General features: G+C 71.6%; 49 protein-coding genes and 2 pseudogenes (1 of these 51 running past the window's edge). 24 read left to right on the top strand and 27 right to left on the bottom strand.

Features of this window, described 5'->3' with window-relative positions; translation table 11 throughout:
• The first annotated feature begins 94 nt into the window (after positions 1-94).
• The gene (locus ABEA93_RS13150; RefSeq protein ID WP_345675649.1) at positions 95-1,237 is read left to right on the top strand and encodes a lipid II:glycine glycyltransferase FemX; all 1,143 of its coding nucleotides are present in this window, start codon (positions 95-97) and stop codon (positions 1,235-1,237) included.
• Between the two features lie 82 nt (positions 1,238-1,319).
• Here ABEA93_RS13150 and ABEA93_RS13145 read toward each other — a convergent pair.
• A pseudogene (locus tag ABEA93_RS13145) lies at positions 1,320-1,412 on the bottom strand (AraC family transcriptional regulator); the annotation flags it as partial.
• A 295-nt stretch (positions 1,413-1,707) separates the two neighbouring features.
• Here ABEA93_RS13145 and ABEA93_RS13140 point away from each other — a divergent pair.
• Positions 1,708-2,025 carry a YciI family protein gene (locus tag ABEA93_RS13140; protein WP_345675648.1) on the top strand — a complete coding sequence of 106 codons (318 nt, stop codon included), beginning with the start codon at positions 1,708-1,710 and terminating at the stop codon, positions 2,023-2,025.
• Between the two features lie 40 nt (positions 2,026-2,065).
• Here the strand turns inward: ABEA93_RS13140 and ABEA93_RS13135 are convergent, their stop codons facing one another.
• Positions 2,066-2,671, bottom strand: coding sequence for a TetR/AcrR family transcriptional regulator (locus tag ABEA93_RS13135; RefSeq protein WP_345675647.1), 606 nt, complete (start codon positions 2,669-2,671; stop codon positions 2,066-2,068).
• Positions 2,672-2,763: 92 nt separating this feature from the next.
• On the opposite strand from ABEA93_RS13135, the gene ABEA93_RS13130 reads away from it, so the two are divergent.
• Entirely contained in the window at positions 2,764-3,966 is a 1,203-nt protein-coding gene (locus ABEA93_RS13130) for an MFS transporter (RefSeq protein ID WP_345675646.1), read from the top strand.
• A 256-nt stretch (positions 3,967-4,222) separates the two neighbouring features.
• On the opposite strand, the gene ABEA93_RS13125 is transcribed toward ABEA93_RS13130, so the two are convergent.
• Together ABEA93_RS13125 and ABEA93_RS13120 are read right to left on the bottom strand one after the other, a co-directional pair.
• The gene (locus ABEA93_RS13125; RefSeq protein ID WP_345675645.1) at positions 4,223-5,197 is read right to left on the bottom strand and encodes an L-threonylcarbamoyladenylate synthase; all 975 of its coding nucleotides are present in this window, start codon (positions 5,195-5,197) and stop codon (positions 4,223-4,225) included.
• A 133-nt stretch (positions 5,198-5,330) separates the two neighbouring features.
• A complete protein-coding gene (locus tag ABEA93_RS13120) occupies positions 5,331-5,993 on the bottom strand; it encodes a MerR family transcriptional regulator (RefSeq protein ID WP_345675644.1) in 663 nt (220 codons plus the stop codon).
• 100 nt (positions 5,994-6,093) lie between these two features.
• On the opposite strand from ABEA93_RS13120, the gene ABEA93_RS13115 reads away from it, so the two are divergent.
• From ABEA93_RS13115 to ABEA93_RS13095, 5 genes are all read left to right on the top strand, one after another.
• Positions 6,094-6,882 carry a class I SAM-dependent methyltransferase gene (locus tag ABEA93_RS13115; protein ID WP_345675643.1) on the top strand — a complete coding sequence of 263 codons (789 nt, stop codon included), beginning with the start codon at positions 6,094-6,096 and terminating at the stop codon, positions 6,880-6,882.
• Positions 6,879-7,412: a DedA family protein gene (locus ABEA93_RS13110; RefSeq protein WP_345675642.1), complete on the top strand. Its 534-nt coding sequence runs from the start codon at positions 6,879-6,881 to the stop codon at positions 7,410-7,412. The genes ABEA93_RS13115 and ABEA93_RS13110 overlap by 4 nt, the downstream gene beginning before the upstream one ends.
• 396 nt (positions 7,413-7,808) lie before the next feature.
• On the top strand, positions 7,809-9,059 hold the full coding sequence (locus ABEA93_RS13105) for an NAD(P)/FAD-dependent oxidoreductase (RefSeq protein ID WP_345675641.1): 1,251 nt from the start codon (positions 7,809-7,811) through the stop codon (positions 9,057-9,059).
• A gap of 91 nt (positions 9,060-9,150) precedes the next feature.
• On the top strand, positions 9,151-9,936 hold the full coding sequence (locus tag ABEA93_RS13100) for a VOC family protein (protein WP_345675640.1): 786 nt from the start codon (positions 9,151-9,153) through the stop codon (positions 9,934-9,936).
• A 221-nt stretch (positions 9,937-10,157) separates the two neighbouring features.
• Complete coding sequence (locus ABEA93_RS13095; RefSeq protein ID WP_345675639.1) at positions 10,158-12,854, top strand: NACHT domain-containing protein; 2,697 nt, start codon at positions 10,158-10,160, stop codon at positions 12,852-12,854.
• A gap of 96 nt (positions 12,855-12,950) precedes the next feature.
• Here ABEA93_RS13095 and ABEA93_RS13090 read toward each other — a convergent pair whose 3' ends face one another.
• The gene (locus ABEA93_RS13090) at positions 12,951-15,032 is read right to left on the bottom strand and encodes a protein kinase domain-containing protein (RefSeq protein ID WP_345675638.1); all 2,082 of its coding nucleotides are present in this window, start codon (positions 15,030-15,032) and stop codon (positions 12,951-12,953) included.
• Positions 15,033-15,289: 257 nt separating this feature from the next.
• Here ABEA93_RS13090 and ABEA93_RS13085 point away from each other — a divergent pair, with 257 nt between their 5' ends.
• Complete coding sequence (locus tag ABEA93_RS13085) at positions 15,290-17,086, top strand: SulP family inorganic anion transporter (protein ID WP_345675637.1); 1,797 nt, start codon at positions 15,290-15,292, stop codon at positions 17,084-17,086.
• A gap of 79 nt (positions 17,087-17,165) precedes the next feature.
• Here ABEA93_RS13085 and ABEA93_RS13080 read toward each other — a convergent pair whose 3' ends face one another.
• The 4 genes from ABEA93_RS13080 to ABEA93_RS13065 form a co-directional block, all read right to left on the bottom strand.
• On the bottom strand, positions 17,166-17,489 hold the full coding sequence (locus ABEA93_RS13080; RefSeq protein ID WP_345675636.1) for a cupin domain-containing protein: 324 nt from the start codon (positions 17,487-17,489) through the stop codon (positions 17,166-17,168).
• 44 nt (positions 17,490-17,533) lie between these two features.
• Positions 17,534-18,154: a hypothetical protein gene (locus ABEA93_RS13075; RefSeq protein ID WP_345675635.1), complete on the bottom strand. Its 621-nt coding sequence runs from the start codon at positions 18,152-18,154 to the stop codon at positions 17,534-17,536.
• Between the two features lie 479 nt (positions 18,155-18,633).
• Entirely contained in the window at positions 18,634-18,891 is a 258-nt protein-coding gene (locus ABEA93_RS13070; RefSeq protein WP_345675634.1) for a PucR family transcriptional regulator, read from the bottom strand.
• A gap of 418 nt (positions 18,892-19,309) precedes the next feature.
• Positions 19,310-20,254: a TIGR03619 family F420-dependent LLM class oxidoreductase gene (locus ABEA93_RS13065; RefSeq protein WP_345675633.1), complete on the bottom strand. Its 945-nt coding sequence runs from the start codon at positions 20,252-20,254 to the stop codon at positions 19,310-19,312.
• Positions 20,255-20,601: 347 nt separating this feature from the next.
• On the opposite strand from ABEA93_RS13065, the gene ABEA93_RS13060 reads away from it, so the two are divergent.
• Both ABEA93_RS13060 and ABEA93_RS13055 read left to right on the top strand, forming a co-directional pair.
• Complete coding sequence (locus ABEA93_RS13060) at positions 20,602-20,784, top strand: hypothetical protein (RefSeq protein ID WP_345675632.1); 183 nt, start codon at positions 20,602-20,604, stop codon at positions 20,782-20,784.
• Entirely contained in the window at positions 20,777-21,451 is a 675-nt protein-coding gene (locus ABEA93_RS13055; protein ID WP_345675631.1) for a GAP family protein, read from the top strand. The genes ABEA93_RS13060 and ABEA93_RS13055 overlap by 8 nt, the downstream gene beginning before the upstream one ends.
• 424 nt (positions 21,452-21,875) lie before the next feature.
• Here the strand turns inward: ABEA93_RS13055 and ABEA93_RS13050 are convergent, their stop codons facing one another.
• The gene (locus ABEA93_RS13050) at positions 21,876-22,082 is read right to left on the bottom strand and encodes a hypothetical protein (RefSeq protein WP_345675630.1); all 207 of its coding nucleotides are present in this window, start codon (positions 22,080-22,082) and stop codon (positions 21,876-21,878) included.
• Between ABEA93_RS13050 and ABEA93_RS13045 the strand changes: the two genes are divergently transcribed.
• Both ABEA93_RS13045 and ABEA93_RS13040 read left to right on the top strand, forming a co-directional pair.
• On the top strand, positions 22,075-22,782 hold the full coding sequence (locus tag ABEA93_RS13045) for a glycoside hydrolase domain-containing protein (protein ID WP_425584924.1): 708 nt from the start codon (positions 22,075-22,077) through the stop codon (positions 22,780-22,782). The two genes, ABEA93_RS13050 and ABEA93_RS13045, sit on opposite strands and share 8 nt — an antisense overlap.
• Before the next feature lie 215 nt (positions 22,783-22,997).
• Positions 22,998-23,615: a GntR family transcriptional regulator gene (locus ABEA93_RS13040; RefSeq protein WP_345675629.1), complete on the top strand. Its 618-nt coding sequence runs from the start codon at positions 22,998-23,000 to the stop codon at positions 23,613-23,615.
• A 70-nt stretch (positions 23,616-23,685) separates the two neighbouring features.
• Here the strand turns inward: ABEA93_RS13040 and ABEA93_RS13035 are convergent, their stop codons facing one another.
• The 6 genes from ABEA93_RS13035 to ABEA93_RS13010 all read right to left on the bottom strand — a co-directional run bounded on the left by ABEA93_RS13035 (position 23,686) and on the right by ABEA93_RS13010 (position 31,738).
• Positions 23,686-24,879 carry an amidohydrolase family protein gene (locus ABEA93_RS13035; RefSeq protein ID WP_345675628.1) on the bottom strand — a complete coding sequence of 398 codons (1,194 nt, stop codon included), beginning with the start codon at positions 24,877-24,879 and terminating at the stop codon, positions 23,686-23,688.
• A 37-nt stretch (positions 24,880-24,916) separates the two neighbouring features.
• The gene (locus tag ABEA93_RS13030; protein WP_345675627.1) at positions 24,917-25,738 is read right to left on the bottom strand and encodes a TauD/TfdA dioxygenase family protein; all 822 of its coding nucleotides are present in this window, start codon (positions 25,736-25,738) and stop codon (positions 24,917-24,919) included.
• A gap of 42 nt (positions 25,739-25,780) precedes the next feature.
• Complete coding sequence (locus tag ABEA93_RS13025) at positions 25,781-26,881, bottom strand: Ldh family oxidoreductase (protein ID WP_345675626.1); 1,101 nt, start codon at positions 26,879-26,881, stop codon at positions 25,781-25,783.
• Positions 26,878-28,494, bottom strand: a complete 1,617-nt coding sequence (locus ABEA93_RS13020; RefSeq protein ID WP_345675625.1) for an AMP-binding protein — start codon at positions 28,492-28,494, stop codon at positions 26,878-26,880. Before ABEA93_RS13020 ends, ABEA93_RS13025 begins: the two co-directional genes overlap by 4 nt.
• Positions 28,495-28,568: 74 nt before the next feature.
• Positions 28,569-30,062: an aldehyde dehydrogenase family protein gene (locus ABEA93_RS13015; protein WP_345675624.1), complete on the bottom strand. Its 1,494-nt coding sequence runs from the start codon at positions 30,060-30,062 to the stop codon at positions 28,569-28,571.
• A 50-nt stretch (positions 30,063-30,112) separates the two neighbouring features.
• Complete coding sequence (locus ABEA93_RS13010) at positions 30,113-31,738, bottom strand: thiamine pyrophosphate-dependent enzyme (protein WP_345675623.1); 1,626 nt, start codon at positions 31,736-31,738, stop codon at positions 30,113-30,115.
• A gap of 133 nt (positions 31,739-31,871) precedes the next feature.
• Here ABEA93_RS13010 and ABEA93_RS13005 point away from each other — a divergent pair, with 133 nt between their 5' ends.
• The 5 genes from ABEA93_RS13005 (at position 31,872) to ABEA93_RS12985 (ending at position 36,652) form a co-directional block, all read left to right on the top strand.
• Entirely contained in the window at positions 31,872-32,699 is an 828-nt protein-coding gene (locus ABEA93_RS13005; protein ID WP_345675622.1) for an enoyl-CoA hydratase/isomerase family protein, read from the top strand.
• Between the two features lie 78 nt (positions 32,700-32,777).
• Positions 32,778-33,959, top strand: a complete 1,182-nt coding sequence (locus ABEA93_RS13000) for an acyl-CoA dehydrogenase family protein (RefSeq protein WP_345675621.1) — start codon at positions 32,778-32,780, stop codon at positions 33,957-33,959.
• Complete coding sequence (locus ABEA93_RS12995) at positions 33,956-35,077, top strand: acyl-CoA dehydrogenase family protein (RefSeq protein WP_345675620.1); 1,122 nt, start codon at positions 33,956-33,958, stop codon at positions 35,075-35,077. Before ABEA93_RS13000 ends, ABEA93_RS12995 begins: the two co-directional genes overlap by 4 nt.
• 35 nt (positions 35,078-35,112) lie before the next feature.
• Positions 35,113-35,922, top strand: coding sequence for an enoyl-CoA hydratase/isomerase family protein (locus ABEA93_RS12990; protein ID WP_345675619.1), 810 nt, complete (start codon positions 35,113-35,115; stop codon positions 35,920-35,922).
• Positions 35,870-36,652 carry a GntR family transcriptional regulator gene (locus ABEA93_RS12985; protein ID WP_345675618.1) on the top strand — a complete coding sequence of 261 codons (783 nt, stop codon included), beginning with the start codon at positions 35,870-35,872 and terminating at the stop codon, positions 36,650-36,652. Before ABEA93_RS12990 ends, ABEA93_RS12985 begins: the two co-directional genes overlap by 53 nt.
• 85 nt (positions 36,653-36,737) lie before the next feature.
• Here ABEA93_RS12985 and ABEA93_RS12980 read toward each other — a convergent pair whose 3' ends face one another.
• The 3 genes from ABEA93_RS12980 to ABEA93_RS12970 form a co-directional block, all read right to left on the bottom strand.
• Positions 36,738-37,946 (bottom strand): acetyl-CoA C-acetyltransferase, encoded by a 1,209-nt coding sequence (locus ABEA93_RS12980; protein WP_345675617.1) that lies wholly within the window; start codon positions 37,944-37,946, stop codon positions 36,738-36,740.
• Positions 37,947-38,014: 68 nt separating this feature from the next.
• Positions 38,015-38,935 carry an SDR family NAD(P)-dependent oxidoreductase gene (locus tag ABEA93_RS12975; RefSeq protein WP_345675616.1) on the bottom strand — a complete coding sequence of 307 codons (921 nt, stop codon included), beginning with the start codon at positions 38,933-38,935 and terminating at the stop codon, positions 38,015-38,017.
• A gap of 103 nt (positions 38,936-39,038) precedes the next feature.
• Positions 39,039-39,779, bottom strand: coding sequence for a hypothetical protein (locus ABEA93_RS12970; RefSeq protein ID WP_345675615.1), 741 nt, complete (start codon positions 39,777-39,779; stop codon positions 39,039-39,041).
• Positions 39,780-39,951: 172 nt separating this feature from the next.
• Between ABEA93_RS12970 and ABEA93_RS12965 the strand changes: the two genes are divergently transcribed.
• Both ABEA93_RS12965 and ABEA93_RS12960 read left to right on the top strand, forming a co-directional pair.
• Entirely contained in the window at positions 39,952-41,265 is a 1,314-nt protein-coding gene (locus tag ABEA93_RS12965; RefSeq protein ID WP_345675614.1) for a CaiB/BaiF CoA transferase family protein, read from the top strand.
• Between the two features lie 259 nt (positions 41,266-41,524).
• The gene (locus ABEA93_RS12960) at positions 41,525-42,244 is read left to right on the top strand and encodes a hypothetical protein (protein ID WP_345675613.1); all 720 of its coding nucleotides are present in this window, start codon (positions 41,525-41,527) and stop codon (positions 42,242-42,244) included.
• Between the two features lie 68 nt (positions 42,245-42,312).
• On the opposite strand, the gene ABEA93_RS12955 is transcribed toward ABEA93_RS12960, so the two are convergent.
• The 5 genes from ABEA93_RS12955 to ABEA93_RS12935 all read right to left on the bottom strand — a co-directional run bounded on the left by ABEA93_RS12955 (position 42,313) and on the right by ABEA93_RS12935 (position 45,280).
• Positions 42,313-42,594, bottom strand: coding sequence for a hypothetical protein (locus ABEA93_RS12955; protein WP_345675612.1), 282 nt, complete (start codon positions 42,592-42,594; stop codon positions 42,313-42,315).
• A gap of 62 nt (positions 42,595-42,656) precedes the next feature.
• Positions 42,657-42,932, bottom strand: coding sequence for a hypothetical protein (locus ABEA93_RS12950; protein WP_345675611.1), 276 nt, complete (start codon positions 42,930-42,932; stop codon positions 42,657-42,659).
• A 147-nt stretch (positions 42,933-43,079) separates the two neighbouring features.
• Positions 43,080-43,502: a DUF7144 family membrane protein gene (locus tag ABEA93_RS12945; RefSeq protein ID WP_425584935.1), complete on the bottom strand. Its 423-nt coding sequence runs from the start codon at positions 43,500-43,502 to the stop codon at positions 43,080-43,082.
• Positions 43,499-44,533 carry a zinc-dependent alcohol dehydrogenase family protein gene (locus ABEA93_RS12940; protein ID WP_345675610.1) on the bottom strand — a complete coding sequence of 345 codons (1,035 nt, stop codon included), beginning with the start codon at positions 44,531-44,533 and terminating at the stop codon, positions 43,499-43,501. Before ABEA93_RS12940 ends, ABEA93_RS12945 begins: the two co-directional genes overlap by 4 nt.
• A 6-nt stretch (positions 44,534-44,539) precedes the next feature.
• On the bottom strand, positions 44,540-45,280 hold the full coding sequence (locus ABEA93_RS12935) for a helix-turn-helix domain-containing protein (RefSeq protein ID WP_345675609.1): 741 nt from the start codon (positions 45,278-45,280) through the stop codon (positions 44,540-44,542).
• A 122-nt stretch (positions 45,281-45,402) separates the two neighbouring features.
• Here ABEA93_RS12935 and ABEA93_RS12930 point away from each other — a divergent pair, with 122 nt between their 5' ends.
• Entirely contained in the window at positions 45,403-47,802 is a 2,400-nt protein-coding gene (locus ABEA93_RS12930) for a glycoside hydrolase family 65 protein (RefSeq protein WP_345675608.1), read from the top strand.
• 112 nt (positions 47,803-47,914) lie between these two features.
• Complete coding sequence (locus tag ABEA93_RS12925; protein WP_345675607.1) at positions 47,915-48,427, top strand: CBS domain-containing protein; 513 nt, start codon at positions 47,915-47,917, stop codon at positions 48,425-48,427.
• A 45-nt stretch (positions 48,428-48,472) separates the two neighbouring features.
• Here ABEA93_RS12925 and ABEA93_RS12920 read toward each other — a convergent pair.
• Positions 48,473-48,694: pseudogene (locus tag ABEA93_RS12920) on the bottom strand (GntR family transcriptional regulator); the annotation flags it as partial.
• A 549-nt stretch (positions 48,695-49,243) separates the two neighbouring features.
• Here ABEA93_RS12920 and ABEA93_RS12915 point away from each other — a divergent pair.
• Both ABEA93_RS12915 and ABEA93_RS12910 read left to right on the top strand, forming a co-directional pair.
• Complete coding sequence (locus ABEA93_RS12915; RefSeq protein WP_345675606.1) at positions 49,244-51,931, top strand: prealbumin-like fold domain-containing protein; 2,688 nt, start codon at positions 49,244-49,246, stop codon at positions 51,929-51,931.
• A 435-nt stretch (positions 51,932-52,366) separates the two neighbouring features.
• Positions 52,367-54,934: an excinuclease ABC subunit UvrA gene (locus ABEA93_RS12910; protein WP_345675776.1), complete on the top strand. Its 2,568-nt coding sequence runs from the start codon at positions 52,367-52,369 to the stop codon at positions 54,932-54,934.
• Positions 54,935-54,991: 57 nt separating this feature from the next.
• Here ABEA93_RS12910 and ABEA93_RS12905 read toward each other — a convergent pair whose 3' ends face one another.
• Both ABEA93_RS12905 and ABEA93_RS12900 read right to left on the bottom strand, forming a co-directional pair.
• On the bottom strand, positions 54,992-56,572 hold the full coding sequence (locus ABEA93_RS12905) for a hypothetical protein (protein WP_345675605.1): 1,581 nt from the start codon (positions 56,570-56,572) through the stop codon (positions 54,992-54,994).
• A 592-nt stretch (positions 56,573-57,164) separates the two neighbouring features.
• Positions 57,165-57,219: the end of a DUF4240 domain-containing protein gene (locus tag ABEA93_RS12900; protein ID WP_345675775.1), read on the bottom strand. Its footprint extends 515 nt past the window's final position; 55 of the gene's 570 nt are visible here — the last part of the coding sequence; its start codon lies off the right edge, out of view; the stop codon is at positions 57,165-57,167.

Genomic DNA, 57,219 nt, shown 5'->3' with positions numbered 1-57,219 from the left:
GCGAAATTTCCGTCGGCGGAACGGAGCAACGCCGACGTTGCGACGCGGCGTCGGATAGGTGTCCGACCTGCCGGACGCGACGGAGGGATGGGATATGGCTACGTCGGTGCGTACGCCCACACGCACGCTCACGGTTCTGCCGATCGACCGCCCGACACATCTCGCGTTCCTGGGAACGCGGCCCGATGCGGCGTTTCTCCAGTACCCCGCGTGGGCTGATGTGAAGGCCGAATGGCGCAGTGAGAACCTCGGCTGGTTCGACGCGCGGGGCATTGTCGTCGGCGCGGCTTTGGTGCTCTACCGCAAAGTGCCGAGACTGCCCATGTGGTTCGCCTATCTGCCCGAAGGTCCGGTGATCGACTGGTCGGACCACGACCTGGAACGGTGGCTGGATCCGCTTCTCGCGCACCTGCGTGGGCAGAGCGTGTTCACGGTACGCATGGGCCCGGCACCGGCCCACCGCATCTGGTCCGGCTCCACCGTCAAGACCGCCGTCAAGCAGGGCCTGGTCCATCTCGACCAGGTCACTCCCGATGCCATAGACCCGGTCGGCGCCACCGTCGCCGCCCGGCTGCACGGCCTTGGCTGGCGCGCCGCGGCATCGAGCGGCGGAGACGACGCACAGCCGCGCCATGTCTTCCACCTGCCCCTCCGCGGCCGCAGCCTCGACGACATCCGCCTTGGCATGAACCAGGAATGGCGCCGCGCCCTCACCAAAGCCGAGCGCGAAGGCGTCGAAACGGGCATCGGCGGCCCGGCCGACCTGCCCGGGTTCTTCGACCTGCTGCGCACCACCGAGGCCCGCAACGGCTTTCGGCTCGGCCGCACACTGGACTACTACGCCCGCCAGCACCGGGTCCTCAACGCGGAGGAACCCGGCCGTATGAAGCTCTATCTCGCCCGCCACAACGGCCGCTTGCTCGCCGCGCACACCATGGTCGCCACCGCGAGCAGGGTCTGGTACCAGACCGGCGCGTCGGCCGACGACGGCCGCGACGTGCGCCCGAGCCACGCGCTCCAGTGGCACATGATCCGCGACGCCCACGCGCGCGGCCTGCCCGTCTACGACATGCGCATGGTCAGCCCGGTCATCGACCCCGGCGATCCCAGGTTCGGGGTGTTGCGGTGGAAGCTCGGCACCGGCGGACACGTCGTGGAGAACGTCGGCGAATGGGAGTTCGGACTGAACGCGGCACTGCACAAGGCGTTTCAGGTGTACATGGCCCGTGTCCGGTGAGCCGGCGATGCGGGCGCCGGCCGGTGCCCGTCGGCCGCTCCGTTCCCCCAGGCCTGGGAACAGTCCTGCGCACCGCGGCAGTTCAACGATTGTGCAGGTAGCGCCGGGGCGTGGTGCCGACCGTGCGGCGGAAGGCGGCCAGGAACGCGCTCGCCGTGGCGTACCCCACGGCGTGATAGGCGGCGCCGTCGGGGTGGCCACCTTGGCCGTCATGGGCTACTCGCGCGGCCTCACCGTGGGCGCGGTCTGCGTGGCATTCGGCGCCCTGCTCGTCGCCGCGCTACCGCCCCGAGCAGGCGATCGGGCACAAGGTCCGCCATCGGCCCGGAACGCTCTGGACAGTGGCCGTTGCGCGTGAACATGCGGCGCGATCGAGGCTTCGGGCAGCGGCCGCCGTTCGGTGCTGGAAGGATTCCGTGGGCCAACGCAGGCCGTGGTTCCGGCAGCCGGTTGTACGGAGGAGGATTCAGGTGCAGTTCTTGTTGATCGCCTTCGACGGCGTCGACGAGGGGGCGGCGGGACGGCGTCTCGCGGCTCGCGAGGCGCACATCAAGCTCGGCGATGAGATGGTCGCCGCCGGGCGCATGCTGTTCGGCACGGCGATCCTCGACGACGAGCGTCGGATGACCGGATCCATGCTGGTCCTCGACTTCCCGAGTCGTGACGAGCTGGACGCCTGGTACGCGGTCGAGCCCTACGTGACCGGCAACGTCTGGGAACGCGTCGACATCCGCCCTTGCGCCGTGGGCCCGTCATTTCTCGGCATGACCGCCGCGGGAACGGACTGAGAGGTCGACAGCCCGGACCGGTTCCGCCGGTTCCACGCCATCAGGCAGGTCCCGGGGGTGTTGGCCCCAGCCCCCGGATCGCGAGATCGATGGCGACGGTCAGGCGCTGGAGGTCGTGGCCGGCGCGTTCCCGTACCCGTAGGCCGAGAACCGTGGTGAACAGCAGCTCGGCGGCGGCGTCGGTGTCGAGGTCCTCGGACAGCTCGCCGCGATCGCGCCCCTCGGCCAGGACCGTGCGCAAGGCCTGGCGCGTGACCTCGAATGCGGCCTCGGTCCGCTGCTGGACCTGATCGTCGGTGGTGCCCAGTTCGGTTGCGGTATTGACCACGAAGCAGCCGCGGCCGGGCTCGCCGTCGGCCGGGCAGGTGACCAGCCACCGCATCCATTCCCGCAGCACGTCCCGGACCGGGCGGTCCGTTGCGTCCAGCCGCCGGCGCGCCTCGACGGACTCGGTGGCCCGGTAGTGGTCGAGCGCGCGAAGGAACAGCGTGTGCTTGTCGGTGAACGTCCGGTACAGGCTGCTGGGCGTGAGCTTCAGCTCGTCGCCCAGGTCGCGCACCGAGGTGGCGTGGTAACCGCGCCGCCAGAACAGCCCGGTCGCCGAACCGACCGCGTTCTCCTCGTCGAACTGCCTGGGACGTGCCATGGATTCACCCTATCCAACTTGTGGAGCGTTCGCTCCCATACTAGCCTCCCCATTCGGGAGCGATCGCTCCCGAACTTGTGGAGGAGGACCCGTTGACGACCACAGAGCAGACCCCCACTCGGACACGGCAACCGGAAACCCCGGCCAAGAGCCGCTGGACGGCGGTCTCCGCCGTGACGCTGGGCACCTTCCTGCTGGTGACCGCCGAGCAACTGCCGATCGGCCTGCTGACCTCCGTGGGGTCCGCGCTGTCGGTCTCCGAGGGGACGGCAGGGCTCATGGTGACGGTGCCCGGCATCGTCGCCGGGTTCGCGGCACCGCTGGTCCCGATGCTCGTCGGGTCGCTGGACCGCCGCGTCCTGCTGCTCGGGCTGATGGCCCTGATGACCGTCGCGAACCTGGGCTCCGCCCTGGCACCGAACTTCGCGGTGCTGGTGGGCTCCCGGGTGCTGGTCGGCATAGCGGTCGGCGGCTTCTGGGCGGTCGCCGCCGGCCTGGCGGTCCGGCTCGTCGCGCCCCCGGACGTGCCCCGCGCCACCGCGGTCATCTTCGGCGGCGTCGGCGCCGCGAACGTCTTCGGTGTCCCGCTCGGCACCCTGGTCGGCGACCTGACCGGCTGGCGCATCGCCTTCTCGTCGCTCAGCGCCCTGGCACTCGTGACCCTGGTCGCCCTGCTCGCGGTGCTGCCGAAGCTGGTCGCTTCCCAGGCCGTCCGGCCCAAGCTGCTGATGGAGCAACTCCGCAACCCGGGCGTGCGCGTCGGCATCATCGCCACGGCACTACTCGTGTTCGGACACTTCGCCGCCTACACGTTCGTGAGCCCGGCACTGCAGAAGATGTCCGGGATCGACGAGCGCTATGTCGGTCCGCTGCTGTTCGGGTTCGGTGCCGCCGGCATGATCGGCAACTTCGTCGCCGGTGCGGCGCTCTCGCGCCACGTGCACCGCAGCGTCCTGACCATCGCCGCGGCCATGACGGCCGCAATGCCCCTCTTCCTGCTGCTGGGCCGGACCGCCGCCGGCGGCGCCGTCCTGCTGATCGTCTGGGGTCTGGCCTTCGGCGGTGTGTCCGTGGGCCTCCAGACGTGGATGCTCAAGGCCGCTCCGGAGGCCGTGGAAGCCGCCTCCGCACTGTGGGTGGCGGTGTTCAACCTGTCCATCGGCTGTGGCGCGCTGGCCGGCGGCATCATCGTCGACACGCTGACGCTGCAGAGCGTGCTGTGGCTCGGCGGCGCCTGCGCCCTGCTCGCCGCCCTGGCGATCCGGACCGCCCGCACCAACGACGCCGTGCGCTGACCGAATCCGGCGAAGCGCCCGGCCGGACATGCGTGTCCGCACCGTCGTGGTCCGAGAACAGCCGGAGTTGCGCGCGGGAGTCGCGTCTCCAAGCCCGGCCTTGGGTGTTCAGGCGGTCCTTCGCGTCGCTCACCGCTTCCATCGCGTCGCTGGGATCGAAGGCACCGTCGGAGGACTTCCCATCGGTCACGGGCATCCTCAAGCGGCCCTGGTCGTGGAAGTCCTCCACGGTCGTCAGCCGCGCGGGCACCCGTGCTCAAGCAGGCCGCGGGCCGGCCGCGCGGCCGAGGCGGTTGGCGATGGCGAGCCCGAGGCCGTCCTCGTCCGGCAGCGAGGCGATGATCAGGTCGCAGCCTTGCCGGTCGAGTTCGCGGAGATAGCCGTACAGGCCCTGTGCGTAGGACTGCACCGAGTCGGGGACCGGGACGACCGCGTGCGCGTTGACCGGGGTGTCGGCGAAGGCCGGCGGGAGGAGGACGCCTACCCGGTGCCCCAGCTCCCGCGCGAGTTCGGCTTCGACGACGACCTTCTCCGGGTCGACGAGGACGAGCCGGGCACGCGGCGCGTAGTGGGACGGGTGCTGCCCGGGCACGCGCACGCTGCTGGTGGCGTGCACGGCCAACGGGCGGTCCAGCACCGCTTCGAGTTCCTCGCGCGCGACCCCGCCGGGCCGCAGCACGGCGGGAGCGTCGCCGGTGGCGTCGACGATGGTCGACTCCACGCCCACCTCGCACGGGCCGCCGTCCAGCACGAAGTCGACGGCGTCGCCGAGCTCGGTTCGGACGTGGTCGGCGGTGGTGGGGCTGATCGAGCCGAAGCGATTCGCGGACGGGGCCGCCACGCCACCGCCGAACTCCGCCAGCAGTGCGCGTGCGACCGGGTGGTCCGGCACGCGCACGGCCACCGTGTCCAGACCGCCGGTCGCCGCCGGGGAAACGCGGCCGCCGCGCCGCAGGACCAGGGTGAGCGGCCCCGGCCAGAAGTGCTCCGCCAGCAGCCGCGCCGTCTCGGGCACCCCGTCGACCCAGTCGCCCAACTGCTCCGCGCCGCCGAGGTGGACGATCAGCGGGTGCGAGGGCGGGCGCCCCTTGGCCTGGTAGATCCGCGCGACCGCCGCGGGGTCCTCGGCGTTCGCACCCAGTCCGTAGACCGTCTCGGTCGGGAACGCCACCAGACCGCCGGCGCGGAGCACGCCCGCCGCCTTCTCGATGTCACTGGTCCTCGCCGTCACCCCGCCATCCTAGGTCCGCCGGGGACCACGGCGGACCGGGCCACGGTCCGTGCGGCCGCCCCCCGACGCAGACACCCGCAGGCCTCGCCGCCGTCGACTTCGGCAACGTTGCTCCCCAGGTGTGCTTCTGCCGCTACTCCGGGTGCGCCGACGCCGGGCCCGAAGGGCGGAAAGCGGCGGCGGACATCTGCTCCTGGGCGAGTCGGCGCAGGGCGGCGAGCAGGACGTCGCCGAGGACCGTGCCGACGACCGCGCTCTCGATGACGGCGTCCGCATCGGCAAGGTCGCTCGTGCCGAGCACGTCGAAGTCGGTCCGGGCGGCGTCCCTCGCCGCGTCCGCATAGGAGGCCAGCCGCTCGGCGTATCCGTCCTGTCCGAGCCAGTGGAGCGTGGCCAGCGCCTGGACGAGCACGGCGACGGCGGGGTTCTTGCGGACGGACTCCCAGCCCAGATCGGCGAGCAGCGTCTCCACCTCGCCCTGGGCCTGTTCGAGGTCCTCGGCACCCACGGACAGCGGGGCGGCGGGGCCGAGGAGGTAGTGGGTGGCGCCGAGCTTGGTGTGGAGGTCGGTGCCGGGTTCGTCGATGCTGCGCATCGCGTCGCGCACGGCCGCCACGGAGACGCCGCCGACCTCGATCAGGGAGCGGACGAGCTTGAGCCGGCGGACGTGCGCCTGACCGTACTGGGCCTGATTGGGGCTGGTCAGCTCTCCGGGTGGAAGCAGTCCCTCGCGGACGTAGTACTTGATCGTCGGGACGGGCACGCCGGTGGTTTGGCTGAGTTCGGCGATACGCACGGCGTTCTCCCTGTGGCGGTCGGAGCGCTCGTCCGCTCCGTCGGGCCCATTATATGGATAGCTTGACTTTCCATAACGGATAGCATCACTATCCGTACTCATGAAGCCCTCCGCCTCATCTGCTGCATCCGCCTCATCCGCCGTCCCCGCCCCCAGCCCCTTCCGCCGCGGCACCCACCCGCTCGCGTTCGTCCGGGAGTTCTGCCGCGACCGGCACACGACGGGCTCGGTCACCCCCAGTTCCCGCGCCTTGGCCCGCGAACTCACCCGCGCCGTGCGCGGTGCCGCTCCGGACGCGGCGCGGACCATCCTCGAGGTCGGCCCGGGGACGGGATCGGTGACCCGCCACATCGCCGACGCCATGACCGACACCGACCGGCTCGACCTCGTGGAAGCGAACCCGCGCTTCGCGGACCTGCTCGTGCACCACCTCGGCGACCGCGCGCCCCTCGCCGACAGGCCGACAGCCGCCCTCCCCTCGGCCGTCACTCCCGCGGCGGCCGCACCCCCGGCCCGCCTGAGGGGGCAGACACGTGTCCTCACCGGCCGCGTCGAAGACCTCGACCTCGGCGAAGCCCGCTACGACGTCGTCATCTGCGGCCTGCCCTTCGCCACCACCGCCCCGGACACGGCCGAAGCGATCCTGGAGCAGTTGTTCGCCGCACTGCGCCCGCGCGGACGCCTGTCCTTCTTCGCCTACGCGGGCCTCCCGACGCTGCACGCCGCGGTGTCCGGCCCCGCCCGACGTCGTCGGCTGGCACTCACCCGGCACATCGTCCGCGGATTCGTCACCCAGTACGGCGTCGACCGCACCCTGGTGACCGGCAACATCCCACCCGCCTGGGTACACCACCTCGCCGCCGAACCCGTCCGCCGGACGGCCCGGTGAACCCCGCGACGTGGCTGGACGCGTTGCCGTCACCCCTCGCCTACGCCCTCGTCTCACTCGTCCTGGCCGCCGAAGGCGTCAGCCTCGCAGGCATGTTCGTCCCCGGCACCGCCACCGTGCTGGCCCTCGGACACCTCACCGCGTCCGGCGCCGTCCCACCGGCCTGCGCTGTTCTCTGCGCCGCCCTGGCCGCGCTGTGCGCCGACAGCCTCGGCTTCGCGGCAGGGCGACGGGCCGCCCGTACCGGCAACGGGGTGCCCGGTCGTATGGCCCGTGCCGTACACCGCCTGCCCGGCGTACTGTCCCGCACGCCGTCCGCGTCGGTCGTGCCGGCGGCCCGCTGGTTCACCGGACCGAGGACGCTCGTCCCCCGGCTCGTCGGCCTCGGCCCCACCAGCTACCCGCACTTCGTTCGTTGGGCCGCTCCGGGAGCCGTCGCCTGGTCCGCGGGCCTCGTCCTCGCCGGACGCTGGATCGGCACCGCCACGACCGCGATCGGCACCGGGCTGTCCCACCTCGTCTCCTGGTGACGCAGGCGCCGAGTCCGACGCGACGCGGCCGTGGGCCGTGCGGAACGCGGAGTCGGCCGGTGGTCGCCCGGTCGGGTGAACTTGTCGAGGTTCCCGCGCCGACACCCGTCGGTGCGCCCGCACATGCCGGAGTGTGTCCGTGTACCGACACGGAGCGGGGTGGAACGCACGGACGCACGCACGAACACCCCGACCACTCCTCGGCGGTGTTCGACGCCCGGACCATCGCCGTCGGCGAGCTTGCGGGGTCACGGCGCCCGCCGTTCCGGGCCGGTACCCATGCGTCTGCGTCATCCGTCCGTTGATGAACGAGGCCCGGGACATCGTGGCGTGACCACACCGCCCGGGACGTGGGCGGCCGTCCACCGAGGCGGGCAATGGGGAGAAGGACGGGCGATGGCACCGAAGATGCAGCCGGGCGTGGACGCCGTCGTGGTCGGCGCGGGCATGGCGGGGCTGGCGTGCGCCGCGGACCTGGTCGCGGCGGGCCGGAGCGTGCGCGTCCTGGAAGCGTCCGGGACGGTGGGCGGCCGCATGCGGTCGCAACGCCGCGACGGATTCGTCCTGGACCGCGGATTCCAGGTGTTCAACACCTCCTATCCGCAGGTCCGTCGGAGCCTGGACCTGCGTGCGCTGCGGCTGCGGCCGTTCTACCCGGGCGTACTCGCGCACGGCCCGGGCGGTCCGCTCCGGGTCGCGGACCCCACCCGCCGGTGGCACGACGCCGTGGCCGCGGTGCGCGGCGGGGTCGGCCCCCGGGACATGGCCGCGCTGGCCGCGCTGTCCGCGTGGACCGTCCTGCCGCCCGCACGCGCCCTCAAGGCCCTTCCCTCGGCCGCCCGGGACACCACGGCCGCCCGAGCGCTGGCGGGCTGGGGGTTCACCGAGGACTTCGTCGCGCGGTTCTTCCGGCCTTTCCTGTCCGGGGTGTTCCTCGAGGACGGCCTGGCCACCTCGGCGCGGGTCCTGCACCTGGTGTGGCGCAGCATGCTGCGTGGCAGCCTGTGCCTTCCCGCCGACGGGATCGGTGCGGTCCCCCGCCGGCTGGCCGCCGGGCTGCCGGACGGCACGGTGATCGCCGACGCCCCCGTCCAGGCCCTGACCCCGCAGGGCGTGCTGCTCGTGGACGGCACCGAACTGGGCGCCCGCGCGGTCGTCGTCGCGACCGGACCGGCGGCTGCCGCCCGCCTGGTACCGGACGCGGAACTTCCGGCGTACCGCACCGTGACGACCTACCAGTTCGCCACACCGGACAAGCCCCTCGACGAGCCGATGCTGATCACCGACACCCGCATGCGGCTCCTGAACACCTGCGTGCTCAGCAACATCGCCCCGACCTACGCCCCGCCCGGCGCGCACCTGGTGCAGGCCTCGGTGCTCGGCGGCGACCCGCCCGGAGCGCACGCCCGTGTGCGGGCCGCGCTGGCGGACATCTACCAGGCGGACACCGCCGGTTGGGAACTCGTCGACACCGCCACCATCACGGACGCGCTGCCGGCCATGCCCGCCGGACTCCCCCTGTCGCGCACCACCCGTATCGCGCCCGGCCGCTACCTGTGCGGGGACCACCGCGCCACGGGCTCCGTCCAAGGCGCCCTGGCCTCCGGTGCCCGCGCGGCCCGCGAGCTGCTCCGCGACCAGCCCTGAACAGGGGCGTCGGACGTGTCGCCGTCGCGGTTGCGCCACGATCCTCGTCGCGCGCCGCGACGATGCTTCGCGCGGTGGTTGGATCAAGATCATGGCCGACGCACGAGTGATTCCCATCCTGCCCTGCGCCTCGATCGACGAGATCACCGACTTCCACACCGCCCTCGGGTTCGAGGTCACCTACCGGCAGACCCGGCCGAACCCTTACGTCGCCTTGCGGCGCGGCAGTGTCGAACTCCACTACAACGGCATCGCCGGCTTCCGCGCCGAGGACTCCTACGGCTCGTGCCTGGTCGCCGTCCCGGACACCGAGCCGCTGTTCGAGGCGTTCGCCGCGGGCCTGCGCACGAAGTACGGCCGGCTCCCGCTGGCCGGGTTCCCCCGGATCACGCGCCCCAGGCGCCGGAAGAACTACGGCGGACTGAGCGGGTTCAGCCTGATCGACCCGTCCGGGAACTGGATCCGCGTGGTCCGCGCCGAGCCCGACGTGCCCCAGGACGCAGGGTCCGACGCGAGCGCCGAGCCGGAGTCCGCACCGGCCACCACCAGCAGGCTCGCCGCCGCCCACGCCAACGCCGTGGTCACCGCAGACTCCCGCGGTGATGTCGCACAGGCGGCGAAGTCCCTCTCCGGCGCGGTCGACCGCCCGGACCCGACCGCGACACCGGCAGACCGTGTCGAAGCCCTGGCCTTCCTCGCCGAACTCCACCTGCGCCTGGACGATCCCGCACAAGCCCACGCCCGGCTCGACGAACTCGACCGCCTGACGCTCTCCCCCACCGACCGCGAGAACGCCGCGACGGCCCTGGCCCAAGCCGCCGAGATCCGTGACCTGACCGGCGTGGCCACGGACACCGACGCATCACCCGCGAAGTGACCGGGACTTGTTTTCGGAGTGGGAATTGCCCTGCATTTGTCCGGCCATGATCCGCACGGCGTGAGGCCGGGGCCCGGCGGCGGCTCTGCGTGCGCGCCGTCGCCGGGCCCTGCCCGCCGCCCAGGCCGGAGTGTCCCGCCGCGAGCATCCCGTGGAGGCCGCGGCAGCATCCGCTCCTGCATATGCTGGAACGGACGGCGAGCGACCTCGGGGGAACGTCCATGGCCGATCCGGCAAGCGTGCGCCTGGCCGCCCTGGTGGTGCAGCGCGCGGCGACCGCACTCCATCAGCGGCACCGTCTCAACCAGGAAGAGATCGACCGCACGGCGTTCGGCAGGCTCGTGGACAAGGTCGCCCGCGAAGCCAAGGAACTCCGCGCGACCGAGTTCCGCGGCCTTGCGGACCACGAATGGACCGCCGCGGCCGAATGCGTCAAAGCCGCATTCGACCGCATAGGCGTCGTCGACTCCCGGCTGCCCCTCCGGTACGCCATGGATCCCGAACGCCTGGCCGCCTGGCTCCGGGCGACGGCTCCCGAACTGCCGGCCCACCGTGAACTCACGCTCGCCGGCCGCGGCGCGTACGAACAGCTCTCCGTCCTCGTGTGTATCCATGTCGTCGAATTCGTGGCGAAACACCCGAAGTTCCCGGAACGCATCGAGATCGAGCAGCTCTCCCGCCTGGAACGCATCGAACGGCACGTCTCGGCGCCGGGTGACGAAGCGCTCGCTGTCTTCGAAGCGCGGTACTGCTCCGCGGTGGCCAAGCGTCTGGACAAGCTGGAGCTGTTCGGGGTCAGACTCCGCGACCGTGACTTCCGCTACTCGATCGGCAGCGCGTACATGAGCCTCCAAGCGCACAGCCGGGGCCGGATCCTGCCCGACTCGGACCGCCCCCTGCGCATCGAGGATCTGCTCCGCGGCCAACGCCGCATGCTGGTCACCGGCGAAGCCGGATCCGGCAAGACCACGCTGCTGCGGCGAGTCGCCCTGTGGGCCGCGCGGGACGGGTTTCCGGAAGCCTTGGCGGATTGGGAAGGAGCAGTCCCGTTCTTCCTCGTCCTTCGGCACTTCTTCTTCGAGACGAACGGCCCCGAGCCCGAACGGTTCCTCGACCAGATCGGGACGATGCTGCGCGCCGAACTGCCTCCGGGTTGGATCCGCGGGCTGATGGACGAAGGCCGTGCCGTCCTCTTGGTCGACGGTGTCGACGAGCTGACGGCCGCCGAGCGCGACGTCTTCTGGGGCGTGTGGCTCCCGGAGTTGCTCGGCGAGTACCCCCGTGTACGGATGATCGTCGCGTCTCGCCCCGCCGCACTGTCCGGAGGCCGGCACGGGCACGCCGGACTACCCGAAGCGGCGCTTCAACCGATGGGTCCGGCCGACCAACGCGCTTTCATCGCCCACTGGCACCGTGCCGTGGCGAAGGAACGACCGGACCGGGCCGTCGATCTCGCCAACCGGCGACACGATCTGCTGAACCGGCTCCTGCTGGACCGGGACTTGCGGAGACTCGCCGCGAACCCCCTGCTGTGCGCGCTGATCTGCACCTTGCACCACGAGCAGCGTCTCACCCTCCCCAACGACCGGATCCGCCTGTACGACGACGCCATCGCCATGCTTCTCGCGAGCCGTGACGAGGTTCGCGGAGTCCCCGCGTCCGCCGAGGTCCGATTCGGTGAAGCACAGCGCAAGGCCCTGCTCGGCGAGCTTGCCTACTGGATGACCCGCAACGGCTATGCGGAAGTCACGTTCGAGGAAGCCGTGGAACGCGTCGCCCACTATGCGCGCCCGTTCGGCGGGACGGCGGACCCGGACGACCTGGTGCGGATGCTGCTCCTGCGCTCCGGAATCCTGTGCGAACCCGGCGTCGGCCGCGTCGATTTCGTCCATCCGACCTTCCAGAGGTTCCTGGCGGCGAAGCAGGCGCTCGCCCACCGCGATCTCGGGCAGATCGTCAATCGGGCAGGCGAAGACGACCAGTGGCACGAGATGTTCGTCATGGCGGTCAGACTCGCTCTCGAGCACGACCGCAACCGACTCGTCCACGGGCTGCTGGCCCGCGCTACGCAGGGGACATCGGTACGGGCCGACCTCGTCCTGCTCGCAGCCGAAGCGGTCGGTGACGCATCGGACGTCGATCCTGCTCTGCGTGTCGAAGTCGCGCGGATCGCTGCGCAGTTGCTGCCGCCCGCGTCGCCCGAGGAAGCTGTCGCGCTCGCCAAGATCGGACAGCCTCTGCTCGGGTTGCTTCCCGAAAGCCTCGGTGCGCCCTCGGAGGCCGGCCCCGGGCCGGTGCACATCATCCGTCTGCTGGCGGAGATCGGCGGCGAATCCGCGATGGCCGTGCTCGCCCGGTACGCCGCGGCGGCGGCGAGGGACGGCCTCCCGCATCCCCGGCTCTCCCGCGCCTTCTACGCCGCGTGGGACGCGTTCGACGACGTCGGGTATGCGCGATCCGTTCTCAGCCGCGTCCCACCGCGGACCGGGGTGGCCATCACGTCCCCGCGCCGGCTCGCCGCTGCGGCAGTGCTCCCCTGCCTCCCGTGGGTCGAACTGGACGGCGACCGCGATCTGCTGGAGCGACTGTGCCGTGTCAGCGGCCTCAAGGGCGTGGTCGTCACCGTACCCGCTCTCCGGGCGATGGATCTGCGCCTCCTCGCGCGCTGCCCTGACTTGACCCAGGTCCACCTTGTCGCGCCCGGATACAGCGTCCGGTGGCACGATCGGCCCCTGGACGGCCTCCACCAGGACGACATCCCGTTCGCTCTCGTGCCACAGCCCCGCTCCGAACGGGTGGACTTCCCCCGCATCACGGCCGAGGCAGCGACGAACGCCCTCACGGAGAGGCCTGTTTCCGGCATCGCCGTGTACCTGCACGGGTTCGAGCCCACCCCAACGTCGCCACCCGCGCGCTGAAGCCGCCGTCCGGGTGGGTAGGTGGGTGGCATCTTTGTCGGTCGCGCGGATCACCTTGCGCGACTCCGCCATGTTCCGTCTGACGTGCCGTGCTGGTCACTGCATTTGCCGGAGGGCCGTCCGCGCCTCTTCGGGCGTGGGCCGGTTGTGCGGGTCGGGGTGGGTCAGTGCGGTGATCAGGTTCGACAGTGCGGCCGGTCCGTGCGTCAGGCGCTTCGGACGCCACCCGAGCGACCAGCCGTCGATCCCTTTCCGAGGCAGCTCCGCGACCGTGGGTGCCTCGAGCCACAGGTACAGGAGCGCACCCACCTGGTGCAGAAGCAGGGTGTTGGCGGTCTCCCGGGCGATGAAGTCCCAAACGCGCCTGTTGGTCGGGGCCGTGGGATTGGGCCCGCGCAGGATGTCCTCGCCTCTGCCCCAGCACCCCATCAGCGGGTGAATGGTGTAGTCGACATCGTCGAACGCCTCGCGGGGCAGGTCCTCGGCGGCGACCGGCAGCCCGAGAAGCCGGAACTCGTCGCGTTCGGGACCCGGCAGGATCGTCGTGGGCGTGGCCGCGATGCCGGGCAACCCGGCGTCGTTGACCGCGGCGACAGCGTTCAACAGGCTCAGTGCCATGCCGATGCCACCGGCGACCGACCGCGCCGGGACACGTGGAGGCGTGTACAGATGGTGGTGATGGAACGGTCGCCCCAACAGCCAGGGCCAGTCGGTGTCGGCCGCGCCGCTTTCGGGGAGGTCGTGGATCGACCAGAGGCAGGACAGGCCCCAGCCGGCCGAGGCGTACCTGGTCATGGCCAGGCCTCGTACCGGTTGCAGGGCGAGACAGCCCTCGGCAACGCCGTTCCATCGCATCGCGGCGGTGATCGCCGTTGCGGCGATGGCATCCACGACCTTCTCGGTCGGCTGTCCGCGGCGGAATGCCACCAGTCCACGGCCGACCGCGACGAAGCCGGTTCCGTCCGGCGCACGCCCCACGATCCGCGATCGGTCGCCGATCGTCCTGTTGGATGCGGGATCGCAGGTATAGCCCAACGGCCGCAGAGGATCGCAGCACGTCCCGCGATGGTCGTCACTCGTCGGTGCCGGCCGGTTCTCCACCCACTGAAACCAGGGGACGCCCTCCGCCAAACCCGCCCGCCGGGCCAGGAGGGTCTCGCGCAGCGTCGGTGCGGGCAGCGGCACGGGCCGTGTGAGCACATCCGCAGGTGCGACGTCGTTCATTCCGGCGGCGATACGGGTGAGCCTGCGGCGTACTTCGTCGGCGTCGGCGGGGCGGTACCGACGGTCCTTCGCCAGCAGGTCCGCGACCAGGTCCTCCCACTCTTGCGGCAACGCTCGCCCGCGCTGCGCGAGGGTGGGCGGCGGTGTGCGGACGTGGTGCATGATCAGCTCGACGAGGCTGCCCCGACCGAAGGGGGTGTCCCCGGTCAGCAGCTGGAACAACAGGCAGCCCAGGGAGTACAAGTCCGTCCGCGCATCGGCGGGTTCGGAGTTGATCTGTTCGGGCGCGATGTACGAAGGCGTGCCGAACGCCGGGCCGGATCCGTCGGTGGCGACGAGCGCGGCCCCGCGGGTATGGACTTGGCCGACGTTGCGGGCAATGCCGAAATCGACGATCTTGACCTGGTCGTCGGGGGTGATCATCACGTTCGCGGGCTTGATGTCCCGATGGACCACGCCGCAGGCGTGCGCCGCCTCCAACCCTGCGCAGATCTGGTCGGTCCACATCAGCACACGGCGCAGATCCGGGAGTTGCTCCTCCGTGAGCAGCTGCTCCAGCGAACGTCCGCGCACCAGCTCCATCACCACGTACCCGTCGTACGCATCGCGTCCGCAATCGAAGACTGCCGCCACGTAGGGACTCGACACCGCACCCACCGCACGCGCTTCGGCCACCAGCAGCCGTAGGTCCGCATCATCCGCCGACAGCGGAATCAGCTTCACGGCGACTTCCCGTTCGATGAGCCGGTCGGTGGCCCGCCAGATCGCCCCCATTCCACCGCGAGCCACTTCCTCCAGCAGCACGTACCGCCCGTTCAGGACACGCTGCATGTCGCCTCCCCCACGCTCGCCGCCGCTGGGAAAGCGTAGACCGCACCCGTCTCCGCACGTGGAGTAATGCGGACCACGACGCACGGCCAAGGGCCATCGGCCCCGCGTCACCAGACGGGCCATGACCGGCGGGGCGGGCCCGGGTGTGGTGCTGCCGCGTTCGACACACCCGGCGCCACGCGCGCAGATTCCGGCAATTGCCGGTCATATGTGTTTTTGTGCATTCGGGGGCCCGGGTCTGCGTGCGCCATCCGGGGCCCGGGACACCGACACGCCAGGCCGTATCACCTCGGGACCGAAAGGGCACGACTCCCGCCGCGCTCGGGCGGGGCTCCGGCCGCCAACGCGTTGAAGTCGTCGGCAGAACAGGGGTACGGCGGTTGACGAACGGGCAGCGGGCCTCGGCCCTGCGCAGGGTTCTGCCACGACCGGGGCGGCCGACGGCGTCCGACGCGAGTTCCGGCCTGGTGACCGGCCTGTTCTCGATCCCGGAAGGCATGGCGTACGCGTCGATCGCCGGATTCAATCCGGTCGCGGGCCTGTACGCGGGGATCGTTCCCGCGATCGTCGGCTCACTGGCCGCCCGCTCCGTCCTCATGGTCACCACTCTGACCAGTGCCATCGCCCTGACTTCGCAGAGTGCCATGTCCGACGCGGGGCTCGACCCGAAGGACGCCGGGAACGTGGCCACGCTGACCCTCATGGTCGGCGTGGTCATGCTGCTCATGGCCGCCCTGCGGCTCGGCGCGGTGATGAGCTTCGTGTCCAACGCCGTCATGACCGGCTTTTCCACCGGCATCGCCCTGCAGATCATCACCGGCGTACTCGAGGACGCCACCGGCTACCAGCCGGAAGGACACAACAAGCTCTACCAACTCGGCGCCTGGGTCGCCCATATCGCCGACTGGCAGCTCGCCCCCACCCTCGTCGCCTGTGCGACGGTCGCCGTCTGGGCCGTGAGCCGCCGCGTGCGCCGGTTGGAGCCGGTGGCCCTGCTGATCGCCATGGTGGTGGGGAGTGCGGCGGTCGCCCTACTCGGTACGGACGTCGAACTCGTCGCCGACATCTCCCGCATCCCCTCATCGCTGCCCGGATTCTCCGCCCCCGACCTCTCCGCCGTCCCCAAGCTGCTCGGCGGCGCGGTCGCCGTCGCCTTGGTCGGTCTCGCCCAGGCAGCCGGCATCGGGCCCTCCGTCCCGAACCCCGACGGTTCGCGCTCGTCGGTCAACGGCGACTTCGCCGCCCAGGGGCTCGCCAACGTCACCGGCGGCTTCGTCCAGTCCCTGCCGTCCGGAGGGTCCCTCTCCCGCACCGGTGTCGCGGTCGGCGCGGGCGCCCGGACCCGATGGGCGGGCGTCTTCTCCGGTGTCCTGCTGGCCGTCGTCCTCCTGGTCTGCGCACCGCTGGCCGAGCACATCCCGATGCCGGTCATCGGCGGCCTCATTCTGGTCGTCGGCGGCGAACTGATCTGGGGCAAGCGCCGCGACATCCGCCTCGTCGTGCGGACCTCGTGGATGTCGACCGGCGCCATGGCGGCGACCTTCCTCGCCACCACCCAGCTCCCTCTCCAGCGCGCGATCGTCCTCGGGGCCGTCCTCTCGCTTCTGCTGTACTGTGCCCAGGCCGCCCGCCGCGCGCGCCTCGTCGGCCTCGTCCGCGACGACACGGGCCACTGGCGGACCGCGGAAGTCCCGGAACGGCTGCCGCCGGGCGAGGTCACCGTGCTGTACTACGAAGGCGTCAGCTTCTTCGCCGAACTCCCGCAGCTCGACGCGGCGTTGCCCGAAGTCGCCGGGGCGCGGGACGCGGTCCTCGTCCTGGTCGTGCGCGGAGTGCCGGACATCCCGTCCTCCACCATGGTCAAACTCCTGCAGCGCTACGTCCGCGATCTGGACCGGCAGGGCGGCAAGCTGATCATCGCCGGCGCGGAACCGGGGCTCGTGCGGATTCTGACGGCCGGCCGGCTCGACCGCGACCTCGGCACCGACGGCATCGTCCCCGCAAGCGGAGCCATCTTCGCTCCCCTCGAACAAGCGTGGGCAACCGGAACACGCTGGAGCGCACGGCGCCGCGGGGATCCCGCGCACCCCACCGAGCGCGGCGGTCGCGCGGGCCCGCGGCTCGTCGGGTCGGACGGGTCGGACGGGTCGGACGGGTCGGACGAAGAGACTTCGTGAGTGCGGCACGGCACGCCGCGACGGTGTCTCGGACGGAGCCGGATCTCGGCAGCGCATTCGCGGCTTCCGGCCGGGCGGGTCAGCCGCGTCCGCTGTACGGGGGCGCGAAGAAGACCAGGACGGTCAGGTCCTCGGTGACGTCGTGGAAACGGTGTTCCTCGCCCTTGGGTACGAAAAGCGAGACTCCGGGGCCGACTTCGACCGTGGTGCCGCCGGAGGTGAACCGTCCTCTGCCGCTCACCACCGCGTAGACCTCGTCCTCGGCGTGCGGCACCTGGTCGTCGGGTTGTCCGGCGGGGATCGAGTACGTCCCGAAGCTCAGTGCCGGAACCCGTACGTGCTCGACATACTCGGCGGAACCGTCCACGGCGGGCGCGAAGGTGCCGGATTCGATGACCTTCATGGCGGCGATCATGCCAGAGCCGCCGTACGGCGGTCCGGACGTCGTCAGGCGTCCCGTCCGGTGCTGCGTCCCGCCGCGATCATCCACACCAGGAGCAGCGGAAGGGACAGCATCGCGGCGGCGCGCAACGGTGCGGCACCGGCGAGATAGCCCGCCCCGGAGACGGCGATGGCGGCCGCGGTCGTGTAGCTCAACAGCCGTGCCCAGCGCCCGGTCGCGGCCCGCCCGACGGCGACGGCCGCCACGGCGAAGAGCAGCATCTTCAGGCCGTCGACGCGCTGTGCGGTGTTGAACAAGGCTGCGGTCGCGGTGTCGGCCGAGCTGTGGACGGCGACTTGCTCGAGGACCAGTTGCCCCAAGGCCAGCCCGGACGCGGCGAAGGCCGCGCAGCCCGCCAGGCGGCGTCCGGCGCCGACCAGCGCAACGGCGACCAGCGCGACGGCCACGGCGGCCAGGCCGTGCACCAGGCCGGATTGTGCGATGGCCGCGCCCTGGTGTGCCGCGTACTTCGCGGCGATGTCGGAGGTGCCGTCTCCGGCTTCGGGCAGGACGCCCCAGCCGATCGAAAGCCCTGCGGCCCACGCCCCGGCGTGCAGGTAGCCTCCGGCGGCGCCGCGGTGGCGGAACGAGACAGCGGCCGAACGAGGGGCGGCAATGGCGGTCACGAGGAACTCCTCTGGCTATGTGCGGATGCGGTGGGCGAAGCGATCACCGCGGCTCACCACAAAAGCTGTTTGGCTAAGATCATTAGCTTGATGGTGTCGAGCGTAAAGCTAATGGCCTTAGCCGTCAATACCGAGGGGGCGCCCGCCGAGTCGCATCGAGCCGCCGTCTACATCAACGCCATTCCCGTGACGGTCCGCCAAGTCCAGGCGCAGCCGCCGCCGGTGCGTGTCGCCGGTCGGGTCGCAGCAGGGGACATGCGGGGCAAGGTAGGCAACGGTGTCGTGCGGGGCTTGCAGTTCGCGTGCGGGCCCGGTCCAGCCGGTGACCGTCCCGGAGACGGGGAGGCCGATTGCCTTGTCGATCCAACGGTCGAACCGCCTGCGGCCCAGACCCGTCCCGGCCGCGTGGTCAGCGGCGGACGGCGCCCTCGAACACCCCGCGCCCACCACGCGCCGGCGACGAGGTCGGCGGCCCGCTTTCAGTCCTGTGGGCCGATCTCGCGGAGGATGTCGTACGCCTGGACAGCCGTCCACAGTTCGGCCAGGTGTGCGGTCTCGGCGAGGGTGAGGCCGGTGAGTTGTTCCACGCGCTGCATGCGGTAGACGACGGTCTGCTTGTGCACCTTCAGCGCGTCGGACGTGCGCTGCCAGGAGCGGCGCTGCCGCAGGTACACGGACAGGGTTCGGACCAGTTCGGTGCCGTGCTCGCGGTCGTACGCGATGACCGGGCCGATCACGCGGTCGACGAGGGCGCCCTACGAGCTCGCGGTCGACGGGCGCGGGCCCGAAGGGTCGGGATCTCTCGTGGAGATCCCGACCCTTCGGGCTTCGATGACTGGGAGCAGTACTGCTACATCCACGACCTGTCCGGCAGCGGCTTGATCGAGAGCCCGCGCAAGGCACTGGAGATGCGGTCGGACGAGTTCGAGGCGCTGCGGGCCGCCGGCGGCTGCTTCGTCCTCACGAACCATCCGTTCCTCTCCGGCAGACCGGCCCGGGCCGCGGTGCTGGAGGAACTCGTCCGCGGCGCCGTCGGAGCGACGGATGTCCGGGGCACCCTCCCTGGGCGAGATCGCGGAGCACGTCCGCGGCCTCGGTCTCGTTCCTCGCTCGATCACCCGCCCGGAACCGCCCGGGGCCGACGCCTGACCGTCGTCACCGCGTGATGGCGCGGAAGCCTTGGACGAGTGCCGTCACGCTCTCTTCGGCGGCGTCGATGTCGTCGGGGATGGGCCACGTGACGCGCACGTCGGTGACGCCCGCCTCGACCAGGTCCGGCACCCGCTCCAGCGTGGCCTTGACGTCCGGTTCGCCGTTGTCGTTCCGTGCTGCCCGCAAGGTGCCGACGACCTGGATGTCCCACTCGGTCCGGCCCTCGGCGGCGACGGCTTCGCGCATCGCCGCGATGCCCGCCCGCGGGTCGGCGGCGGCGGGGCCCCACGGAATCCAGCCGCTGCCGAACCGGGCGAGGCGCCGCGCGACGTTGCGGTTGACCGTGCCGCTGACCCAGATCGGCACTCCCCCCGGCTGCACGGGCTTGGGCATCTGGTGGATGTTCTCGAACCGCAGTCCGTCACCGTCGTAGGACGCCCGCTGCTCGCGCCACAACGTCCGCAGCACCTCCAGGGTCTGGTCGAGCAGACGCCCGCGGCCCTCGAACGACAGACCGGCCGCCTCGTACTCCTCGCGCTGCCAGCCGACACCGACGCCGAGGTCGAGGCGCCCGCCGGACAACACATCCAGCGTCGACGCCGTCTTGGCCAGGACCGCCGGGCGGCGCAGCGCCGCCTGCAGGATGTTCGTGCCCAAGCGGACGCGCGACGTCACCGCGCCGACCGCGGTGAGGACGGTCAGCGGCTCGAGCCACAACCCGTCCGGTCCGGTGGGCTGCTTGCCGCCTTGGACGCCGCCGGTCTCCGGTCGGCCGTACGCCTCGAGGTTCTCGCCGAAGGCGACGTGGTCGGACACGACGAGCCGGTCCACGCCCGCGCGGTCGAACAGGCGCGCGTGGTCGAACAGCCGCTCCCAACCGCCCGGATCCGCCGCGGCGAACGTGGTCAGGCCCATGGACAACTGCGGACGGGGAAGCGACTGCGACATGCGAGGACACCTCGAGTTCGGCGTGGCCGGTTCGCGCAGCCGAAGCAGCACGACGTGTGACCCTGGGTGACAAGATCATCAGAAGGCAAGCACAGACCCCGTGCGGACTCAAGGGCGCCGTGGCCGTCGGCGACCACCGCGGCGAGTGCGCCGCCCACCTCGGGCCGAACCCCCGGATGGCCGCTTGATGCGCCTTGATGTGCGAATTGTTCAATTTTGTCCAATAGTGGTGAAGGCCGGCCGCCTGCTTCCCGACGGGAACTCGGGCGGCCGTCGCGCCCGAAGGCGCTTTGCCCCTGCGGACGACGTCCGGGCGGACGCGCATCGACGGATCGGAGTGCTTGACCATGTCGGACGCACTGGACCCGGGTATCCCGGAATCGACGCTGCGGGCGATCCCCATGCCGGAGTCGGTGTCCACGCCGTTGGGCGATCCGGTGTTCTTCGACGGGCTGCCCGACGACGACACCAGACCCGCTCGCTACTGGTCACCGACAACCCGTACCCGTCGCTCGCCTCGCCGTGGGTGACGCCATCGGCCAGATGCTGGCCTCGGCGGTAGGCATCGCGATCAGCCCTCTCCCCCTGATCGCCGTCGTGCTGATGCTCGCCACAGCGCGCGGCCGCACGAACGGCATCGCGTTCACCCTGAGCTGGGTGGCCTCGTTGGCCCTTCTGGTCACCGTGGTGATCCTCGTCGGCTCCGGCGCCGACGCCTCGGACGGCGGCCCCGCCACCTGGACGCTGTGGCTCAAGCTCGCGCTCGGCCTGCTGTTCCTGCTGCTCGGCGTGAAGCAGTGGCGCGACCGGCCGGACGACGACAGCGAACCCGCGCCACCCGGGTGGATGAACGCCATCGACCGGTTCACTCCCCTCAAGGCCGCCGGACTCGCCGCGGCCCTGGCCGTCGCCAACCCCAAGAACCTCGTCCTCGCCGTCGGCGGCGCCGTGTCGATCGCGAGCAGCGGCGCCTCGGCCGGGAGCATGACCGTCGCCGCCGTCCTCATGGTGCTCATCGCCTCGCTGTGCACACTCGCTCCCCTCGGCGTCTACCTCCTCGGCGGCGACCGATCCGCTCACGTGCTCGCCGGATGGAAGACGTGGATGACGCGGCACAACGCCGCCATCATGACCACCTTGCTGATCGTCCTCGGCGCCAAGTACGTCGGCGACGCCATCAGCGGCCTCGCGCACTGAATGCGAACACCGGGCGGGGAAGCAGTCCGTGCGCACACATGCACAGGAACCCCGCCACCGGGTTCGGCTCGTTCGAATGCACCGCGGGCCAAGCCTTCGGCGGTCATGTCGGAGATCGGATCCGGCCGAGCGCCAAGCCTTCCCCTGCCGACCGAGGCAGTTGAGGCAACTGAAGCGACAAGATCAACAGGTGATATGCATACCCGTGCTCGCTCTCCGCTTCCGTAGAACTTCCCGGTGAGGAACACGTGACCAACGGCCCCGTCAAAGCTCCGCGCAGTGCCGCGCTGTCCGCAGCCTGCCTGATCCTCGTGGGCGGGCTCGCGCTCAGCTCGTGCGCGAAGCCGGCGGACGACGCGTCCGGTGCGGCGCCTGCGGGTGCGGGTGCGCCGGCGGGTGCGGGCGGGGCAGCGTCGTCGGCCGCTCAGCCGTCGGAGTCCGGAGCCCCTTCGTCATCGGCCACGGTGTCCGCATCCCCGTCGCCGTCCGGCTCGCCTTCCACGTCGCCTTCGGCGTCGGCCGCCGGGTCGCCCGCCGCTTCCGCTCCGTCGTCAGCCGCGCCGGGAGCCCCCAAGGCCCCGGAAGCACCCGGCGGCGCGCCCGCAGGCACCTCGAACGGGAACGTGTTCACCGGCCTGGCATTCGACACCTGCACCGCGCCCCCGCTCGCCACCATGAACGCGTGGCGCAGCACTTCCCCCTACGGCGCCATCGCCGTCTACGTCGGCGGCAAGAACCGCGGCTGCGCCCAGCCGCAGCTGACCGCCGCCTGGGCCGGCGCGGTCAGCAGCTCCGGTTGGAAGCTGATCCCGCTGTACGTCGGCGCGCAACCGCCGTGCCAGACCGGTTCCAGCCCCGAGAAGATCACCGCCGCCACCGCCGTGTCCCTCGGCACCGCGGACGGCGCCGACGCAGTCTCCAAGGCCTCGGCCCTGGGCATGCGCCCGGGCAGCACCCTCTACCTGGACATGGAGGCGTACAACACCGCCGATTCCTCCTGCGCCGCCGCGGTGCTCGCCTACACCCAGTCCTTCAACCGCGCGGTCAAAGCCCGCTCGTACCGGCCGGGCTTCTACGGCTTCGCCTCCTCCAGCGCCGCGGACATCGCCAAGGCGACCGCGCAGGGGGCCGCCGACATGCCGGACGCACTCTGGTACGCCAAGTACGACGGCGCCGCGGACACCACCGGCAGCTTCCCCTATGCCCAAGGCCTGTTCACCGGCCACCGCCGAGCCCACCAGTACCAGGTCAACTCACGGGAGACCTACGGCGGCGCCACGGTGACCGTCGACCGCAACGCCTGGGACGCTCCCGTCGCCGTCATCGGCTGACGACCCATCACCCCCGGTGCGATATCGCCGCAGCACAACAGGCCGAGCCGCCGGACGCCTGATTTCCAGCACATATACTTTGTTCAGGAATCGGCATCGGGTGCCGACGTGCCGGGGAGGCCAGCATCGCCAAGCAAGTCGACCGCATCGCTCTCGGGGCCGACTCCCTTGTCGTTGGGCCCGAAGGCCTGTCGCGTCCCACCAGCGCACAGCAGGTGACCGAGTACATCCGGCACATGATCTTCGACAAGACGTTGAAGACCGGCGACCGGCTCCCCCAGGACGAGATCGCGGCGGATCTGCGGGTCAGCCGCGTGCCGGTCCGCGAGGCCGTCATCGCGCTCGACCGCGAAGGCTGGGTGACCCTCGAGCCGCACCGCGGCGCGTTCGTGAACGGGCTCGACGAGAACTCCACGCGGGACCACTACGAGATGCTCGGCCTGCTCTACGGCTTCGCGGCGCGCCGCGCGGCGGAGCGCGGCACCGACGAATCGTTCGAATCGCTGCGCTCGATCCACCGCACGCTGCAGGCCGCCGAGAATCCGGGCGAGTTCTTCCAGCGGAACAACGCCTACCTCCGCCAGATCGTGGCGATGGCGCAGTCCCGGCGGATCTCCGCCATGGTGCGCGTCTTCACGACGAACCTGGTGCCGGGCAACTTCTTCGAGGAAGTGCCCGGAGTGATGCGCGTCCAGAAGCGCAGCCTGCGCGTGGTCACGAAGGCCGTCGTGGCCCGGGACGGGGCGGCCGCGGAGGCCGAGCTGGCCGGGATGCTCCGCACCCAGGCGAACAACGTCGTCAGCCTGCTGCGTTCGCGCGACCTTCTGGCCTGATCTCCCGGCCGCGGAAAACACGCCGTGAGCGGGCATCCTGAAGGACGCCCGCCCCGCGGAATCGGTCACGTCACGGGGTCAGCGGCAGCCCGAAGACCCGGATCGCGTTGCCCCGGGCGATCTTGCGGACGACGTCCGCGTCCAAGTGCCCGAACTGGTCCTCCGCGGCCTTGACCGAGTGCGGCCACGTGCCGTCCTGGTGCGGGTAGTCGGTCTCGAACATGACGTTGTCGACCCCCACACGGTGCAGCAGCTCGGTGCCCACGGAGTCCTTGAAGAAGCACGAGTACATCTGCCGGTAGTAGTACGTCGACGGCGGCTCCGGGCACGCCGCCTGTCCGTTGCTCCAGCCCCGGTGCGTCTCCCACACGTCGTCGATACGTTCGAGCAGGTACGGGATCCATCCGATCTGCGCCTCGGCGTACAGCAGTTTCAGATCCGGGAACCGGTGCGGCACGCCGGAGAAGAGCATGTCGGCCATGCTGGCCACCGAGTTGCCGAAGATGATCGTGGCGGCCACCGCGTCGGGCGCGTCCGGGGAGGCCTGCGGCGTCTTGGTCCCCGAGCCGATGTGCATGCACACGACCGTGCCGGTTTCCGCACACGCGGCGAAGAACGGGTCCCAGTAGCCGGAGTGGATGCTCGGCAGTCCGAGGTACGTGGGAAGTTCCGAGAACGCCACCGCACGCACTCCGCGGGCCGCGTTGCGCCGGACCTCCGCGGCCGCGAGCTCCGCGTCCCACAGCGGCACGAGGCAGAGCGGGATCAACCGGCCGCCGCTGCTGCCGCACCACTCCTCGACCATCCAGTCGTTGTAGGCCCGCACGCCGAGGAGCGCGAGTTCGCGGTCCTTCCCCCGGAGGAAGATCTGGCCGCAGAACCGCGGGTAGTTCGGGTAGCTCAACTGCGCCTCGACGCCGTTGAGGTCCATGTCGGCCAGACGCGCCGCGGGCTGCCAGCATCCGGGACGCATCTGGTCGTACGTGACTCCCGCCATGGTGATCTCGTCCGCCGGGTATCCGGCGGCGGCGATCAGGCGCTTCACCGAGTACTTGTGGTCCTCGTAGAACCACCAGGCCACGTCCGGTCCTTCGGTGCCCGGCTCCTCGATGTAGCCGCCACCGTCCAGCTTGGGCGTCCCGGCCGGCAGATGCACCACCCTGGGCCCGGTCTCGCGGTACTTGGCGGGCAGCCGGGACGACCAGACGTCGGGCGGCTCGACCACGTGTGCGTCGACGTCGACGATCGGCGGTATTCGGTTCACGACCCCTCCTTCACGGCGGTGCGGGCCCGCCCGATGGTCATCGCGGGCGGTCGCCCGCGATGGTGACGCGGTGCAGGACGCGCTCCGCCCCGCCGGTGTCGCCGACCACCGCATGCTGGGTGCAGCGGTTGTCCCAGATCACCAGGTCGCCGACCTGCCAACGGTGCCGGTAGACCAGCTCGGGCCGGGCGACCTGGGCGTACAGGTAGGCCAGCAGGGGCGCGCTCTCCTCGGCCGTCCACCCCTCGAAGTGCGAGGTGTAGTCGCCGTTCACGAACAGCGCCTTGCGGCCGGTCACGGGGTGGGTGCGGACGACCGGGTGCGTCTGGGTGACCGCGTCGCGGTCCAGCCCGGCTTCCCCGGCCAGTTCGGTGCCGCGGTGCACCGCGCGCAGCCCGTCGAGGGTGTGCCGGAGCCCCGGCGAGAGTCCCTCGTATGCCGCGTAGGCGTCCGCCCACATGGTGTCCCCGCCGATCGGCGGCAGGATGCGGGCGAGCAGCATGCTCAGCGCGGGCGGCGCCGCGGCGTGCGTCGTGTCGGCGTGCCAGCGCTGGGTCACCGGGTTCGGGTCGTAGATCTTCATCAGCCCCGGGTAGCCGTCGATGCTCGGCACGTAGGGGTGCACCGAGATCTCGCCCCATCGTGCCGCGAAGTCCAGTTGCTGTCCGGACGTCATCGCCTGCTGCCCTCGTATGCACAGCACTTGGTGCTCCAGGAACAGCTCCTGAAGCCGCTCCACGGTTGCGTCGCTCGTGTCGGTCGCAAGGTCGACGCCCGTCACCAACGCGCCCAGCGCCGACGAAAGGCGTTCCGCGTGCAGCTCCGACGCGGGTGCGGACCCGGTCGCGTGAGTTGCCATGGTTCCTCTCCCATCCCCTCCGCCGTCGAATTCCTCGAGGTCTCAGCCGAGCCCGGGTACCGCGAGTTCGGCGGCGTAGCGGTTGATCTCCTCGCGCAACGCCGCGGACAGCGGAATGCCTTCGGCCTCGCGGACGGCCCGGCGTTCGTGTTCGAGCTGACCGGGCACGAGGACCCGGTCGACGCCGTCGGCCGGCTGCGAGCCGACGACGTCGTCGACGAGCATGTCGACCCGCGCTCCGAAGTCGCCGCCGGGCAGGAACCGGGAGGGGTCGATTGCCAGGAACACGAAACCCTTGGCGACGCGGTCGCGTCCGTGTGCCGGAGAAGCGGTGTGCTCGGTGCGCCCGAAGCCACTGCCGGTGAGGACCCCCGCCATCAGCTCCACCAGGAAGGCGAGCCCGAAGCCTTTGTGGCCGCCGAACCACTGCAGGTGGTGCACCGATGCCTCGGCCGGGGCGTTGGTCGGGCGTCCGCGCTCGTCGTTGGCCCACCCGTCGGGGATCGACGGGTCGCCGCGCTTCTTCGCCAAGAGGAGTTTGTTGCCCGCGACGGTGGTCGTGGCGATGTCGTACACGATCGGCGGCTTTGCGGCCGCCGGTACGGCGTAGGACAGCGGGTTGGTGGAGAAGAGCTGGGTGACCCCGCCGAACGGCGGCACGATGGTCGGCCCGTTCTGGAAGCACAGGCAGATCAGTCCCGCCCGTGCCACCCGCTCGGTGTAGGCGGCGAGGGCGCCGAGATGAGTGCTTTCGCGGACGGCCACGGCCGCCACCCCGTGCTCCCGCCCGCGTTCGACGAGCAGGCGCACGGCTTCGAGGCCCGCGATCTGCCCGAAGCCGAGTCCGCCGTCGAGCAGGAGCGTCGTACCTCCGTCGTCGACGAGCTTCGGCTGCGCGGCGGGGTCGATGTGGCCGGCGCGGACGCGGGCCACGTACAGGCCGAGCAGGTGGGCGCCGTGCGAGTCCACGCCGCGCAGGTCCGCCTCGACGAGGAGTTCGGCCACCGTGGCCGCGTCCCGCGGCGATGCGCCCAGGGCTTCCAGCACCCCGCCGAGGACCCTCCGGAGGTTCTCCGCCGGGACGGTGTTCCGGGGTTTCGGCTCCACCACGTCGATCTCGTCCTTCCGTCGGCTGTTGCTCATCGCGTCTGCTCCCGGTCCCAGGTTGCGGCGGTGACGCCGCGGTCCCGAAGCACGTGCTTCCGGAGCCGCAACGACGTGGTGTTGCGCGGGAGTTCGTCGACCACGTCGATGTAGCGGGGCACCATGTAGCCGGGCATGTGGTCGGTGAGGTAGGCCGCCAGGTCGGCCGGTTCGATCTTCTCCCCGTCCGCGGCGACCACCGCGACCATCACCTCGTCGCCGCCCAAGGCGCCGGGCACCGCGAACGCGGCGCACTCGCGGACCGTCGGGTGGTCCAGGACGAAGGACTCGACCTCGAACGACGAGATGTTCTCGCCGCGGCGCCGGATCGCGTCTTTGACGCGGTCGACGAAGGAGAACCGCCCGTCCTCGTCCTGGCGGAACGCGTCGCCGGTGTGGAACCACCCGTTGCGCCACGCCCGTGCGGTGTCCTCGGGCATCTTGTGGTAGCCCGCGTTCAGCGCCCAGGGTGCCCCGGCACGGACGACGAGTTCGCCGGTCTCGCCGCTCGGCACCGGCACGTCGTGCTCGTCGACGACGCGGACTTCGGCCCAGGGATAGCCGCTCCGGACACGCCCGCTGGTCTGCCAGGGGCCGTGGTCCCAGCCGGTGACCACCAGCGGGGGAACCTCGGTCATACCGTAGGACGTCGCCACCCGCACCCCGAAGCGGTCCTCGAACGCCGCCATTTCGGCGATCATCGGCCCCAGGATGACGCCGCGCAGCGGGTTGTCGGCGTCGTCCGGCTTCGCGGGCAGGGAGTTCAGGAGCGCCGTCATGGGACCGACCAGTCCGGCGGCGACGGCGCCTCCGGCCCGGACGTCGTCCCAGAAGGCGGTTCCGCTGAACTTGTCGCGGGTGAGGAAGCGCCCGCCGCGGGACAGCGTGTAGTGCAGCGACCCCAGGCCGGAGATGTGGAAGAGGGCCATCGGGCAGTACATGGCCTCGCCGGTGGCGAGGGTGTCGTCCGGCACCCACGACCAGTAGCCGTGCATGGCAGCCCACGGGGTGATCACGCCCTTGGAAAGACCTGTCGTGCCGGACGTGTACAGGATTGCGGCGGTCTCGTACGGCTCGGCGACCGGGAACTCCGCTGCTTCCGGCGCCGATGCGAGGACGGCGGCGGAAGAGATGGCGCCGGGGTTGGCGGCGGGGTCGAAGTCGCCGACGACGATGACGCTCCGGAGATCCGGGAGACGATCGGCCTCCTCGGTCACCCGGTCGAGGAACTCCGCGGAGACGACCACCGCGACCGCGTCCGAATTGCCGAGGACATGGGTGAGCATGCGGCCGAAGTAGGCGCTGTTGACCGGCACGGCCACGTTGCCGGCCAGGCCCGTTCCCAGCCAGACGAGCGCGCTGTCCAGCGGGTCGGCGACCAGGTACGCGACCCGCTCGCCCGGGGCCACGTCGAGCGCCCGCAACGCCGCGGCCCAGCGAGAGGCCTCGGCAAGCGTGTCGCGATAGCTCAGCCGGCGGCCGTCCACATGTTCGAGGAACGCTGCGTCAGGGGTCTCGGCGGCCCAATGGCGCAGCGCGTTGGGCGCCAGCAGGCGGCGGTCCGGCAGCATCGGGCCCTGGGCGGGTGTTGGTGCGTGCTGGCGATCGGACAACGCGGGTCTCCTCAACTGGGCAGAAGCACTGTCGGATTCGCCGGCCACGGCCGGCACGGATGGCGAACGCGGATTCAGGCGAGGGGCAGATAGACGTTCTTCGATCGCAGGAACTCGCCCAGCCCTTCCCGCCCGCCCTCCTTGCCATAGCCGCTGAGCCCGAAACCGCCGAACGGGGCGGAGGCGGGCAAAGCGGCGAAGCCGTTGAGCGACACGTATCCGGCGTCGAGTGCGGCCGCGACCCGGTGCGCCCGTTGCAGGTCGCGGGTGTGGACATAGCCCGCGAGCCCGTAGCGGGTCCCGTTGGCGAGCGCGACGGCCTCGTCCTCGTCGGAGAAGGCCATGATCGAGAGCACCGGGCCGAAGACTTCCTCTTGGGCGATGGGGGCGTCGGGCGGTACGCGGTCCAAGACCGCCGGTTCGACGAAGTGCCCCTCCCCCAGAGGGTCGCCGGCGCGGCCTCCGCCGAGGAGGAGGTCCCCGGACCGGCCGTCCGCGGCCCGCGCGATCATGCCCATGACGCGGTCGGCGTGCGCCGCGCTGACGACCGGCCCGATCAGGGTCCGCTCGTCCAGCGGATCGCCGATCGGCATCTCCCGCACCGTCCGGACGGCACGCTCCACGATCTCGTCGTGGATGTCCGCGTGGACGATGAGCCGCGTCGGCATGACGCAGCCCTGTCCGCTGTTGCGCATGCAGGCGGCCCCGGCGAACGGCCCGGCCGCGTCCAGGTCGGCGTCGGGGAAGACGATGTTGCCGGACTTGCCGCCGAGTTCGAGGACGACGGGGGTGATGTTCCGGGCCGCGCCCACGAGGATCTTCCGGGCCGCGTCCGCCCCGCCGGTGAAGCTGATCTTGTCCACGCCCGGGTGGGCGACCAGCGCCTCCCCCGCCGTCGCGCCGCCGGGGACCACGTTCACCACGCCCGGGGGGATGCCCGCTTCCAGCGCGAGCTGTCCGAACACCAGGGTCGAGAACGGCGCCAGCTCCATGGGCTTCACGACCACGGTGTTGCCGGCCGCGAGGGCCGCGCCGGCCTTGCGGGCCACCGACGAAATGCCGCCGTTCCAGGTGGAGATCACCCCGATGACGCCGTAGGGCTCCGGAACCGTGTAGTCGAACGCGCGCTCGGGGAAGATCGGGACGACCCGGCCCTCGGTCTTGTCCGCGAGCCCCGCGTAGTACTCCACGTAATCCGCGGCCCGCCCCGGCATGGCCGCGGCACCGGAAATGGGCGTGCCGCATTCCAGGGTGAGCAGCCGCGCGATTTCGGCCGCCCGGCCCCGGATCAGTGCGCCCAGGCGCAGCAACGCGTTGCGGCGCTCGTCCGGGCGCCAGGCGCGCCACGCCGGGTACGCCTTGCGGGCGGCCGCGACCGCACGGTCGACTTGGTCGGCACCGGCCAGCGGAACCGCGGCCTGGACGCGCCCGGTCGCCGCGTTGACATGGGCATGTTCCCCGTCCGTGCCCTTGGGGATGTTCTCCTCGCCTATGAGGATCGACATCTCCGGCAGGTACTCCGCCGCGAACCGCCTGTGCAACGCATGGTCGACCTTGTGGGCAGTCATAAGGCTCCATAGGGACGTACGGGTCGGGCGTGCGGTGGGACGACGGACGCTCAGAAGGGCGACGGAAGACGCTGCATGGGCACGGCGATGACGGTGGAGCGGTCGGCCGCGCACGCGTCCGCGAGGACGGCGGGGAGTTTGGCGATGTCGTCGACCTGGACGCCGTCGGCGCCGAACGCCTTGGCGAGCGCCACCCAGTCCGGGTTGTGCAGGACCGTGCCGTACTCGCGGCCGCCGAAGCGGTCGCGCTGGTCGCGGTTCGAGTTGCCGTAGGCGCCGTCGTCGAAGACGACGGTCACGGTGTGGATCCCGTGCTGCACGGCGGTGGCCAGTTCGTTGGATGCGAAGAGGAAGCCGCCGTCGCCGGTCACCGTGACGACCGGGGCGTCGGGCCGCGCGACCTTGACGCCCAGGGCCGCCGGATATCCGAAGCCGAGCGTGCCCATGTACGAGGTGGAGAAGTAGGTGCGCGGCGCGTACACCGGATAGCCCATGTGGCACATGTAGGCGACCGACGTCGTGTCGCACACAAGGATGCCGTCCTCGGGGATGCCCTGCCGCAGCGCCCGCACCATCTCCCACTGGGGCCCGATCGCCGCCAGCTGCCGCTCGGCGTCGGACCGCATCGTCCGGGCCTCCTCGGCGCGCGAGGCCCGGGGCGGGCCGGTCAGCAGAGCTGCCAGAGCATCGAGGGACAGCGCCGCGTCGCCGACCACGGCGACGTCCGCGGGGTGGTTGCGGCCGATCTGCTCCGGGTCCACATCGATGTGGACCAGCTTCTGGCCGGGTGTCAGCGCGATGCCCTGAAAGCGGGTGCCGACCGCCAGGACGACGTCGGCGGTGGCGATGACCGGCCTCATCCGCGGATTCACCCACGCGGTCCCGACCGACAGCGGGTGCCGGTCGTCGACGGCCCCCTTGCCTTCGCGGGTCGTGACCACCGGGGCCTGGAGCAGTTCGGCGATTCGGGTCAGGGCGGTGGAGGCGTCGCCGAGTACGGCACCGCCCCCGGCCACGACGAGCGGGGCGGCGGCTTGGGACAGCACAGCGGCGGCCTGTTCGAGCTGCGCCGCGGCGGCGGCCCTGCCGGATGCCCGCACGGGAGCCAGGGTCGTCGCGGCGGTGGTCTCGGCGAACGCCTCCGGCGGGATCTCGATTTCCACCGGCCGCGGCCGTCCGGCGCACATCTCGGCGAAAGCCCGGTTGACGCCGGGGGCGATGTCCTCGGGATGCAGGAGGCGTTCGGCCCACTTGGTGATGGGGCGCACGACGTCCAGTTGGTCGTGCACGTCGTGGAGCAGCCCGAGGTCCTTGCCGATGCCGTGGCGGCTGACCTGCCCGGCGATCAGCAGCACCGGCGACGAGCATGCGTATGCCGTGGCCAGCCCGGTCGCGGCGTTGTAGACGCCGACGCCGGGCACCACCATGGCGACGCCGGGGCGGCCCGAGGCGCGGGCGTAGCCGTCGGCCATGTAGGTGGTGGCCTGCTCGTGCCGGGTGACGATGTAGCGCAGCTCGGGAGCGTCCACGAACGCATCGAGGGCTGCCATGAGTTGGTCGCCGGGAAGGCCGAAGACCGTGTCGACTCCCTCGGCGACGAGCTGGCGGGCGAGCGCGTGACCACCCGTCCACTCCTCGGGACCGGTCGGTTCCGACCGCCGCGTTGAGTTCTTCATATTTGATAAAATATCAGGTGGAGGGTCGCGTCAAACAGGTTGCGGCAGGCGGATCCGCCACGGCTCGACGCCACTTGCTTACTCTACTCTTATAAAGTATACAATCCGCGGGCACTTGTCTCCGGGAGGCGAAGTGGGCACATCTGTCGAGGAACCGCCGCCGGTCGACGCATCGCGCGACCGGGTCCTTCGGGCCGAGCGCGCCGGCGCGGTCCTGCGGCTCCGGCTCAACCGGCCGGGGTCGCGCAACATGATCGACGAAGAGCTGCTGGAGGCCCTGCAGAACTCCCTGACCGGTGCGGACCGCGATCCGTCCGTCCGGTGCGTCGTCCTCGCCGGCTCCGCACGGGACTTCTGTCTGGGCGCCGATCTCGCGTCGAGCGCGGCCGGCGCACCGGCCACGCCGCTGGAGTACCGGCAGCCGCTGGTCCCGTACCAGGAACTCTTCAAGACCCTCTGGGAGCTGGAGACCCCCGTCGTCTCCGCAGTGCGCGGACGCGTCGCGGGCATCGGCTGGATGCTCGCGCTGCTGGCCGATCTGGTCGTCGCCGCGGAGGACGGTCGATGGACGCACGCATTCCTGCGCCGCGGCATGGCGCCCCACGCCGGCGACCCGTTCTTCCTGCCGCGCGTGCTGCCGTTCCATGCCCTCAACGAGATCGCGCTGCTGGGCGACACCGTGACGTCGTCCGACCTGTACCGCTGGGGCGCGGTGAACCGGCTCGTGCCGGCGGAGTCGGTCGAGACGGTCGCCGACGACCTCGCCGCGCGGCTCGCCGCGGGCCCGACGCTGAGCGTCGGACAAGCGCGCCGGTTGTACCGGCGCTCGTCGGTCTGCGACATGGCCACCGCCTTCGCCGAAGAACGTGCCGCGATCGCCATGTTGTCCCAGACCCGCGACCGTGTCGAAGGAGTTGCGTCGCTTTTGGAGGGCCGCCGCGCCGACTTCTCGGGGTCGTAAATCGGTTCGACCGGCCAAGGGCGTGTCTGGTGGATCTCCACACCCCTCACGCCCTGGCCATGCCAGGAGGTGGCGGGAATGACGGTCGACGAGGGTCAGCCGGGGTACGCACGACATGCCGTCGAGGTGTTCGCCGAGGAACTGGACGAGTTCCTCGCCGCCGTGATGGCGGAGGCCGGCGAGCACGCCGATCCGGCGGACCTGACGGGGCTCGACGAGCCGTTCGAGCGCCGCGTCCTTGGCACCGCGGGCACGCGCGGCATGCTGGGCATCGGGCTGCCCGACGAGGTTCCGGCGGGTCCTTGGCTGCGTGCGGCCTTCGACTTCGCGGTCGCGGCGCACGATGCTCCGCTCGTCGACACGGCCGTCACGCTCGCCGGATTCTCGGTCGCCGCGTTCGCGAACGAGGAGCAGCACGCGTTCTTCCTGCCGCGGATGACGGGCGGAGAGCTGACCATGTGCGTCGCCTACAGCGAACGCGAGGCCGGGAGCGATCTGCGTGCCTTGTCCGCCACCGCGGTCGAAGAGGGCGGCGGCTATGTGTTGTCGGGCGTCAAAACCCTGGTCACCGGGGCGCACAAGGCGGACTGGTGCTGCACGGTGGCTCGTACCGGGCCGCTGGGGTCCGCCGCGATGACGATGTTCCTGGTGGACATGGCCGCACCCGGCGTGCGCGTCGTCAGGCGGCCGACGATGAACGGCTGGACGCTCGACGAGGTCCACTTCGACGCGGTCCGGCTGCCGCCCGGCGCCGTCCTCGGGGAGCCCGGCCGCGCATGGCGGCAACTGGCGGCCGCTCTGCGGGCCGAGCGGTCGGGCATGTTCCACCTCGGCTTCGCCCGGCACGCCTTGGACGGACTCCGGCGCCACCTGCGCGAAACCGGCGGCGGGGACCCGGTCTCTCGCGACGCTTTCGCGGCCTTGGAGGTGGACTTCACTGCGGGCGTGCGCCTGGCCTGCCGGGCGCTCTCCGCGGACCGCGGGAGCAGCGATGCCGTCGCCCAGGCGTCGATGGCCAAGGTCTTCGCCACCGAGCTGCTGCAGCGCATCGCCCAGGAGGCCACCGAGGCCGCGGGGCATCAGGGCATGATCCACGCACCGCTCTTCGCTCCCGAACCGGCGCCGGCCGCCGCCGGCGGACGGTTCGCCTGGGAATACCTGGAACGGGTGCACGGCACCATCGGCGCCGGAGCGAACGAGCTGCAGCGTGACACGATCGCGCAGGCGGGCCTGGGCCTTCCGACAGCGAGGCGGAAATGACGTCCGTACGGCCGCTGCCGCCGGTGTCCCCGCCGCCGCTGCCGCCGGGCTTCGAGGAATCGCTCCGTGATTGGCCCGACCCCGCGGCGGCCGAGGCCCTCGCCGGCGTCGCCCCCGGATACGACACCGCGTGGTGGCGCACTGCCCTCGGCCGGGGCTGGTTCCCGAGTCCGGACCGCCGGTCCGACTTCGGCGTGCTGGTCCGGGCGGCCGAACGCCTGGGGGCGGCCGCGATGCCGACACCGCTGCTCAACGGCTTCGTCCTCGGCGGTTTCGCGCTGCTCTTCGCGGGCGACGCCCGGGCACATCGCGAGCACTTGGCGCCGCTGGTGTCGGGGGAACGCAGGTACGCCACCGGCCTGACCGGGCGCGAAGGAAGCTACGCGCCGGACGGCACGCACCTCGTCGCCCGGCCGAACGCGGACGGGTGGGTCCTGGACGGTGCCGTGTGCTTCGTGCCCCATGCCGCCGACGCCGACGTCCTGCTGGTGCTCGCACGGTCCGGCGACGGGCACACGCTTTTCGCCGTGGACACCGCCGCGGTGGGAGTGTCGACGCGCCTGCTCCCCACGCTCGGCCGAGACGGGCAGTGCGAGATCGCCATGAACGCCGTCCGGCTCCCCGCCGCGGCCGTCGTGGGCGCCCCCGGCGAAGCCTGGCCCCTGGTGCAATCCGCGGTCGACCGGACGCTGATCGTGCAGTGCGCGGACATGGTCGGTGCCGCGGACGGCGCCCTGCGCCACACCGTGGAGCATGTGAAGACGCGGCACCAATGGGGCCTCCCCCTCGGCGTGCTGCAGTCGGTCCAGCACCGCTGTGCGGACATGCTCACGGACGTGACGGCCTGCCGGGACGCCGTGTACGCGGCGGCGGCGCTGGTGGAGGCCGGCGAACCGCTGGGAACGACCGCGTCCGTGCTGAAGGCGTTGTGCGCACCGCGCTGCCGCGCCGTCAGTGCCGCGGCCCACCAGCTCGCGGGCGGGGAGGGCATCCACGCGGACGTCCCGCTGCACCTCTGGTACCGCCGGATCAAGGCAAGTGAGCCGATGCTGGGCGGACCGCGCTTCCATCGTTCGGTCTTGTCCGACGCACTGCTGGGGCCTTCCACCACAGGCTGACACCACCACGTGACCCTTCGACCAGGAAGAGCATCATGGGCGACCGCTACGACTTCACCCACTTCCGCACCGAGCTGCGGGACAACGGCATCCTCTGGGTCACCTTCGACCGCCCGGAGCGCCGCAACGCGATCAATCCGGAGATGCACGACGAGATCGCCCCGCTGTTCCGGCGCATCGCGGCCGACCGGGAGGTGCGCGCGGTCGTCGTGACCGGGGCCGGGGAGAAGGCGTTCTGTGTGGGCGCCGACTTCTCGGGGATGCAGGAGAACCTGGACGGCGCCGGGTACGAGGACGGATTCCCCGAACTGATGCACGGCTCGGTCGCCGTGGTCCAGTCGCAACTCGCCGTTCCGCAGCCGATGATCGCCGTCATCAACGGCGACGCGCTCGGACTCGGGGCGACCATCGCGCTGTTCTGCGACATCACGCTCATGGTCGACGGGGCACGCATCGGCGACCCGCACGTACACGCCGGGCTCGTCGCCGGCGACGGGGGCACCGTCCTGTGGCCCCTGCTGATGGGCCTCAACCGGGGCAAGGAATTCCTGATGACCGGCGACCTGATGACCGCCGAAGAGGCGTGGCAGTACGGGCTCGTCAATCACGTATACCCGCGGGAGGAGTTGCTGCCCGCGGCCGAGAAGCTCGCCGCGCGGATCGCCGGAGGCCCGGCCATCGCCATCCAGTTCAACAAGCGGCTGGCGAATGCCGACCTGGTCGACCGGGTCAACCGCGTCCTCGACGCGTCACTGGCGATGGAGGCGCTCACCTTCGGGACCGCGGACCACCGTGAGGCGGTCAGGGCGTTCCTCGACAAGCGCGCACCGAACTTCGGCAAGTAGGAAGCATCCGGCAGAGCACAGCCTGGAGGTCGTCATCACGGATCGCCGCGGGGACAAGCGCTCCGAACACGAGGCGGGGTTCGGAGGGCTCGCCCGTCCCACGAGTGCGCAGCAAGTCGCCCAGTACATCCGCACCCTGATCTTCGACAACCGGCTGCGTACCGGCGACCGCGTACCGCAGGACGAGATCGCCGCCGACTTGCGGGTCAGCCGCGTCCCCGTGCGCGAGGCGGTCATCGCCCTCGACCGCGAAGGGTGGGTGACGAGCGAGCCGCACCGCGGCGCCTTCGTCAACGGACTCGACGAGAACTCCACGCGCGACCACTACGACCTCCTGGGCATGCTGTACGGCTACACGGCCCGCCGCGCCACCGAACGCGGGACCCGCCAGGAGGTCGAGGCCCTGGAGGCCGCCCACCGCCGCCTCCAGGCGGCCACGGATCCCGGCGAGTACCTCGACTGGAGTACCGAATTCCTCCGGCGGCTCCTCGTGATGGCGCGCTCGCGCCGCATCACCGCGATGGCGCGGCTGCTCACCACCAACCTGGTTCCGGGCAACTTCTTCGCGGAAGTCCCGGGTGTGATGGACATCCAGAAGGCCGGCCTGCGGGTGGTGACGGCGGCCATCGCCGACGGCGACGGAGCCACGGCCCAGCGTGAGTTGGCGGCCATGCTCCACTCCCAGGCGGACAAGGTCGTCGACCTCCTGCGGGCCCGGCGGCTGCTGTAAGGCACACCCATGCGCGTCGAACACCACAGGTGGCCCCGGGCGGCGGTGTCGGACACCGCCGCCGAGGGGCCACCCATACCGGCGCTTACACGCGTTCGAACACGACGGCGAGGCCTTGCCCTCCGCCGATGCACATCGTCTCCAGCGCGTAGCGCTGCTCACGCCTGTCCAGTTCGCGGGCGACGGTCGTGAGGATGCGGCACCCGGTGGCCCCCACCGGGTGCCCCAAGGAGATCCCCGATCCGTTCACGTTGGTGCGCTCCCAATCGGCCTGCCCGAATTTCCACTCGCGCGTGCAGGCGAGGACCTGGGCGGCGAACGCCTCGTTGATCTCGACGAGATCCATGTCGGCGAGCGTGAGCCCCGCCCGGTCGAGGGCCCGTGCGGTCGCGGGCACCGGACCGATGCCCATCGTGCGCGGCGGCACGCCGGCCAAGGCCCACGAAACGACCCGGACGAGCGGGCGCGCGCCCAGCCGTTCCGCGTTCTCCGCCGTGGTCACCAGGCACACCGACGCGCCGTCGTTCTGCCCGCTGGCATTGCCCGCGGTGACGGTCGCCTCGGGGTCCTCGCGACGCATCACCGGGCGCAGCTTCGCGAGCTTCTCCGCGGAGGTGTCGGCACGCGGGTGCTCGTCCGCGGAGACGACCGCCTCGCCGCCGCGCCCGGAGACGGTGACCGGGACGATCTCCTCGGCGAAGCGGCCGTCCCGCTGGGCGGCGACGGCGCGTTCGTGCGAGCGCAGCGCGAGTTCGTCCTGTTCGTCGCGCCCGATGCCGTACTCCCGGCGCAGGTTCTCCGCGGTCTCCAGCATCCCGCCCGGAACCGGGTAGTGCTCGCCGCCCGCGGTCACCCGGCCGCGGGCCAGCCGGTCGTGCAGCATGGTGCCGGCGCCGGGGGCGCCCCAGCGGACGCCGGTGGTGTAGAACTCGGCCTGGCTCATGGACTCCGCGCCGCCGGCGATCACGGCGTCGCTGCCGCCGTCGCGTACCTGGGCCACGGCGTTGAGCACGGCCTGGAGTCCCGAGCCGCAGCGGCGGTCGATCTGGTACCCGCCGACCTCGACCGGGAGACCGGCGTCCAGAGCGGCGACCCGGCCGAGTGCGGGTGCCTCCCCGTTGGGGTAGCACTGGCCGAGGATGACGTCGTCCACGTCCTCGGGTGCGATCCCCGTCCTGGCCACGAGGGCCCGGATCACGGTGGCGGCCAATCGGGTCACCGGCACGTCCTTGAAGACACCGCCGTACCCGCCGACGGCAGTACGCAGCGGTTCACAGATCACAACGTCGCGCATGAAAGCCTCTCGGTTCACAGGAGTCCGCGGATCGTGGCGTCGGCCATGCCCTCGCCCTCGCCGGTGGTTCAGGCCGGCTCGAACGACAGGCCCCCGCCGCGGGTGCCGAACACGTCCACGGCCATGCGGGCGCCGAGTTCCGCGGCATCCCAACGCCGGCCACCGGCCGTGATCGTCTTCTTCTCCCGCCAGCCCTGCATCAGAATGATGCGGTCCTCGATGGACCGGATCACCTGGCCGGTGACGTAATGCGCCTCGTCGCTCGCCAGCCACGCGACCAGCGGCGAACTGTTGGCCGGATCCATCGGGTCCCAGCCGTCCTCGGGGACCCCGCCGGGCTCGATGACCTCGCCGGCGCCCGGCATCGTCGCCGTGATGCGGGTCAGACCGGACGGTCCGACGGCGTTCACCGTGACACCGCAGCGCTGCAGTTCCAACGCCAGCGTCAGGGTGAGGCCGACGATCGCCGCTTTGGCGGACGCGTAGCCGCTTTGCCCGAAGTTGCCGCCGAGCCCCGCGCCGGACGTGGTGTTGACGATGCTGGCCCTGTTGGCGAGACCGCTCTTCGCGCGGGTACGCCAGTACTCGGCGGCGTGGTGGCACGGCGACCAGGTGCCGGCCACGTGCACCCGCAGCACGGCGTCGAAGTCCGACCGCGGCATGTTCCAGATGGCCGCGTCGCGGACGATCCCGGCGTTGTTGACCAGGATGTCCAGGCCGCCGAAGGCGTCCACGGCGGTGGCGACCATGTCGCCCGCGTCGTCGTGGTCCGCGACGTCCCCGTAGTGCGGGACCGCGGTGCCGCCGTTCTTCCGGATGAGCGCGACCGTGGCATCGGCGGCGTTGCCGCGGCCTTCCCCGCGCACCGATCCGCCCAGGTCGTTGACCACGACCTTTGCGCCCTGCTTCGCCAGTTCCAGTGCGTGGGCCTGGCCGATGCCGTGACCCGCGCCCGTGACAATGGCAACTTTGCCTTCCAGCAACCCCATGTCTCCTCCTACCAGCAGTGGATCAGGTTCCGAAAGCCCCCGTCGGGGCGGAGAGTCCGGCCGACGGCGCGCCCGTGGCCGGGACGGCGTCGACCGGTCAAGGTCACTCGGTCCAGCCGGTCTTGCGGTCCTCGCGCCTCGGCTGCCGGCCGGTCCGGAACGGCGAGAGTTCGGAGTCCGCCAGCAGGAAGCGGTGGAGGGAGCCGATCCTGCCGTGGAAGTCCCGGCGCCAGCGGGCCAGTTTGGTGTCGGCGCGTTCGGCCTTCTCCGCCTCCGCCCACTGCTCCCACGTCGGGATCGCCCACAGCAGGAACACCTCGGAGTCACCGGTCATCGCGGTCTCCCACGCGCCCGCGAGCACCCAGCCGTACTCGGAGAGCAGGGGCTCGCCGCCCTCCGCCACGCGTTCGAGCAACTCGCGTGCTTGGCCGGGCGTGGTGCGGATCTGCTCGTGGGCGTACGTCTCGCCGCGGACTCCGTCCGCGCACAGTTCCTCGATGGTGCGTGTCCACGGCGCGGGGACGAGGAGCCGGTCCTCGCCGTGCGAGCGGAACTTGGCGGCTTCGGCCCACCAGTTGGCCAGCTTGGGGTCCTGGAGGGCGGCTCCGCTGAACTCGTGGCGGAAGGACGCGGCCATGCCGTCGAAGCCGTCTTCCTCCCAGATGTTGACGACGGACGGCCAGTCGCGGGTGGTGCCGACGACTCCCCAGACGCCGTAGCAGAGCTGGTGCCGCTCGTCCTGGGCGACAGGGCTCCAGTTGGCGGTCATGTGGTGCATGTAGTTGGCGCGGTTGTGGCCGATGATGTCGATGAACTCGTGGATGTAGATCTTGTCGTTCGTCACAGGGTTCCCTCCCCTACGCGTACATCGCCTCGGTCATCGGGGCTTCGCGTGTCCGGCAGTCCCACGTGGCCTCCTCGTCCGCTGCAGCACACCGACCGCTTCACCGTACAATTGATATTGTATATGTGACGCGTTTCCCAGCAGCAGTTCGCCCTGCCTTCGAGGAGTCACCGTGGACGCGACGTTCGGCCCCGACCACGAGGAGCACCCGATGGCCTCCCCTGCACCCGGCGCCCATCCGCCGGCACCGCTGGCCGGCATCCGCGTCCTGGCTCTCGAACAGATGCAGGCCGCCCCCTTCGCCACGCTCATGCTCGCCCGCCTCGGTGCGGACGTCATCAAGGTCGAGTCCCCCGTCGGCGAGTCCGGACGCACCTCGCAGCCCGCGGTCACGGACGCGTCCGGGCGGCCGGCCGGCGCCACGTTCCTGCGCTACGGGCTCGGGAAACGCAGCGTCGCCGTCGACCTGAAGAACGCACGCGGCCGCGACCTCGTCCTCGACCTCGCCGAGTCGTGCGACGTCCTGGTCGAGAACCTGGGCCCCGGGCGCGCGGACCGCCTCGGCCTCGGCTACGACGCGGTCTCCGGCCGCCATCCCGGAATCGTCTACCTCTCGATCACCGGCTTCGGAGCCGACGGCGAGTCCCCGTACGCCCATTGGCCGGCCTACGCCGGGGTGGCGGAAGCCATGTCCGGGATCTACGAGCACGCACGCACACCGGGCCGGCCGCCCGTCATCAACCCCATGGGCGGTCTGGGCGACACCGGCACCGGGATGTTCGGCGTCATCGGCGTGCTCGCCGCACTGCGCCAGCGGGAGCAGACGGGGCACGGGCAGTTCGTGGACGTCGCCATGTACGACGCGATGATCGCCATCTGCGACATCGTCCCCAACTTCTGGTCGCTCGGCGTCCGGCGCGACCCCGACGCCGAATTGCGTATGCCGTACATCCTTTCGTCGTTCCGGGTCGGCGGACGCTGGTGCTACGTCCAGGTGAGCCGCGAGCACCAGTTCCAGCGCCTCGCCCGACTGCTGGACCGCGAGGCCTGGCTCACCGACCCGCGGTTCGCGGACCGGTTCGGCTGGCACGACCACTGGGCCGGGGTCATCCGCCCGGCCCTGGAGCACTGGGCGAAGGACCTGTCCGCCACGGCCGCGGCCGAACAGCTCGCGGCGGCCGGCATCACCGCCGCCCCCTGCAACTCGGCCGAGGACGTGGTCCACGACCCCCACGTCGCGCTGCGCAACATGCTGGTGGCCATCCCCCGGGCCGACGGAGTCCCCGAACCGGTCCTCGTCGCCGGCAACCCCGTCAAGATGTCGCGGCACCCCGACTCCGCACAGACGGCGCCGCCACTCGTCGGCGAGGACACCCGCGCCGTACTGACCGATCTTCTCGGCCTGTCGGACACCTCCGTGGACGCACTGGCGCAAGCGGGTGTCATCGCCGCGGATCCCCGGACAGCCGCCGGCCCGCCTGCCTGACACCGGCACATCGAGCCGCACCGCGGCCAGGATGGGCGTCCGCCGCGTCGCTGCACCCTGCGAGTGAAAGTCCATCCGTTTGGTTGCATACAGGGCTCGCCGTTCGTCACGATGTGCGCGCGGCGCCGCCGATCTCCGGCGTACGCCAACCGCGGGAGGAGGACGGCGTGTTCATCACCCTCGACGAGCCGCGGTCCTGGCACCCGGTCGGCCGGCCGTCGCGACGCCGCCGCTCCCCCACGCCCGAGGAGACCTCCGCATGCACTCCGACCTCACCGCCGACGCCGGCTCAGCCGCCCCGCGGCACGGCCACCGGTTCCTGCTGATCGGCAAGAAGACGATCTTCAGCTACCACCTCGGCCTCTATTACGTCCCGATCCACGCCTTCCAGATGATCACCACGTTCGGTCTGCCCGACCAACTGCGGGCGCTCTACCTCGCCGACCTCGCAGAACACGAGAACCAGCAGGTCTACTACTCGCTCTTCACCGAGGGCCACTGGCCGCTCGCCGAGATCGTCGACGGCACCCGCACCTCCCTGCCCGTCGAACTCGAACGCGTCACCGTCGACGCCTCGGGCGGACGCACCTTCACCCCGCTGCTGCCCGCCGTCGACGCCACCTGCCGCAAGCAGGATGTGGTCCACTACGTGCCGCTGGACCCCGACGGCTCCTACCCCGACTACCTGACCTGCCTCGCCTTCGGCCGCGACGACGAGGTCCACCTCGCCCACCGGCTGGCGGCGGCCCCGAACTGGGACGAGGTGATCAGCACCGTGAACCCGAAGGGCTTCGAGGCAAACGACCTCTTCCCGGCGGCGACCGTCACCGTCCCCGCGATCAAGGACGCCCACGGCGTCCTGCAGAAGAGCCCCCTGATCACCGGCACCGCCTACGAAGGCCGGATCGGCGACCGCACCGTCACCTTCACCACCGGCCGCCAGGGCTGGTGGAACAACACGTCGCTCAACAGCAAATAGCTCCACCGCACGAACGCCGAAGCCCCGTCGGATATCCGACGGGGCTTCCTGGCACGACGGATCCTCCGTCAGTTCCGCGCCGGAGGCACCCGGACCGGGCGGCGTGCGTCGTCCAGAGCCGCCAAACGGCTCATCGCTTCGCGATAGGCCGACCGGTCGAGGGCGTCGGCACGGCGGGCCTCGACGAGTACACGTTCACTCTGCTCCAAGTCGGCCGCCCCGGCATCGAGGGCGGTGTCCCCGTCGACCTCGGATTCCGCCTCCGGGCGACGACGGCGGCGTCGGCGCATCCATTCGGCGGTGACAACCATCGACAGGACCAAGACCCCGTACAGAACGATGCCCACCATGATGATCACTTCCGAGGCGCACTGCCGCCGGACACCCTCACGGCAGAACGGTTCTCCGTTGTCTACGTGTGTCTGGCCGCATGGCCGTCCGCGGCCTCCTGCCACGCCGCCAGGCCCGCCCGAGACGCGTGCTTGGCTTGCCGCAGCCTCGCGCCCGCCATGTCGCCGGGCGAGGTTTCCATATCCCGAATCATTTTGCGCACCGCGCCGAGCAGCGCGGATGCGGTGAGGGCAAGGCCGGTCAGCGCAACGATCGAGCCCGCGGCGGTGAGCGCGGTGCCCACCGTGACCAGACGGGTGTCGACGTCGAGCCGGTGCGATGAGTAATTGTTCTTCACCACTCCACAGTCCGCCACTTTCCGGCATCCCGCACCACAAGACCGGCAAATGTGTGACAGGACCCCACGGGCCGCGCTTTCGCTGCCGAAGGTCACCGCACCGCTGCTCGCTGCACGCCGGTTGCTGCTCGCCGAGCCTCACGCGCTTCACCAATTGCTGCGGCTCGGGCCCGTACACAGGGCCCAGATGATGGCGACGTCGACGGCGATCACCACAATCGACCACACCGGGTAGTAGGGCAGCCAGGTGAAGTCGGCGATCACGCTCAGCCCGGCCAGGAGTACACCGAGGAAGCGGGCCCAGGCGGCGCCGCTGAACAGCGCGATGCCCGCCAGCGCGATGCCCGCCAGGAAGATGACGATCCCCAGGATCAGGTAAATCCAGCCCCAGCCGGTCGAGCTGAACGCGAAGGAGCAGTTCCGCGTCTTGACGATCATGTCGTCCTTCGCGATCGCGGCGATTCCCTGGAAGACCGCCGGCACCCCGCCGATCGTCATCAGCACCGCGGCAACCGCTGTCCACCCTGACGCGCCCGCCCCGCGTGTTCGCGGGGCACGCAGGCGGCTCAGTCCGGGAGCAGGACCGCCGCACCGTGCACCCGGTCGGCGGCGAGGTCGGCAAGAGCCCGGTCGGCGCGGTCGAGCGGGTAGGGCGTCGTTGTCACCTCAAGGCCGATGTCGGCCGCCGTGCGCAGGAATTCGGTGCCGTCGCGGCGGGTGTTCGCGGTGACACTGCGTATCTGGCGTTCGTAGAAGAGGTGCCGCTGGTAGTTGAGCACGGGCACGTCGGTGAGGTGGATGCCGGCGAGAGCGAGGGTCCCCGCGCGGTCGAGCGCTTCGAGGGCGGCCGGGACGACGTCACCGACCGGGGCGAAGACTATTGCGGAGTCGAGGCGTTCGGGTGGTGGCTCGTAGGTGCCCTGGGCGGATGCGGCGCCGAGGGCGAGGGCGAGGCGGCGGGCCGGTTCGGCGCGGGTCATGACGTGCACGGTGGCGCCTCGGGCGAGTGCGACCTGGGCGGCCAGGTGCGCGGAGGCGCCGAAGCCGTAGATGCCGAGGCGGCCACCGGGCGGGAGTTCGGCGCGTTCGAGGGCGCGGTAACCGATGATTCCGGCGCACAGCAGCGGGGCGAGGTGCTCCGGGTCCGTGCCGTTCGGCAGTGGGTAGGCGAACTCCTCGGGTGCAACGGCGTGTTCCGCGAATCCGCCGTCCGCGTCCCAGCCGGTGTAGGCGGAGTTCGGGCACAGGTTCTCGTGTCCTGCCGCGCAGTACTTGCACTCCCCGCAGGTGTGCCGCAGCCACGCGATGCCGATGCGGTCGCCGAGCGCGAACCGGGTGGCGTTCGCACCCGCCGCGTCCACTCGGCCGACGACTTCGTGGCCCGGCACGGTCCCGGGGCGGTGCGGTGCGAGGTCCCCTTCGGCGAGGTGCAGGTCGGTCCTGCAGACACCGCAGGCTTCGACCCGGACGCGGACCTCGCCGGGGCCCGGCTCGGGCACCGGCCGCCGGACGGCGCGCAGCGGCCCCCTGGCGACCGGTCCGGGGGTTTCGACGATCCACGCGCGCTCCGTTCGCGACTCGCTCCCGCGTGCGCCGTCCATCGGTGGTCACCCTTCGTCGCGTGCTCCGAGATCGCTGTCCGCGGACGGGGACGACGGCGGCGGCGCGCCGTGGGGCAGGATCCGCCGCCCGGTCACCTTGTCGGGGCGGATGCGGATCCACAGCGGCCGGTCGCCGCCCGCCCACGACGCAAGGCGGGTGTCTTCGAGACGGCGTCGTTCGCCGTCGTCGGTCACCGCCTCCGCATTGCCGGTGACCAGGACGCTCCAGCCCAGCCGCGCCGACCGGACGAGCTCGTCGACCTCGAACGCCACGCGGCCGTGGACGGACGCGGGCAAGGTGCCAGGCTCCGTGCGGAACACGATGTCGCCGCCATCGAGGGCGTAGTTGACCGGCAGCACGAACGGTTCGTCCGTCGCGCCCTGCGACACCCGGCCGACACTGTGCAGCCGCAGCCGCGCGAAGCACTCTTCCTCGGGCATCTCGGTCACCCCGGGTTCGGGCCGCCGCGCCGCCGATGCGCCGGTACTCGCGCCGTCTTCGAACGCGTCGAAGTCCGGCGACGCCAGCCGGGCCACGGACGTGTCCAAGGCAACCGCCACCCGCGTCAGCGACGCACGGTTCCAGGACGCGTGCGCTGCCTCCAGTTCGCGGACCCACGCCGCCGATATCGCTCCGCGCTCGGCGACCTCGGCCACCGTCAGTCCGCGGGCCAGGCGCCGGGCCTTGGCATTCCCGGCGACGACGTGGATGTCCGGAGTCCGGGTGCCGGCGGTCTCGTCGTCCACGGTGCTGCTCCTTCTCCCCGAGCATCCCGCATTTCGATCGAACCACGGCGCGCGGCCGCGGGCCAGGGCCGGACGGCCCGCCCGGTCTGGCGGGCACGGCCGACCCGGGGCAGGCTCGAAGCATGTCCGACGCATGGACGCTGCGCTACCAAGGCTTCGACCCGGAGCGGGAGGGCCTGTGCGAAGCGCTGTGCGCCCTGGGCAACGGCTACCTGGCCACCCGGGCCGCGGCCTCGGAAGCGCAAGCGGACGGGGTCCACTACCCCGGCACCTACCTGGCCGGGCTGTACGACCGCGGCGTGACCCGCCTGGCCGGGCACACCGTCGAGAACGAGGACCTGGTCAACGCCCCCAATTGGCTGCCGCTGACGTTCCGCGCGGCGGGCGGAGCCTGGTTCGCCGGCCGTGCCGAGGAAATCGTGGCCCACGAGATCGCCGTCGACATGCGCCGCGGCGTCTTCACCCGGCATTCCCGGATCCGCGACGAGGCGGGCAGGATCACGGTGCTCACCCAGCGCCGCCTGGTGCACATGGCCTTTCCGCATCTCGCGGCGATGGAAACGACGCTGGTTCCGGAGAACTGGTCGGGCCTTCTCGAAGTCCGCTCCGCCGTGGACGGCGGCGTCCGCAACACCGGTGTGGCCCGCTACCGGGGCTTGGCCGACCGCCACCTCGCGGTACGGCGGAAGCACAGCGCGGTGCCCGGAACCGTCGTCCTGGAAGCCGAGACCCTCGCATCGAAAGTACGGATCGCCGCGGCGGCGAGAACCCGCCTCACCGCCGGCGGCGACCCTGCCGACATCCGCGGCTGGAGCGACGACACCCGCATCGGGTGCGATCTCACCGTGCCGGCCGCACCCGGCCGCGGGATCGTGGTCGAGAAGATCGCCGCCGTCTACACCGGCCGCGATCCGGCGATCGGGGATCCGGTGCGAGCCGCCGTCCAGGCCGCGACGACGGCCGGCGATTTCGAGGAGCTGCTGCGCTCGCACACCCGCCGGTGGGCGGAGTTGTGGTCGCGGTGCCGTCTCGACCTCGGGCATACGGGCAAAGCCGAACAAGCGGTCCGCCTCTACACGTTCCACATCCTGCAGACGCTCACCGCGCACACCGCCGACCTGGACGCGGGGGTCCCGGCGCGCGGGCTCCACGGCGAGGCGTACCGCGGACACGTGTTCTGGGACGAGCTGTTCGTGCTCCCCTACCTGAACCTGCGGCTGCCGGAAGTCGGCCGCGGCCTGCTGCGCTACCGCCATCGGCGGCTGGACGCCGCACGGCGCGCGGCGCGCGCCGACGGGCTCCGCGGAGCCATGTTCCCGTGGCAGAGCGGCGGCGACGGCCGCGAGGAGACACCGGACACGCACCTCAATCCGCGGTCGGGGCGGTGGCTGCCGGACCACAGCCATCTGCAGCGGCATGTGGGTTCGGCAATCGCGTACAACGTGTGGCAGTACTACCAAGCCACCGGCGACCACGCCTACTTCGCCGCGGAGGGTGCGGAGCTGATCGTCGAGATCGCCCGTTTCTGGGCCGACCTCGCGCGGTTCGATCCGGTGCTGCGCCGCTACCGCATCCACGGGGTGATGGGGCCGGACGAGTACCACGACGCCTACCCGTGGGCCGAGCGGCCCGGGCTCGACGACAACGCGTACACCAACGTCATGGCCTCGTGGGTGCTGCGCACGGCAGGCCGCGCCCTGGAATTGCTGCCCGAGTACCGGCGGGCCGAACTCGCCGACAAGCTGCGGCTGGACGCCGACGAGCCCGCGCGCTGGGAACACGTCTCCCGGAAGCTGCGCGTGTGCTTCCACGACGGCGTGGTCAGCCAGTTCCACCGCTACGACGAGCTGGCCGAACTCGACTGGGGCGCCTACCGGAAGCGCTACGGGGACATCCGCCGCCTCGACCGCATCCTGGAGGCGGAAGGCGACTCCCCGAACCGCTACCGGGTGTCGAAGCAGGCCGACGTGCTCATGCTCGCCTACCTGTTCCCGCCCGCGGAACTCGCCGGGCTCTTCGCGCACCTGGGCTACGACGTCGACACCGATGCCTTCGACCGCACGATGCGCTACTACCTGCGGCGCACCGCCCACGGTTCGACGCTCAGCGCGGTCGTCCACGCGTGGGTCCTGGCCCGCAGCGACCGGGCCGCGTCGGGGCGGTTCCTGCGTGAGGCGTTGGCCTCCGACGTGTACGACGTCCAAGGCGGCACCACGGCCGAAGGCATCCACTTGGGCGCCATGGCCGGCTGCCTGGACCTGCTGAGCCGCGGATACCCGGGCCTCGAAGTCCGCGACGACGTCCTCGTCCTCGATCCGGTGCTGCCGCCCGACGTGGGTCCGTTGGAGTTCCACCTCCGGTACCGGGACCACTGGGGTGTCCGCGTGCACGTCTCCCACCGCGGCGCGTCCGTATCCCTCGGGCACGGCCAGTCGACCCCGATCCGGATACGCGTCGGGACGGAGGAACGCGTCGTCGAAGCGGGCGGCAGCCGACGGGTCGCGCTGCCGCCGCGAGCCTGAGCGCCCGCCGCGGCGGGAGAACGGGACTCGGGCCGCTCGGCCCCGCCGCATCGGGCCTGCCGGGGGTCATCCTGGAAGTGTCTCCACGACGCCCGCCACGGAGGTGGCTCTCATGAACACTCCGGACACCTCGACCGCATCGGCGGAAGGCCCCGGGGATGTCCGCGTCGGCGACGTGATGAGCGTCGCGCTGGTCACCGTCGGCAAGGAGGAGTCCGTGCTGATGGCCTGGGAAATCCTCCAGCGCACCGGATTCCACCACTTGCCGGTCGTGGATGGCGAGGGGCGGTGCATCGGCTTGGTCGAACGCTCCGACCTGGCCGTCGTCTGCGCCCAGCCCGCCGCCTCGCTCAGCGAGCGCTACGCCGACGAGCTGGTCGCCGGGCACCGTCCCCCCTTGGTGCACGACGACACGCCGGTGACCCGGGCCGCCGCGCACATGACCGAGCTGGGCGTGGACGCGCTGGCCGTGCTCGACTCCGTCGGCACGTTCGTCGGTCTGCTGACCGCCCGCGACCTGGTCGCCGTCCTGGCCGGTCGGCCGCGTCGCCCGCGCCGGACGGCCGGCACCGGCCCGGTGATGTTCAGCCTCGAACCGGTCCTGCCGTACCCGTTCGACGATTGACCCCGGGGGACCGGGCACTTCGACCCCGCCGCGGCGACGGCGGCGCCGCTCGACCAGGCCTTCGTCGGTCAGCACGCGCAGGGCGTCCCGGACGGCGTTGCGGGACGCGGCGAACTCGGCCACCAGGGCTCGCTCGTCGGGCAGCAGCCCGGATCCGAACGCGCCGCGGAGGATCTGCCGGCGCAGCACTCCGGCGATCCGCCGCGCGGTATCCGCACGCAGCGGCACCGCGGTGCCGCCCGGCTCCCCCGCTGCTTCGTCCGCCATGGACAGCCCTTCGCTTTCCGGCACAGAACGGTGTCTTTCGCCGTCCAGCCTAGGAGCCGCGCATTTCCGGCACGTTACGCCACCCCCTCTGACCTGCGACGATGCCCCGACCTGCGGTTTCGCTGCGGGCCGGGAGAGCTCCGCCACGGCCGAGCACCGGACTGCGGCGCCGCCCTGCCCGCGCCCGCGACCGGCCCGTCCGACGCGCGGATCAACTCGGCTTCCGCGAGGGGGATCGATCATGGCGGGCAGCCCGAACCGCACCCTTCGGATCATCCGATCGACGAACGGCCATGAGGTCGAGCAATGTCCGGGGGCGGATCGGCCGGCTGCCGGTGCGGCTCCGCCTGCATGTCAGCCGGTTGGACCGATTGCGCCATGTCGTCACTATAAGTGACTACTCATGCCATTAGAGTCACAGATTGTTCTGATTATTGGATTTTCCGATGCATGGCATGAGGAGGCGATCGGGTGCACTCGCGGCTGTCGAGATTGCGTTGTACCTCCGCCGCGGCGGTCATCGCCGTGGGCTTGAGCGGAGCTGCCGCCTTGAGCGGGTGGACCTGGGCAGGGGCCGACGAGCCCCGGGTGGCGCAGGCACGCGCGGCCGACGATCCGGCCGCGTTGTCGGTCACCTTCGTCGCCCGATCGTGTGACAAATACAGCGACGTCATGGCCAACAAGGCCCGCAACAACATCCAGGAGTCGCTGCGCGACCTGGGCCCGGACTCGAACTACGAGCGGAGCGAGGCGGTCTCGGTCGCCCGCGAAGCCGCCGGGACACCCGCCCCGCCGTGCAAGCCCCTCCCGGGCTGGACCTTCTCGACCGGGACCGGCATCACCGGCAAGTCCGCGGCGACCCTCCAGCTCAGCACGGCAAGCGGAGCCATCCGCCAGGACATCACCACGGCGGACCGGACCCCCGAACTCGACGCCCAGGGCCAGGACACCGGCCGCACCCTCGAAGGCGCGGTCACCGTGCCGCTCACCGCCGACGAGATCGCCGCGGCGAACCGCGGCAGCCTCGTCGTCCAGGGCGGCACCCCGGCGCAGCCGCTCAACGGGCTTCAGGAGCAGTACGGCTTCGCCGCGCTCCGCTGCGCGCAGGACGCCCTCAACGGCGACAACGTGGAGTATGTGTCCTTCCCGCAGGGCGCCCGCCACGTCTTCTGCTACTACTACGCCATCACGCCGCCGCCCAGCGCCGGAACCATCACCGTCGTCAAGAACGTCGCGGCGGGCAGCCCCGGCACCGGCGACTTCCGGTTCGACGGAAACGTCTCCTACGCGGACACCAACGGCGACGGCGTCAACGACTTCGTGCTCCGCGCCTCCGCGGCCCAGGGCAGTTCGGCGACCTTCATCCGCGGCGCCACCGGCGCCGACGACCCCCCGTGGGAGTTCCACGAGGTCGTGCCGCCGGACAGCGGCTGGCTTCCGCCGTCCCAACCGGTCTGCAGCGCGCGGAACGAGGACGGCGGGGCCGGCACCAGCGCCATCGAAACCGACTCGACGGGGAAGGCGAGCATCCGGCTCGCCGCCGGGGACACGGTGACGTGCACCTACACGAACGCCCGCGCCAGCGGCACCGCGCTGCTGGAGAAGGAGAGCATCGGCGGCACCGGCACGTTCGACATCGACCTCGCCACGCCGCCGGGCGCGCCCCCGGTGAACGTCGCGCCGGCCACGACGACCGCGGAGGGCGTCCCGGTCACCGTGGCGCAGGCCCCGGACGGGGTCGTGGCCGGCACGTACACCGTCACGGAGGCCGCGCCGCCGTCCGACGGCACCGGCACGTGGATGCTGACCGGCGCCGACTGCAACGGCACCGCGCTCCCCATCGGTCCGGCGCCGAACGGCGGCTGGACGGTGTCCTACGACGTCGTGCAGGCCGAGCCGGTGCGCTGCCTGCTGACCAACACCTTCACCCCCGGCGGCTCGGTCGACGTGGAGAAGGTCACCCAGGGCGGCACCGGGTCGTTCCGCTACACGGTGACCCCACACCCGGCGGAGCGCGTGCCCGGCCCGAACGACGCGACGACGTACCAAGGCACCGCGACGACGACCGCCGAGGGCGTCGCGGCGACCGCGGTCCGCGACGACGGCGCCGCCGAACCGTTGGCCGACCACCTGCGGGTCTCCGCCCGCGACGTCTACACGGTGCAGGAGTTCCTGCCGCCGACCACGGACGCCGGCACGTGGTCGGTCACCTCGGCCGACTGCGGCGGCACGGAGATCGGGCCCCTCGACCGCGAGACGGCCTCCATCATCGTCCGCCCGACGCGTGAACACCCCCATGTCGTCTGCCGGTTCACCAACACGTTCCGGCCCTCGGGCTCCCTGGTCGTGGTCAAGACGACCAGCGGCGACACGGACCTGCGGCCGAACGCGGCCGTGGTCCGCCTGGACTGCGCGGGCGGCGTCACCGCCGACCTGACCCTGGTGCCCGGTGCCACGACCGGCACCCTGCCGCGCCGGGTGTTCCAGGACGCGACCGCCTGCACGGTGGCCGAGCCGGCCACCGGCGCCGCCGACGGCGTCGACACCACCACCAACGCCGTGATCGCGGTCGCCCCGGACACCACGGGACGCGCACTCGCCCTCGGCGAGACCTTCACCGTCGAGCCGGGCCAGGCGGTCACCGTCACCATCACCAACACGCTGCGGCGCCCGCTGCCCCCCACGTCGCCGCCTCCGACCTCGAAGCCTCCGACGTCGAAGCCACCCACGTCGCACCCGCCGACCTCGAAGCCTCCGACCTCGCACCCGCCCACGTCCCGGCCCCCGACGTCCGAGCCGCCGACCTCGAAGCCGCCCACATCGCAGCCGCCGACGTCGCAGCCGCCGACCTGGCGCCCGCCTACCTGGCATCCGCCCACGTCCCGGCCTCCGACGTCCGAGCCGCCCACTCCCCAGCCGCCGACGAGTCGCCCGCCCACCTCCGGGCCGCCTACCTCCGGGCCGCCTACCTCGGAACCGCCGACGAGTGCCCCGCCCACCGCGGGCCACACGACCTCGGCTCCGCCGCACCCGGGCGGGTGGCCTGGTGGCCCGCACCACCCGGACCACCCTGACGGCCCGGGGCAGCCGGACCACCCGGGACCGGACGCCCCGCAGGACGGCCCCACCGCGATGGCTCCCACCGGAGCGAGCGGACTCCGTCAACTCGGCATCGCGGCCTTGTGCTTGCTCGCCGTCGGCGGGCTGACCCTGTTCGCGGTCCGCAAGCGGAGCTGACGCACCGCACCCCGCACAGCCGTGCACCCCGCGGCTGAGCCCACCCCGTCCGGACCCGTCGGCGGCCCTGCCGCCGACGGGTCCGGACGCATTTTCGGGAGGACACGTCCACCGCCGCCCAAGGCGGCCGACCGACACCGACCAAGGGCAGCGCCCGCGCATGGGCGCCCACGGTCGCGCACCCCCGGACGGTGGACCGAGCTCGTTCCGAGCCCGCGTTGCCGACCTCCCGGCCCGGGCGCACCGCCCGGCGCCGCGGCGTAGCCCGGATGCCCGGCCACGGAGCGCCGCGGGGGATGCGCGCCTAGCATCCCGAATATGGGCCCTACTGACGCGGGCAGGCGGAACAGGCGCACCCGCGAGGGTGATGCGGCCTCCGGAGGCCGGCCGGACGTGACGCAGTCCCCCGACGGCGACGCCGCGGCGCCGGACCCGATGATCCGGGTCCGGGACGCGAGCGAGCACAACCTGCGGCACGTCGACGTCGCGATCCCCCGGGACCGGATCGTCGCGTTCACCGGGGTGTCCGGGTCCGGGAAGTCGTCACTGGCGTTCGCGACGATCTTCGCCTCGTCCCAGCAGCGCTACCTGGAGTCGGTGGCGCCCTACGCGCGACGGCTGATCGACCAGGGGCCGGCGCCGCGGGTCGGCGACATCACCGGGCTGCCGCCGGCGGTCGCGCTGCGTCAACAGCACAGCGCCGGGAGCACGCGGTCGACGGTCGGGACCGTGAGCCGGGTGTCGAACGTCCTGCGGATGCTGTACTCGCGGGCGGGGACGTACCCGGTCGGACGCGGACCCGGCGATCTGGCGGGGACCTTCCCCCGGGATGCCGCGCCGCTGGACTCCGACGCGTTCTCCCCGAACACGGCCGCCGGCGCCTGCCCGACCTGTCACGGGCTGGGCCGGCTGCACCGCGTGGACGAGTCGCTGCTGGTGGGCGATCCGGATCTGAGCATCCGCGACGGGGCGATCGCCGCGTGGCCGTTCGGGTGGGCACGCAAGAACTACCGGGACATCCTCGGCGTCCTGGGCATCGATGTCGACGTACCGTTCCGCACGCTGCCGAAGAAGCAGCGGGAGTGGCTGCTGACCACCGAGGAGCATCCGACGGTCACGGTGTACCCGGACCGCGGCGAAGGCTACGAAGGCTCCTACGAAGGCACATACACCAGCCCGCGCTCGTGGGTCCTGCACGCGTTCGCCACGACGAAGTCGGCGGCCATGCGCGCGCGGGCCGCCGCGTTCCTGACCGACGACCGGTGCCCCGCCTGCGACGGACGGCGGTTGAATCCCGAGGCGCTGGCGGTGACGGTGGGCGGGCAGGACATCACCGTCACCAACGCCATGCCGCTGTCGCAGCTGGCGGCATTCCTCGACGGTGTCCCGGCGCATCCGGACACCGCGCTCCTCCCGGCCGAGCGCCGCCAGGCCGCGCAGGCCCTGACCGACGGCCTGCGCGGCCAGGTCCGGACGCTCATCGACGTGGGACTCGGCTATCTCGCGCTGGGCCGTACCACCTCGACGCTGTCGGCCGGCGAGTTGCAGCGGCTGCACCTGGCGACCCAGATGCGCAGCGGGCTGTTCGGCGTGCTGTACGTCCTGGACGAACCGTCGGCCGGGCTGCATCCCGCCGACACCGAGATGCTGCTGGCCGCGCTGCGCCGGCTGCGCCGGGCCGGGAACAGCGTGTTCGTCGTCGAGCACAACCCGCAGGTGATCGCGACCGCGGACTGGATCGTGGACCTCGGCCCGGGCGCCGGCCGCTTCGGAGGCGAGGTCCTGTACAACGGCAAGGCCGACGGCATCGGTTCCGCGGACCGGTCGGCGACCGCGCGCTACCTGCGTCCCGGGGCAGCCGTCGCCCCGCATCCCGAGGCGCCCCGCGAACCGCGTGGGCGGCTGCGCCTGGAAGGCGTGACCGGGCACAACCTCCGGGATCTGGCGGTGTCCTTCCCGCTGGGCACGCTCACCGCCGTCACCGGGGTTTCCGGTTCGGGGAAGTCCACGCTGGTCGAGCGGGCTCTGGCCGAGACCGTCCGCCGGCACCTGCGGATCGAGCCTTCCGGGGACGACGAGGACGAGACCGCCGAGATCGGTCCCGGGGCGGCCGGTCCCACCGAGCCGTCGGCGGGCGACGCGGTGTGGAGCCTCGACGACGACGTGGTGACGGTCGCCGCGGCCGACGGGCTGGACGCCGTAAACCGGCTGGTGCGCGTCGACCAGAAGCCCATCGGCCGCACGCCGCGCTCGAACCTGGCCACGTACACCGGCCTGTTCGACAGCGTCCGGGCGCTGTTCGCCGCCCAGCCGGAGGCGAAGAAGCGCCGCTTCACCGCCGGCAGGTTCTCCTTCAACGTCCCCGCCGGCCGCTGCCCCCGCTGTCTCGGCGACGGCGTGGTCAGCATCGAGATGCTGTTCCTGCCCACCGCGACGGCCCCCTGCCCGGTCTGCGAAGGAGCGCGCTACAACCCGGACACGCTGACCGTCCGCGTGGCCGGCAAGACCATCGCCGACGTGCTGGAGATGACGGTGGACGACGCCGCCGTCTTCCTCGCCGACCTGACGCCGGCCAACCGGATCCTTCGGCTGCTGTCCGACATCGGCCTGGGCTACCTCACCCTCGGGCAGTCCGCCACGACCCTGTCCGGCGGCGAGGCCCAACGCATCAAACTGGTCAGCGAGCTGCACCGTGCGCCGCGCGGCCACACCCTGTACCTGCTGGACGAACCGACCAGCGGGCTGCACCCGGCCGACATCGACCTGCTGGTGGCCCGCCTGCAGCACCTCGTCGACGCCGGCAACACGGTCGTCGTCGTCGAACACGACCTGCGCACCATCGCCGCCGCGGACTGGCTCGTCGACCTCGGGCCCGGGGCCGGCGACGACGGCGGACGCCTCGTGGCCGAAGGCCCGCCGAAGGTCCTGGCCTCCGCACCCGGGACCGGCTCCCTGACCGTGTCGCACCTCCGCAAGGTCTTGACCGGGAAGCCGGGGGCGTAGACGTCGCCGCCGACGGTGCTCCATCCGTGGTGGCCACTGCCGGTCGGCCGCGAACCCTCACGTTTCGCAGTCGTCCGGGGGGAAGTAGCTGGAGGTGATCCGGTAGGTCCCGGGGCGTGAAGCGGTCAGCTGTATCCAGGGACCGCTCGCGCGCAGGCAGGCGCCGTCCGCATACAGCCAATGCGAGTAGGCGGCACGCACGGTGACCGTGCCCGGGCGGGGCATGGTGAGCACGATGTCGGCGTCGCCGGCCCGGACCACTTCGGCGGGGGCGGTGGCCAGGGGCACGGCGTCCTGGACGCGGAAGACGGTCCAATAGGCGTCGTTCCAGACCGGCTGCAGCCAGGAGCCCAGACGTCCGGACCGGATCAGTGCGGCCTCGGTCTGGGCGTAGCTGTCCGGCGGGGCGTGCGGCAGGACGACGTAGCCGACCGCCCAGTCGTTCAGCCACGCCCGGTAGCTCGCCGCGTCCAGCTCATCGGCGTAGAACAACCGGCCGCGTTCCATGTCGAGTTGGCGGTTCCAGCCGCGCACCGCCTGGAAGTACTGGGCGAACACCCGGGCCTCGCGGTGCGAGCCGGTGGGGACCACTTCGACACGGCCGCGGTAGGCGCCCAGCCGGTCCAACTCGGCGATGACCCCGGCGGTGTGCCGCGACCAGCCGGGCACATCCGTATGATTCACCACGTCTCGGGCCGTCGCCACCCCCGTCCAGATCACGCACATCGCGAGCCCCGCGGCGCAGAAGCGCGTGCGGAAGGACGCGCCACGACCGACGCGGAGCAAGGACCGCAACGGCTGCGGGTTTCGCCGTCTGCGCTCGAACCAGATCGCCAGCAGCGCCGGCGCGCCGAAAAGCGCGCCCATGCGCTCGACGTTGGTGCCCACCGGCGAAGGAATCAGCCAGGTCAGCACCACACCGAGGGCGTAGACCGCGCCACCGGCCCGCAGCACCCGCCAGTCGCGCGGTGCCGTCACCGCCACCACGACGCCGGCCAGGAGCGGCAGGATGATCCGCCCGGCGGCCATCGGCTGTTGGCCTTGGGACGGGAACAACAGGGCCACCAACCCACCGACCACACCAGTCGGTACGATCAGGGCCAGGCTTCTCGCCCACTGCCGGTCGAGCAGGAACCCGGCGCCCGCGACGAGCAGGAACAGGCCGGCCACGGGGCTGAACAGCACGGTCAGCCCCGTCCCCACGACGCCCGCGACGAGCCGCCACACGGGTGTGTGCCGCCCCACGAGGACCAGCAAGGTGCCCAGCGCGCCGGCGACACCGAGAGCGAACGTGGCGCGGCCCGAGACCACGTTGGCCCACAGCGCCAGCGCCCCTATCAGCGCCGGCCACGTCGGCACGCTCCGGGTGGTGCGCACCAGCAGCGCGGCCAACAGCCAGGTCGAGACCAGCCCGCTGAGGACGGAGAGCGTACGGACCCCGACCAATGCCATCAGCGGCGGCGAGAGGACGCTGTAGCTGCCGACGTCGATCCCGCCGAACCAGAACAGGCCGTACGGAGTTCCCGGATGCCGCACGGCGAACTCCGCCCAGGAGTACTGAGCCGCGAGGTCACCGCCACCGGTGGCCCACAGGAGGCCCCATCCCACATACAGCGGCAGCACAAGCGCAACCGCCACATGGCATATCCGCCACCGGGACGGGGACGCACCGGACGGCTTCGCGGGCTCGCGGTCCCCGCCCTTCCGCGGGCGGGGCACCCGGCCCAGCCGACCACCGCGCCGTTCGCCGGGGGCGGTGCCGACGGCCGCCGTCACGATGCGGCCGCCGTCGCGTCCGAACGCCGGCCGCCGCGGCATGGATCCCACCGCAGGCGGCACGGTCGAGCGAAATGGTTCCGGCCGGCGCCCCCGCGCGGCTCACTCATGACAGGTTCCTCACAAGCACAACTGGGCTCCCCAACCGTTCGACGGATGCGGAGCCTGCTCAGGCATCTAGATGACGCACGAAGACTAATTGGCCAGGCGCGTCGTGTGGTGCTCGGGGCGGACCGGGTTCGATCAAGGAGACGATTGCCCGCCGCGGATGTCGGCGATCCGCTCCTCCGGCACTGCCGCGTGCTCGGGCAGGGTAGCCGGTTCGTCGGGGGACCACGCCGTTACCGAGGGCCACCGCTGCACGCCCGCGCAGGTTGGCCGCGGACACCGCCGCCCGGCGGCACCGCGCCGACACCCGCGCCCGTCGGCGTGTTGGTGATCCTCCGCTGGAATATCAGTCCAGAAAGATCCCGGCGAGGCGCGGCAGCCGACGACGCACCTCGTCGCCG

Source organism: Yinghuangia aomiensis (assembly GCF_039542225.1).
GTDB lineage: Bacteria > Actinomycetota > Actinomycetes > Streptomycetales > Streptomycetaceae > Yinghuangia > Yinghuangia aomiensis.
This window is presented reverse-complemented; position numbering and strand designations above follow the sequence as displayed.

What these genes read in the sequence shown, in the direction of transcription:
- ABEA93_RS13150 (WP_345675649.1), top strand. Translation starts at nt 95, where the DNA reads ATGGCTACGTCGGTGCGTACGCCCACACGCACGCTCACGGTTCTGCCG.
- ABEA93_RS13135 (WP_345675647.1), bottom strand. Translation starts at nt 2,671, where the DNA reads ATGGCACGTCCCAGGCAGTTCGACGAGGAGAACGCGGTCGGTTCGGCG.
- ABEA93_RS13115 (WP_345675643.1), top strand. Translation starts at nt 6,094, where the DNA reads ATGAAGCCCTCCGCCTCATCTGCTGCATCCGCCTCATCCGCCGTCCCC.
- ABEA93_RS13105 (WP_345675641.1), top strand. Translation starts at nt 7,809, where the DNA reads ATGGCACCGAAGATGCAGCCGGGCGTGGACGCCGTCGTGGTCGGCGCG.
- ABEA93_RS13100 (WP_345675640.1), top strand. Translation starts at nt 9,151, where the DNA reads ATGGCCGACGCACGAGTGATTCCCATCCTGCCCTGCGCCTCGATCGAC.
- ABEA93_RS13095 (WP_345675639.1), top strand. Translation starts at nt 10,158, where the DNA reads ATGGCCGATCCGGCAAGCGTGCGCCTGGCCGCCCTGGTGGTGCAGCGC.
- ABEA93_RS13090 (WP_345675638.1), bottom strand. Translation starts at nt 15,032, where the DNA reads ATGGCCCGTCTGGTGACGCGGGGCCGATGGCCCTTGGCCGTGCGTCGT.
- ABEA93_RS13080 (WP_345675636.1), bottom strand. Translation starts at nt 17,489, where the DNA reads ATGAAGGTCATCGAATCCGGCACCTTCGCGCCCGCCGTGGACGGTTCC.
- ABEA93_RS13065 (WP_345675633.1), bottom strand. Translation starts at nt 20,254, where the DNA reads ATGTCGCAGTCGCTTCCCCGTCCGCAGTTGTCCATGGGCCTGACCACG.
- ABEA93_RS13060 (WP_345675632.1), top strand. Translation starts at nt 20,602, where the DNA reads ATGTCGGACGCACTGGACCCGGGTATCCCGGAATCGACGCTGCGGGCG.
- ABEA93_RS13030 (WP_345675627.1), bottom strand. Translation starts at nt 25,738, where the DNA reads ATGGCAACTCACGCGACCGGGTCCGCACCCGCGTCGGAGCTGCACGCG.
- ABEA93_RS13025 (WP_345675626.1), bottom strand. Translation starts at nt 26,881, where the DNA reads ATGAGCAACAGCCGACGGAAGGACGAGATCGACGTGGTGGAGCCGAAA.
- ABEA93_RS13015 (WP_345675624.1), bottom strand. Translation starts at nt 30,062, where the DNA reads ATGACTGCCCACAAGGTCGACCATGCGTTGCACAGGCGGTTCGCGGCG.
- ABEA93_RS13010 (WP_345675623.1), bottom strand. Translation starts at nt 31,738, where the DNA reads ATGAAGAACTCAACGCGGCGGTCGGAACCGACCGGTCCCGAGGAGTGG.
- ABEA93_RS13000 (WP_345675621.1), top strand. Translation starts at nt 32,778, where the DNA reads ATGACGGTCGACGAGGGTCAGCCGGGGTACGCACGACATGCCGTCGAG.
- ABEA93_RS12995 (WP_345675620.1), top strand. Translation starts at nt 33,956, where the DNA reads ATGACGTCCGTACGGCCGCTGCCGCCGGTGTCCCCGCCGCCGCTGCCG.
- ABEA93_RS12990 (WP_345675619.1), top strand. Translation starts at nt 35,113, where the DNA reads ATGGGCGACCGCTACGACTTCACCCACTTCCGCACCGAGCTGCGGGAC.
- ABEA93_RS12980 (WP_345675617.1), bottom strand. Translation starts at nt 37,946, where the DNA reads ATGCGCGACGTTGTGATCTGTGAACCGCTGCGTACTGCCGTCGGCGGG.
- ABEA93_RS12975 (WP_345675616.1), bottom strand. Translation starts at nt 38,935, where the DNA reads ATGGGGTTGCTGGAAGGCAAAGTTGCCATTGTCACGGGCGCGGGTCAC.
- ABEA93_RS12960 (WP_345675613.1), top strand. Translation starts at nt 41,525, where the DNA reads ATGCACTCCGACCTCACCGCCGACGCCGGCTCAGCCGCCCCGCGGCAC.
- ABEA93_RS12955 (WP_345675612.1), bottom strand. Translation starts at nt 42,594, where the DNA reads ATGGTGGGCATCGTTCTGTACGGGGTCTTGGTCCTGTCGATGGTTGTC.
- ABEA93_RS12940 (WP_345675610.1), bottom strand. Translation starts at nt 44,533, where the DNA reads ATGGACGGCGCACGCGGGAGCGAGTCGCGAACGGAGCGCGCGTGGATC.
- ABEA93_RS12930 (WP_345675608.1), top strand. Translation starts at nt 45,403, where the DNA reads ATGTCCGACGCATGGACGCTGCGCTACCAAGGCTTCGACCCGGAGCGG.
- ABEA93_RS12925 (WP_345675607.1), top strand. Translation starts at nt 47,915, where the DNA reads ATGAACACTCCGGACACCTCGACCGCATCGGCGGAAGGCCCCGGGGAT.
- ABEA93_RS12910 (WP_345675776.1), top strand. Translation starts at nt 52,367, where the DNA reads ATGATCCGGGTCCGGGACGCGAGCGAGCACAACCTGCGGCACGTCGAC.